We start from the raw sequence: 51196 nt of genomic DNA, 5'->3' as shown, positions 1-51196 counted from the left end.
TCATGTAACCAGCCTTGAAGGCCAGGGAAGCTGCGATCTTGAACGCCAATTCGGAGGAGTCGACATCGTGGTAAGAACCGTAGTGCAGACGCACGCCCAGATCCATTACCGGATAACCTGCCAGCGGGCCGGATTTCAGCTGCTCACGGATACCCTTGTCAACACCCGGGATGTATTCACCAGGAATCACGCCGCCCTTGATGTCGTTAACGAACTCATAGGCTTTGCCGGCTTCCAGCGGGTACATGTCGATGATGACGTGACCGTACTGACCACGACCACCAGACTGCTTGGCGTGCTTACCTTCGATGTCCTTGACGGTTTCACGAATGGTTTCACGGTAGGCAACCTGCGGTTTACCTACGTTCGCTTCAACCTTGAACTCGCGACGCATACGGTCAACGATGATGTCCAGGTGCAGCTCACCCATACCGGCGATGATGGTTTGGCCAGATTCTTCGTCAGTCCATACGCGGAAAGACGGATCTTCCTGCGCCAGACGGCCGAGTGCCAGACCCATCTTCTCTTGGTCAGCCTTGGTTTTCGGCTCAACGGCGATGGAGATTACCGGTTCCGGGAATTCCATACGCTCGAGGATGATCGGTGATTTTTCGTCACACAGGGTGTCACCAGTGGTCACGTCTTTCAGACCGATGGCAGCAGCGATATCGCCTGCGCGAACTTCTTTGATCTCTTCACGCTTGTTGGCGTGCATCTGAACGATACGGCCAAAACGCTCGCGCTTCTCTTTAACGGAGTTCAGCACGGAGTCGCCGGAGTTAACCACACCGGAGTAAACGCGGAAGAAGGTCAGGTTGCCGACGAACGGGTCGGTAGCAATCTTGAACGCCAGAGCGGAGAACGGCTCGTCATCGGAAGCATGACGCTCGTCTTTGGTCACGCCATCCAGCTTCAGACCGTCGATGGCGGCTACGTCGGTCGGTGCCGGCAGATAGTCGACCACGGCATCCAGCATGGCCTGTACGCCCTTGTTCTTGAACGCGGAGCCACAGGTAACCAGGATGATTTCGTTGTTCAGAACACGCAGACGAAGAGCTTTCTTGATCTCTTCTTCGGTCAGTTCTTCACCACCCAGGTATTTTTCCATCAGGTCTTCAGACGCTTCAGCAGCGGCTTCAACCAGGGTCATGCGCATTTCTTGCGCTTGCTCCAGCAGCTCGGCCGGGACGTCTTCGTAATCGAAGGATACACCCTGGTCAGCTTCGCTCCAGTTGATGGCTTTCATCTTGACCAGATCGATAACGCCCTTGAAGTTCTCTTCTGAACCGATGTTCAGTTGCAGCGGAACCGGGTTACCTTTCAGGCGGGTCTTGATGTGCTCAACGCAGCGCAGATAGTTGGCGCCAGTACGGTCCATCTTGTTGACGAACGCGATACGGGGAACCTTGTACTTGTTAGCCTGACGCCATACGGTCTCAGACTGTGGCTGTACGCCACCTACGGCACAGTACACCATCACGGCACCGTCCAGGACACGCATTGAACGCTCTACTTCGATAGTAAAGTCAACGTGGCCCGGGGTATCGATGATGTTGATACGGTGCGGTTGGAACTGTTTGCCCATACCGGACCAGAATGCGGTGGTCGCGGCGGAGGTGATAGTGATACCACGCTCTTGTTCCTGTTCCATCCAGTCCATGGTGGCAGCGCCATCGTGAACTTCACCGATCTTGTGACTTACACCGGTATAAAACAGAACGCGCTCGGTAGTGGTTGTCTTACCGGCGTCGATGTGAGCAGAGATACCGATGTTACGATAACGCTCAATGGGGGTTGTACGAGCCATTGTCATCCTCTTACTAGGAGCGTGCCCCTAGATAACTGAAGGTGCGCAGAGCCAAGAGACCCTGCGCAAGCGGATTACCAGCGGAAGTGAGCGAAGGCCTTGTTCGCTTCAGCCATACGGTGAACGTCTTCACGTTTCTTGACAGACGAACCCTTATTGTCAGCGGCATCCAGCAGCTCGCCAGCCAAACGCTGAGCCATTGATTTTTCACCACGTTTACGAGCGGCATCAACCAACCAGCGCATTGCCAGGGCATTGCGACGGACCGGGCGAACTTCTACCGGTACCTGATAAGTTGCACCACCGACACGACGAGATTTAACCTCGACGGACGGACGGATGTTGTCCAGAGCGACTTCGAACAGGGCCAGGTGCTCTTTGCCAGATTTGGTGGCAATGATGTCCAGGGCGCCATAAACGATGGCTTCTGCAACAGATTTCTTACCGTCAACCATTACTACGTTGACAAATTTAGCCAGCAGCTCTGATCCGAACTTAGGATCCGGCAGGATTTTACGCTGACCAACAACACGACGTCTTGGCATTTCAAATTCTCCGTAACTTCAGGGATTACCCAAAACTAGAAAGTTATCTAACTAGAAACGAATTAACGTTTGGCCTTACTTAACGGAGAACCATTAAGCTTTAGGACGCTTCACGCCATACTTGGAGCGAGCCTGCTTACGGTCTTTAACACCGGCACAGTCCAACGCACCACGAACGGTGTGATAACGAACACCTGGCAAATCCTTGACACGACCGCCACGGATCAGAACAACGGAGTGCTCCTGCAGGTTGTGACCTTCACCGCCGATGTAGGAGGTGACTTCGAAGCCGTTGGTCAGACGTACACGGCACACTTTACGCAGTGCAGAGTTAGGCTTCTTCGGGGTGGTGGTATATACACGGGTGCATACGCCACGCTTCTGAGGGCACGCTTCCAGCGCCGGCACGTTGCTTTTTACAACGAGCTTGATGCGTGGCTTGCGAACCAACTGGTTAATAGTTGCCATCAAAAGGCTCCTGATAATGACTTCATAAACGTGTGAAAAATCCTCCCCGCAGATACGGGGACGCGAAATTTTATGCCCTGTTGTCTGGGGAGTCAAGATTTATACAATTTGTACTGCCAAAGGGCAAATGACATCCTGACAGGAATGTGATAACCATCTGAGCTACCAAGTAAAAATCGAAACTAACCGGCCCAGGTCTGTGGCGATCCCTGCTCGGCGATCAGCCTGATCAGGCCGGGCATATCGAGTTCCATCCCGATCCGGCTCTGCAATCCCCGCGCTCGCAGGTCTTCACCCATCACATAGAGCGGGATCCCGCCCAGGCGCGTACACCATTGCGGGGCCGTCGTCGCCACCACGGCGTCCTGCATCAGCACCAGCGTATCCCCGGCATCGCGATAACGCAGCGCCTGCTCCAGATCCTGACTCAGGAAGGGGGAGTTCAATACCAGCTGTATCATGGGGACCTCAGAAACTGATGTGGATGGTGCAACCGTTCCACCGATGGCGAATCTCCGCTGGTGACGACATCGTCACGGGGATCAGCAGATCCGCAGCCGTCAGGCCCCGTTCGCTCAGCGACGCCTCACAGACATAGACCTCTTCGATATCGTACAGTTCCAGCATCTTGAAGGTCGGTGCGTAGTGGCGTTGCAATATCTCTTGAGGCGATTGCTCCCTGACCAGTTGCAACACCCCGTCCCCGAGCAGGAACAGGGCAAGGGATTCGGTCAATGCCGAGGTCGCCAGCAAAGCATCCAGTCCCTCCCGGCCACTCGCCGTGCCGTGGGGACCACGCCGGCAGATAAAGGCGATCTTGCTCATCGTGCCTCCCTAGAACTGAACGAAGCGATCGGCGGTCAGGCTGGCTTCGGCCAGTTGCCCCAATCCACTTAGACGAAACGGTGCCTGCAGGTTGAACTGCGCCTTGCCGACCCCTTTCGCCTCGCTCTCGTCGAGCACACCGCGGCGCATGGCCGCCGCGACACAGACATCGATGGCGATACCTTGCGCCAGCGCCAGCTCACGCCACAGCGCCACCAGGTCGGTCTCATCGGACGCAGGGGCATGCAAGCCGTTGCCGTTATGCACCCCGTCCTGGTAGAAGAACAGGTGAGACAGGCGATGACCCTGCTCGATGAGGCTCAGGGCAAAACGATAAGCGGTGCTGGCCGTCTGGGTGCCATAAGCGGGCCCGGTCACCAGCAGGGCAAAACTCAGACTCATATCCGGGCTCCTGCACAGGTTTTCATCCATTCTACCCCAAAGACGAAAGAGCCCCTCCAAAGAGGGACTCTTCCTGTCACTCTGGATCAGACGTAGGCGATGGCTTCGACTTCGACCAATACATCCTTGGGCAGACGCGCCACTTCCACACAGGAGCGGGCCGGTGCGGAATCACCGAAGTAACGGGCATAGACCTGATTGAAGGCCACGAAGTTGTTCATGTCGCTCAGGAAGCAGGTGGTCTTGAGGACCTTGCCGGTATCGGCACCGGCCGCCTTCAATACTGCAACCAGATTCTTCATCACCTGCTCGGCCTGCGCTTCGATGCCACCGGCGACGATATCCATGGTGGCGGGATCGAGCGGGATCTGCCCGGAGGTAAAGACCAGCTCACCCAGCTTGGTGGCCTGTACATAAGGGCCAATCGCGGCGGGAGCCTTGTCGGTTGCAATCACTTCTTTAGCCATTCTTATCTATCCCCTTCTATGGCGCTTATTCGCTCTCTTCTTCACCCTGCTTGCGCTGTCGGATATAGAGATACACGGTATGTTTGGAAATATTCAGCTTGTCGGCGACCAGATTGATCGAATCCTTGATGTCAAATATGCCCTTCTCGAACAGCTGGGTCACGATAAAACGGTTCTTGGCATTGTTGGCCACGGACGGATCGCGGTTGATCTCGTCGATGGTGTTGTCCACCGTCTGAGCGACCAGCTCCTCCACGCTGTTGGCGAAGGTCTCCGGCGATTGACGCTCCACCTGCTGCGGCGTCGGGAAGAATTCGGCCACGAACTCGTGGAAAGGCGCATTGATATGCAAGTTGATACAGATAAGGCCGATCACCTGCTTGTCGCCATTGCGGATGGCGATGGTACTCGACTTCATCAGCGCACCGGTCCGGCTGCGGGCGAAGTAACTCTGGGTGTAATCCTGACCCGTACTCTCGATGTCTTTCAGCATCCGCAGGGCCAGATCGGTGATCGGTGCCCCCAGGGTCCGGCCCGTGTTGAAGCCGTTCGCTATCTTGATCACCGACTCGTGCAGATTCTCCAGGGAATGCAGCACCACCTCACAGTGCTTGCCGAACAGTTCGGCCAGACCTTCGATGAGGCCCTCATAAGAGCGTAACAACTCCCTGTCTTCGTCTGTGAAAGCACGACCGCTCAGCTGCTCTTCGGGAAGCAGCACCTCCTCGATACCGACCGCCATGTTCTACCCCTGTAATAACCATTCAACTTTCCCGAGTTTTCAATTGCGGGGGATCAATGTCAACTTTTTTTGATTTTTTGCTCTATAAGCTTGCACTGGATCATCCCCTGCCCCAGCCCGGTGCACGGCTTGCAGCCTGTTCCAGACAAAAAAAGGGCCCCTTCAAGGGGCCCTTTCTCATCACTGCAGCGGAAGATTACTCTTCGTCAAAACTGCCGGCTGCGTTGAGCAGATCCGCCAGATTTTGCTGAGCTTCATCGGCAGTCACCTGCGGCACACCGACAGCACGAGCTGCGGCGGCACGCTGGTTGATCCGGGTGTGGTGGTAGGCAAAGCCGGTACCAGCCGGGATCAGACGACCCACGATCACGTTCTCTTTCAGGCCACGCAGTTCATCACGCTTGCCGCCAACGGCCGCTTCGGTCAGAACCCGGGTGGTTTCCTGGAAGGAAGCCGCGGAGATGAAGGACTCGGTGCTCAGGGATGCCTTGGTAATACCCATCAGGATGTGACGGTAGGTGGCCGGAGTCTTACCCTCGGCAACCAGTTTACGGTTGGCAATCTTCACACGCGCCACTTCAACCTGCTCGCCTTCGATCAGGTCAGTGTCGCCAGCGCTCAGGATCTCGCACTTGCGCAGCATCTGACGAACGATGACTTCGATGTGCTTGTCGTTGATCTTAACGCCTTGCAGACGGTAAACGTCCTGCACTTCGTTGGCGATGTAGTTGGCGACCGGGCTGATACCGCGCAGACGCAGGATGTCGTGAGCAGACTCAGGACCGTCCGCCAGCACTTCACCCTTCTCAACTTTTTCACCTTCGAACACGTTCAGGTGACGCCACTTCGGAATCATCTCTTCGTAGATATCGCCACCGTCAGTCGGGGTGATGACCAGACGGCGTTTGCCCTTGGTCTCTTTCCCGAAGGAGATGGTGCCGGAGATCTCGGCCAGGATAGCCGGTTCCTTCGGTTGACGTGCTTCGAACAGATCCGCAACGCGCGGCAGACCACCGGTGATGTCCTTGGTACCGCTGGATTCTTGCGGGATACGCGCAACCGCGTCACCCACACCCACGTTGGCACCATCTTCCAGGTTCACGATCGCCTTGCCCGGCAGGAAGTACTGGGCGGCTACATCGGTACCCGGGATCATGACATCCTTGCCGTTCAGGTCGACCAGTTTCACGGTCGGACGCATCTCTTTACCGGCACTCGGACGCTCGTTGACGTCCAGTACGACGATAGAGGAGAGACCGGTCAGCTCGTCGGTCTGACGAGTGATGGTCACACCTTCGATCATGTGTTCGAAGTCCAGACGACCTGCTACTTCGGTGATGATCGGGTGAGTGTGCGGATCCCAGTTGGCGACGGTGTCACCGGTGCTCACGGCCTGGCCATCCTTCACTTCCAATACGGAACCGTAAGGCAGCTTGTGGCTTTCCTTGGTACGGCCCATCTCATCCATGATGGTCAGTTCGGTAGAACGGGAGGTGATAACCAGCTTGTCGGCACTGTTGGTAACGAACTTGGCGTTTTGCAGCTTGATGCTACCGGTGTTCTTGACCTGGATGCTGCTCTCGGCAGCAGCTCGGGATGCGGCACCACCGATGTGGAAGGTACGCATCGTCAGCTGGGTACCCGGCTCACCGATGGACTGGGCGGCGATAACACCGACAGCCTCACCCTTGTTCACCAGGTGACCACGGGCCAGATCACGGCCGTAGCAGTGAGCACAGTTACCGAAGTCGGTCTCACAGGTGATGGCAGAACGTACCTTCACGCGGTCGACGGAGTTGCGCTCCAGCAGGTCACACAGATACTCGTCGAGCAGAGTGTTACGCGCTACCAGCACTTCTTCTTCGGTACCCGGCTTGATCACGTCTTCGGCAACCACACGGCCCAGCACGCGCTCACGCAGCGGCTCGACTACGTCACCACCCTCGATCAGCGGAGTCATCCACAGACCTTCGGTCGTACCGCAATCGTCCTCGGTGATCACCATGTCCTGTGCCACGTCAACCAGACGACGGGTCAGGTAACCGGAGTTCGCGGTCTTCAGTGCGGTATCCGCCAGACCTTTACGAGCACCGTGAGTGGAGATGAAGTACTGGAGTACGTTCAGACCTTCACGGAAGTTCGCCACGATCGGCGTTTCGATGATGGAGCCATCCGGCTTGGCCATCAGGCCACGCATACCGGCCAGCTGACGGATCTGGGCGGCGGAGCCCCGCGCACCAGAGTCGGCCATCATGAAGATGCTGTTGAACGAGGCCTGTTCTTCCTCTTCGCCCAGGGAGTTGACGTTACGCTCCTTGGACAGGTTATCCATCATGGCCTTGGAGACGCGATCGTTCGCGCTGGCCCAGATATCGATAACCTTGTTGTAGCGTTCGCCAGCAGTCACCAGACCGGACAGGAACTGGTCCTGGATCTCGGCAACTTCGGCTTCGGCAGCAGCAACGATGTCTTTCTTGGCATCCGGGATGACCATGTCATCGATACCAACAGAGGCACCAGACAGAGCCGCATAATGGAAACCAGTGTACATCAGCTGGTCAGCGAAGATGACGGTGTCCTTCAGGCCCTGCTTGCGATAGCAGGTGTTCAGCAGACGAGAGATGAGCTTCTTGCCCAGCGCCTTGTTGGAGACACTCTTGATCCAGTTCTGCGGATTGGCAGCCAGATCAGCCTCTTCGGCAGCGGTCAGCACCTTGGGCTCGTCGATCAGCGCATATTCCATGCCTTTCGGCAGGATCAGGCTCAGGATCGCACGACCAACGGTGGTGTTCTTCATCTCGGTGTGCGCGACCAGGGAATCATCAGCCTGACGCAGGTATTCGGTGATGCGCACTTTGACACGAGCATGCAGATCGGCCAGACCGGCGCGATACACCTTCTCGGCTTCTTTCGGGCCGGCCAGCACCATACCTTCGCCCTTGGCGTTGATACGGGCACGGGTCATGTAGTACAGACCCAAGACCACATCCTGGGAAGGAACGATGATCGGCTCACCGGAAGCAGGCGACAGGATGTTGTTGGTAGACATCATCAGGGCGCGTGCTTCGAGCTGGGCTTCCAGGGTCAGCGGTACGTGGACCGCCATCTGGTCACCATCGAAGTCCGCGTTATAGGCGGCACAGACCAGCGGGTGCAGCTGGATGGCTTTACCTTCGATCAGGGTCGGTTCGAACGCCTGGATACCCAGACGGTGCAGGGTCGGTGCACGGTTCAGCAAGACCGGGTGTTCGCGGATCACTTCGTCCAGGATGTCCCAAACGACAGCTTCTTCGCGCTCAACCATCTTCTTGGCGGCCTTGATGGTGGTCGCCAGACCGCGGGATTCCAGCTTGCCATAGATGAAGGGCTTGAACAGCTCCAGCGCCATCTTCTTCGGCAGACCGCACTGATGCAGACGCAGGGTCGGACCTACGGTGATAACGGAACGACCGGAGTAGTCGACACGTTTACCCAGCAAGTTCTGACGGAAACGACCTTGCTTACCCTTGATCATGTCGGCCAAGGATTTCAGCGGGCGCTTGTTGGAACCGGTGATGGCACGACCACGACGGCCGTTGTCCAGCAGGGCATCCACGGACTCTTGCAGCATGCGCTTTTCGTTGCGCACGATGATGTCCGGGGCGGCCAGGTCCAGCAGGCGCTTCAGGCGGTTGTTACGGTTGATCACGCGACGGTACAGATCGTTCAGATCGGAAGTCGCGAAACGGCCGCCGTCCAGCGGTACCAGCGGACGCAGGTCCGGCGGCAGCACAGGCAGCACTGTCATGATCATCCACTCCGGCTTGTTGCCGGACTGCAGGAAGGCTTCCATCAGCTTCAGACGCTTGGTGGTCTTCTTGCGCTTGGTCTCGGAGTTGGTCTGTTCCAGCTCCTCGCGCATGGTCTTGACTTCACCTTCCAGATCGATGGCACGCAGCAATGCAAGGATTGCCTCGGCACCCATCTTGGCGTCGAACTCGTCGCCCCACTCTTCCAGTGCGTCCAGATAGTTCTCTTCGGACAGCATCTGGCTGCGCTCGAGGTTGGTCATGCCGGGTTCGATCACTACATAGGATTCGAAATACAGCACGCGCTCGATGTCACGCAGGGTCATGTCCAGCAGCAGACCGATACGGGACGGCAGGGACTTCAGGAACCAGATGTGGGCAGTCGGGCTGGCCAGCTCGATGTGGCCCATGCGCTCGCGACGGACCTTGGTCTGAGTCACTTCTACGCCGCACTTCTCGCAGATCACACCACGGTGTTTCAGGCGCTTGTACTTGCCGCACAGACACTCGTAGTCCTTCACCGGTCCGAAGATACGGGCGCAGAACAGACCATCACGTTCCGGCTTGAAAGTCCGGTAGTTGATGGTCTCAGGCTTTTTGACTTCACCGAATGACCAGGAGCGGATCATGTCAGGAGAGGCCAGACCGATCTTAATACTGTCAAACTCTTCGGTCTTAGTCTGAGCCTTCAAAAACTTGAGTAAGTCTTTCACGTGTTTCCCCTGTCAGGAGTCTAACCTCGGCGCCCCTTTCGGGGCGCCCACGTCAATTCTCGAACAATAAGAGCGAGCTCTTACTCTTCGTCCAGCTCGATGTTGATACCCAGAGAGCGGATTTCCTTCAACAGTACGTTGAAGGATTCGGGCATGCCCGGCTCCATACGGTGGTCGCCATCCACGATGTTTTTGTACATCTTGGTACGGCCATTCACATCGTCAGACTTGACGGTCAGCATTTCCTGCAGAGTATATGCCGCACCGTAAGCCTCCAGGGCCCACACTTCCATCTCACCGAACCGCTGGCCACCAAACTGTGCCTTACCACCCAGCGGCTGCTGGGTAACCAGGCTGTAGGAGCCGGTAGAACGCGCATGCATCTTGTCGTCTACCAAGTGGTTCAGCTTCAGCATGTACATGTAACCCACGGTGACCTTACGCTCGAAGGCGTTACCGGTACGACCGTCGAACAGGGAGATCTGACCGGATTCCGGCAGATCGGCCAGCTTCAGCAGGGCCTTGATTTCGTGCTCTTTGGCACCATCAAAGACAGGTGTAGCAACCGGCAGACCCTTACGCAGGTTACCCACCAGGGTACGCACGTCGTCGTCAGACAGTTCGGCAATGTTCACTTGCTGGGTGTCTTTCTCGCCCAGGTCATAGACCTGTTGCAGGAATTCACGCATCTCGTGCAGCTCGCGCTGCTCTTTGATCATGCGGTCGATTTTCTCGCCGATACCCTTGGCCGCTAGACCTAAGTGCACTTCGAGGATCTGACCGATGTTCATACGAGATGGTACGCCCAACGGGTTCAGTACGATGTCGACCGGACGGCCGAACTCGTCATGAGGCATATCTTCGACCGGGCAGATCTTGGAGATAACACCCTTGTTACCGTGACGGCCCGCCATCTTGTCACCCGGTTGGATGCGACGCTTGACTGCCAGGTAAACCTTGACGATTTTCAGTACGCCCGGCGCCAGATCATCACCCTGGATAATCTTGCGACGTTTGTTCTCGAACTTCTTGTCGAAGTCGGCTTTCAGCTCGATGTGCTGTTCAGCGATCTGCTCAAGCTCGATCTGCTTGGCTTCATCTTCGATGGCCAATTCAAACCACTTGGTACGATCCAGCTTGTTCAGACGATCTTCGCTGTAACCGGCGGCCAGCAGCAGGTTGCGGGAGCGGCCAAAGATGCCGTCTTCCAGGATCTTGAACTCTTCGGTCAAGTCCTTCTTCGCTTCCTTCAGCTGCATCTCTTCGATTTCTTTGGCGCGCTTGTCTTTTTCCACGCCATCGCGGGTAAAGACTTGCACGTCAACCACGGTACCGTACACACCGTTCGGCACACGCAGGGAGGAGTCCTTCACATCGGAGGCCTTCTCACCGAAGATGGCGCGCAGCAGCTTCTCTTCCGGGGTCAGCTGGGTTTCACCCTTGGGTGTTACCTTGCCTACCAGAATGTCGCCGCCCTTCACTTCGGCACCCACGTAGACGATACCGGACTCGTCCAGCTTGGACAGAGCGGCTTCACCCACGTTCGGGATGTCGGCAGTGATCTCTTCCGGACCCAGCTTGGTGTCACGGGAGATACAGGCCAGTTCCTGGATATGGATGGTGGTCAGGCGATCTTCCTGAACCACGCGCTCGTTTACCAAGATCGAATCTTCGAAGTTGTAACCGTTCCACGGCATGAACGCGACGCGCAGGTTTTGGCCCAGCGCCAGTTCGCCCAGATCGGTAGACGGACCGTCAGCAACCACGTCGCCCGCCATGACCGGCTCACCCAACATCACGCAAGGACGCTGGTTGATACAGGTGTTCTGGTTGGAACGGGTGTACTTGGTCAGGCTGTAGATGTCGATGCCGGCTTCGCCTGGCAGCAGCTCATCTTCATTGACCTTGATAACGATACGGGAGGCATCGACATAGTCGATCATGCCGCCACGCTTGGCCACTACGGTTACCCCGGAGTCAACGGCCACGGCGCGTTCCATACCGGTACCTACCAGCGGCTTGTCAGCGCGCAGAGTCGGTACGGCCTGACGTTGCATGTTCGAACCCATCAGGGCTCGGTTAGCATCATCGTGTTCCAGGAACGGGATCAGAGCAGCAGCCACAGAAACGATCTGTTGTGGGCTCACGTCCATGTACTGGATCTGGTCGGCGTTCATAAAGGTGGATTCACCCTTATGACGGCACGGGATCAACTCATCTTTCAGACGGCCCTCTTCGGAGGTCGCAGCGTTCGCCTGGGCGATCACGTACTTGCCTTCCTCGATGGCGGACAGGTAATCCACTTCGTCGGTGATCACACCGTCGATGACCTTGCGGTACGGGGTCTCGAGGAAACCGTACTCGTTGGTGCGGGAATACACGGACAGCGAGTTGATCAGACCGATGTTCGGACCTTCAGGAGTCTCGATAGGGCACAGACGACCGTAGTGAGTCGGGTGTACATCTCGAACTTCAAAGCCGGCACGCTCACGGGTCAGACCGCCTGGGCCCAGCGCAGAAATACGGCGCTTGTGGGTCACTTCGGACAGCGGGTTGTTCTGGTCCATGAACTGGGACAGCTGGCTGGAACCGAAGAACTCTTTGACCGCGGCAGAAATCGGCTTGGCGTTGATCAGATCCTGTGGCATCAGGGTGTCCAGGTCGCCCAAGGAGAGACGCTCCTTGACCGCACGCTCGACACGCACCAGACCGACACGGAACTGGTTCTCAGCCATTTCACCGACAGAACGAATACGACGGTTACCCAGGTGGTCGATATCGTCCACCTCGTCATTGCCGTTACGGATGTCGATCAGGCGCTTCATGACTTCGACGATGTCGTCTTTGGTCAGCACACCCACGCCGGTCTCGTCTTCACGACCCAGACGGCGGTTGAACTTCATCCGACCTACGGTAGACAGGTCGTAACGCTCGGAAGAGAAGAACAGGTTCTCGAACAGCTGCTCAGCCGCTTCGCGAGTGGGCGGCTCGCCCGGACGCATCATGCGGTAGATCTCGACCAGTGCTTCCAAACGGCTGGAACTGGAGTCGATGCGCAGGGTCTCGGACATGTAAGCGCCGTGGTCCAGTTCGTTGGTGAACAGAACCTCGAAGTGCTTGAAGCCGGCTTGGGACAGGTTGGCAACCGCTTCCAGGCTCAGGGCCTGGTTGGCAGTCACGACCATCTCGCCAGTCTGCGGATGTGCGTAGTTCTTGGCTGCAACTTTGCCAACAACATACTCCACCGGCACCTCAATCTGGGTGATGGCGTCTTTTTCCAACTGACGGATGTGGCGCGCGGTCACACGACGACCGGTTTCGACCACCACGGCGCCATTGGCAATGATGTCGAAGGTCGCAGTTTCACCACGCAGGCGCTCGGGCACCAGGTCCATCATCAACTTGCCATCTTTAACCTCGAAACCAATGGTCTCGAAGAAGGTGGCCAGAATCTGTTCGGAACTGAAGTCCAGAGCGCGCAGAATAATGGATGCCGGCAGTTTACGACGACGGTCGATACGGACAAACAGGTTGTCTTTCGCATCGAACTCGAAGTCCAGCCAGGAACCACGGTAAGGGATAACGCGGGCGTTATACAGTACCTTACCGGATGAATGTGTTTTGCCTTTATCGTGGTCGAAGAAGACGCCCGGGCTGCGGTGCAGCTGGGAGACGATGACCCGCTCGGTACCATTGATAACAAAGGTGCCGTTTTCGGTCATGAGCGGAATTTCGCCCATGTAAACTTCTTGTTCCTTGATGTCTTTGACGGTGCCGGCAGCTGCTTCACGGTCGTACAGAACCATACGAAGCTTGACACGCAGCGGCGCGGAGTAGGTCACTCCACGGATCTGGCATTCTTTTACGTCAAATACCGGCTCACCCAGGCGATAGCTGACATACTGAAGCTCAGCACTACCGGAGTAACTGGTGATCGGGAAAACGCTACGGAAAGCGGCCTCTAGGCCATATTCACCTTCCGGGTCAGCCTCGATGAACTGCTTGAAGGAGTCCAGCTGAATGGACAACAGATAAGGCGTGTCCAGTACCTGGTCTCGCTTACCGAAGTCCTTACGAATGCGTTTTTTTTCGGTATAAGAGTAAACCATAGGGTTCCTCAGCTCGCTGATAAGTGACCCACTCTGTCCCGCGGGACAGCTCTGTCTCAACACCGTTTTGTGTTGGCCCGGACGATGAGGCGGTCCGGATTGCTGGTGCACCGAGAGTCGTAAACGGCGTGAAATGCTCTCAGTCTACAGCGCAAAAAGGCTGGTGAACAAATATTCACCAGCCCTAGCCTGTTTTATCAGGCTAATCTACATAAATGCAGATTATTTGATCTCAACAGAAGCACCAGCTTCTTCAAGCTGCTTCTTCAGAGTTTCAGCTTCGTCCTTGGAGACGGCTTCTTTCAGGTTGGTCGGTGCAGCTTCTACCAGGTCCTTGGCTTCTTTCAGGCCCAGACCAGTGGCAGCACGAACGGCCTTGATGACGGCAACTTTGTTGGCGCCAGCAGCAGTCAGAACTACGTCGAACTCGGTCTTCTCTTCTACTGCTTCAGCGGCCGGACCGGCAGCTACAGCAACAGCGGCAGAAACACCGAACTTCTCTTCCATTGCTTCGATCAGCTCAACAACTTCCATTACGGACATGGAAGCAACGGCTTCGATGATTTGGTCTTTAGTGATAGACATGACAAAAATTCCTGATGTTGAATAAACTCAAACAGCCTAAATAGGCGAGAATCAAGCAGCAGCTTGTTTCTGGTCGCGAACAGCAGCGATAGTACGAACCAGCTTGCCAGCAGAGGCTTCCTTCATGGTAGCCATCAACTTCGAAATCGCTTCGTCGTAGGTCGGCAGCGTGGCCAGACGATCAATTTGTGCTGCGGCGATAAACTCACCGTTAAAAGCGCCAGCCTTGATTTCGAACTTTTGGTTCGCTTTGGCAAACTCTTTGAACAGACGAGCGGCAGCGCCCGGGTGTTCGTTAGAGAAAGCAATCAAGGTAGGACCAGACAATACGTCGTTCAGGCAACCGAATTCGGTACCTTCAACCGCACGACGCAGCAGGGTGTTACGCACAACGCGCATGTACACACCGGCTTCGCGAGCAGATTTACGCAGGCTGGTCATCTTTTCTACAGTCACACCGCGAGAATCGGCTACAACTGCAGAAAGAGCGCCTTTGGCAGCTTCGTTGACTTCAGCAACAATTGCCTTTTTGTCTTCGAGTCCCAATGCCATTGGCTTAACTCCTGGATTGAATCCGGGTCTATAGACCCAGTACTGACACATCCCCCCTACCTTCACAACAGAGGGGAACGATGCGGTAGCAGGATTCCAGAAGAGAAAGAAAACTTTCTCGCTGGGTTTCCGGCACCGTCTACGCAGGCAGGATTAAGGCCTTGCAGCCACCTGCGGTCTTGGACGGAGGTCGAAACCCCCAACCAATCAAGGCGCAAAATTATAGATTAAATTTTGCGCCTTGTAAAATCCATCAATTAGGCCTGAGCTTCCAGAGAAGCTTGGTCTACGGCAACACCGGCACCCATGGTGGTGGAGATGCTGACTTTCTTGATGAAGATACCTTTGGCGGAAGAGGGCTTGCCCTTTTTCAGAGCAACCAGCAGCGCTTCCAAGTTTTCTTTCAGCTGAACTTCGTCGAAAGAAACCTTACCAAGAGTGGTATGGATGATACCATTCTTGTCATTGCGGTAACGAACCTGACCGGCTTTAGCATTCTTCACAGCTTCAGCAACGTTCGGGGTAACGGTACCCACTTTCGGGTTAGGCATCAGACCACGCGGGCCCAAGATTTGGCCCAGTTGACCAACAACACGCATGGCATCCGGGGATGCGATCACGACGTCGAAGTTCATCTCACCTTTCTTGACCAGCTCAGCCAGGTCATCCATACCAACCAGTTCAGCACCGGCAGCCTTGGCGGCTTCGGCGTTGGCACCCTGGGTGAACACGGCGACGCGAATGTCACGACCGGTACCGTGCGGCAGTACAGTAGCACCACGTACGTTCTGGTCGGATTTACGAGCATCGATACCCAGGTTGACAGCAACGTCAACGCTTTCAACGAACTTGGCAGTAGCCAGTTCTTTCAGCAGGGCAATGGCTTCGTTGATGGAGTACTCTTTGGTACCGTCAACTTTTTCGCGAATAACGCGCATACGCTTGGAAAGTTTTGCCATTGTCTTAATCCTCCACTACCAGGCCCATGGAACGAGCGGAGCCTGCGATGCAACGTACTTTTGCATCCAGATCGGCACCAGTCATATCCGGCTCTTTGGTCTTGGCGATTTCTTGCAGCTGGGCAACAGTCACCTTACCAACTTTGTCTTTGTTCGGCTTGGCGGAACCAGAAGTGATACCAGCGGCTTTCTTCAACAGGAAGGAAGCAGGCGGAGTCTTGGTTTCGAAGGTGAAGGAACGGTCGCTGTAAACGGTGATCACGACCGGAGTCGGTGAGCCTTTTTCCAGCTTCTCTGTACGAGCGTTGAACGCCTTACAGAATTCCATGATGTTAACACCGTGCTGACCCAGGGCAGGACCAACGGGAGGGCTGGGGTTAGCACTGCCAGCCTTAACTTGCAGCTTGATATAAGCTGTGACTTTCTTAGCCATTACAAAAATACCTCAAAAATGGGTTCTAACGCCTCGGAGACATGCTCCTGCAAACGGCTCCCCAACAAATAAAGGGGCAGCGAATTATAGAGATATTCGCTGCCCCTGACAACCGTTAAACGTACAGAGTTTAATCAGCCTTTTTCGACCTGACCAAAATCCAGTTCTACCGGCGTTGAGCGACCGAAGATCAGTACAGAGACCTTCACGCGACTCTTCTCGTAGTCCACCTCTTCAACGGTACCGTTGAAGTCAGCGAACGGACCATCGGCAACCCGCACCATTTCGCCCGGTTCAAACAGGGTCTTGGGCCGCGGCTTGTCGTGGGCATCTTGCAGACGATTGAGGATAGCATCCGCTTCTTTATCGGAGATAGGAGCCGGACGATCGGAGGTGCCACCGATGAAGCCCATCACACGCGGTACGTTACGCACCAAGTGCCATGTGGTTTCATCCATCATCATCTGAACCAGGACATAGCCCGGGAAAAATTTGCGCTCACTCTTGCGCTTCTGGCCAGCACGCATCTCGACCACTTCTTCGGTCGGGACCAGCACTTCACCGAACATCTCTTCCATGCCATGCATCTTGATATGCTCACGCAGGGATTTGGCAACCCGGCCTTCGTAGCCGGAAAATGCCTGCACGACATACCATCTCATACGTTGTTCACGTTGTTCAGTCATGGCTTTTCCTTACACACCGGTAATCAGGTTGACCAACCACACCAAGGCACCGTCCAGGATGAACAGCAGCAGGCCCATCACGGCGGTCACCGCCAGCACAATCAGGGTTGTCTGAATGGCTTCCTGACGAGTCGGCCATACGACCTTGCGGACTTCCAGGCGTGACTCACGGGCGAATGCCAGTGTTGCCTTACCCTTGGTGGTTTGCAGGGCCACAGCACCCGCTGCAGCGATGACAACGACCACACCCAGGGCGCGAACGGCGGCAACAACATCATGGAGCAGGTAGTTACCTACTACAGCTGCCGCCAGAATGATGAAAACCAGACCCCACAGCAGGGTATCCTTGCTTCCGCCCTGTCCCTCAGAACTAACACTCATACAACCCACCTGTATCTGACGTAACCAAAGACACAAAAGCCCCGTACGAGACGAGGTATATGGCAGGGGCGGCAGGACTCGAACCCGCAACCATCGGTTTTGGAGACCGCTGTTCTACCAATTCGAACTACGCCCCTGCATAAGAAAGCCCCTATTATAGGGGCTTTGCTTTATTTATGTAAGCCAAGATTAAGCGATTACGCTAGCTACAACACCCGCACCTACGGTACGGCCACCTTCACGGATAGCGAAACGCAGACCGTCGTCCATCGCGATCGGGGCGATCAGGGTAACAACCATTTTGATGTTGTCGCCTGGCATTACCATTTCAACGCCTTCCGGCAGTTCGATGGTACCGGTCACGTCGGTAGTACGGAAGTAGAACTGAGGACGGTAGCCCTTGAAGAACGGGGTATGACGACCACCTTCTTCTTTGGACAGAACGTACACTTCAGATTCGAACTTGGTGTGCGGCTTGATGGAGCCCGGCTTGGCCAGAACCTGACCACGCTCTACGTCTTCACGCTTCACGCCACGCAGCAGGGCGCCAACGTTCTCACCAGCACGACCTTCGTCCAGCAGCTTGCGGAACATTTCAACACCGGTACAGGTGGTGGTCACGGTGTCTTTGATACCGACGATTTCGACGGACTCACCCACTTTAACGATACCGCGCTCTACACGACCGGTTACTACGGTACCACGGCCAGCGATGGAGAAGACGTCTTCGATAGGCATCAGGAACGGCAGGTCGATTGCGCGCTCCGGCTCCGGGATATAGGTATCCAGGTGGCCAGCCAGCTCGATGATCTTCTCTTCCCAAGCGGCGTCGCCTTCCAGCGCTTTCAGCGCGGAACCACGGACTACCGGCAGGTCATCACCCGGGAAATCGTACTCGGTCAGCAGTTCGCGCACTTCCATTTCGACCAGCTCGAGCAGCTCTTCGTCGTCGACCATGTCGCACTTGTTCATGAACACGATCATGTACGGGATACCAACCTGGCGACCCAGCAGGATGTGCTCACGAGTCTGCGGCATCGGGCCGTCAGTCGCGGCTACAACCAGGATCGCGCCGTCCATCTGGGCAGCACCGGTGATCATGTTCTTAACGTAGTCGGCGTGACCCGGGCAATCTACGTGAGCGTAGTGGCGGGCAGCGGTGTCGTATTCTACGTGGGAGGTGTTGATGGTGATACCACGCTCACGCTCTTCCGGCGCCTTGTCGATCTGGTCGAAGGCGAAAGCTTTACCACCGAAGTGCTTGGCCAGCACGTTGGTGATGGCGGCGGTCAGGGTGGTTTTACCGTGGTCAACGTGGCCGATGGTACCCACGTTAACGTGCGGTTTATTACGCTCAAATTTTTCTTTAGACATGATCGTCCCTCTAAACTAACGCTGAGTACGCGGTGGCAAGCTAACCACAGAACAGTTTATATGATGGATTTGAATCAGGGGGAGTAGAGAAGCTGGAGGCTGACAGGCTGGTTCGATTGCCGAACACACCCTAAGGTGTGGCTCTCAGAATTACCTGAGCCATATCAGCATCTTGGAGCGGGCAGCGGGAATCGAACCCGCATCATCAGCTTGGAAGGCTGAGGTAATAGCCATTATACGATGCCCGCATTTCTCTCACCCAAAGAACTCAAACCGCAGAGAAATATGGTGGAGGGAGAAGGATTCGAACCTTCGAAGGCAGAGCCGTCAGATTTACAGTCTGATCCCTTTGGCCGCTCGGGAACCCCTCCAGTGCACAAATGCCACAACGGTAATTCTGCTTGCACCCGCTGTTTTTATCGCTTTTGCCGGGCAAATAGGCGACAGACATCTAAGCGTCGCGCATTTTATGGTAAGGATTTTGGGGATGCAACCATTGCACTCGGCAAAATGTGCATTATTGCCGGGAACTATGCAAAAAAGTGCTCCTTCCCTGTCCGAACCGGACGCGTCCCTTGTCGCTCCCGATCCCTTGGTGTATGGTCGCCCTGCCCAAGAAACAGTGATGACATCATGACGACAGAGCATAACCCCTATTTGCAATTCACCCGCGAACAATGGGCGTTATTGCGCGATGCGGTCCCCCTGACCCTGACTGAAACCGACCTGCATACCCTGCGCGGGATCAACGAGAAGGTGTCATTGCGGGAAGTAGAAGAGATCTATCTGCCCCTCTCCCGTCTGCTCAATCTCTACGTCAAGGCCAAGCAGCGCCGCAGCCGGGTACTGGAACAATTTCTCGGCCAGTCCCGTGGCAAGGGCACCTATATCATCAGCATCGCCGGCAGCGTGGCGGGGGGAAAGAGCACCACTGCCCGCATCATGCAGGCACTGCTCGAGCGCTGGCCAGAGCATCCGCGGGTGGAGCTGGTCACCACCGACGGCTTCCTCTACCCGAACAAGGAGCTGGAAGAGCGCGGGCTGATGCGCCGCAAGGGCTTCCCGGAATCCTATGACATCCGCCACCTGGTGGAATTTGTTGCCAAGATCCGGGCCGGCCACGAGCGGGTCGAGGCGCCCGTCTACTCCCACCTCATCTACGACATCCTGCCGGATGAGAAGAAGGTGGTGGAGCAACCGGACATCCTGATCCTGGAGGGACTGAATGTGCTGCAGAGCGGCATGGACTATCCGCAGGAGCCCCACCGAGTCTTCGTGTCTGATTTTGTCGATTTCTCCATCTATGTGGATGCCGACGCCGAGCTGCTGCGCACCTGGTACATCGATCGCTTCCTCAAGTTCCGCAGCGGCGCCTTCTCGGATCCGGACTCTTACTTCCACCACTATGCCAAGCTGGCGGAGAGTGAGGCCACAGAGATTGCCAACAACATATGGCAAGATATCAACTACCTGAATCTACAAGAGAATATTCTGCCGACCCGGGAGCGGGCCAACCTGATCCTGACCAAGGGCCAGGAGCACGCCATCGAGCAGATCAAGCTGCGCAAGTGATGGCCAGGGTAAATAAGCAGAGGGGGCCGTTGGCCCCCTCTGCTTTTGGTGTCTGCTAAGGCTCAGTCGCCACGGCGCAGGGAGATCTCTCCTCCCAGATAGAATTTTATCCCTTCCTCTGTCTCCAGCCGCAGGGCGCCGCGATCGTCGATACCACGGGCGATGCCGCGGATCACCTGCTCCCCCATCAGCAACCGCACCGGTTGTTCGGCAAAGTAGTCGAGCCGGTTCCAGCTATCGACGAAGCTCCCCAGGCCGCTCTGCTCGAAGGTGACCATGGCCTGTTGCAGGTGCAGGAGTACGCAAGCCGCCAGCTGGTTGCGATCCACCAGTTCGGCCTGGACGTGGCGCAGCTCTGACCACGCCTGATCGATCTGCTCGGCCTGCCGCTGTGGCATCGCCAGATTGAGACCTATGCCGATCACCAGGTGACAGCTGGCGCCGGCGCTGCCGCTCATCTCCACCAGAATGCCCGCCAGTTTGCGGCCCTGATAATAGAGATCGTTCGGCCACTTCAGCTCGACGCCCGGGTAACCGAGAGATTCCAGCGCCTCCACCACCGCCACTCCGACAGCCAGGCTCAGCCCCATGGCCGCGGCCATGCCCTGCTCGAGCCGCCAGTACATGCTCAGGATCAGCTGGCAGCCGAAGGGGGAGACCCAGGGCTTGCCGCGACGCCCCCGACCGGCGGTCTGGCATTCGGCCAGGCAGCTCTCGCCGGAGCGCAGTTGATTGACCCGCTCCAGCAGATATTGATTGGTCGAATCGATCACCGGGAAGCAATGTACCGGCGCCATGGGCGCCAGAGCCTGCAGCTGCGCCTCGTCGTACAGTGCCATGGGCACCGCCAGCCGGTAGCCCTTGCCGGTCAGGCTGAACAGGTCCAGCCCGAGATCCTTGAGCGCCGCCATGTGCTTGCTCACCGCGGCACGGCTGATGCCGAGCTGTTCGCCGAGCTGTTCGCCAGAGTGGAACTGGCCATCGCTGAGCAGGCTGATAAGGGTCTGCCGAATGGGGGTGAGAGTCATGCCAGCACCTCGTCGAGCCAGGTCTCACCGGTGAGCCCCATGAAGCGCACTTCATGCTCCAGCAGCACCCCGAACTTCTGCTCCACGCTGTCCCGCACGTGGGCCGCCAGGGCGATCAGCTCCATGGCGCTGGCTCCACCGAGGTTGACCAGCACCAGCGCCTGCTCCTGATGCACGGCGGCGCGACCGATGGCAAAGCCCTTGAGGCCGCACTGATCGATGAGCCAGCCCGCCGCCAGCTTGGCCTGCCCCTCCCCGGCCGGATACAGCGGCATCTGCGCATGCCGCGCCTTGAGCGCCTCCGCCAGCGCCATGGGCACCACCGGATTCTTGAAGAAGCTGCCGGCGTTGCCGAGCAGGTTGGGATCCGGCAGCTTGGCCATGCGAGTCGCGCAGACGGTGTCGAAGATGGCTTGCGCCGTGGGCTCATCGCCGAGTACCGCCAGCGGGCCATAACCCGCCACCGGTTGCCAGGCCTTGGGCAGGCGCAGCCCGACGGCGGTGATGAAGTGGGAATCTTGGCAGGCGTGCTTGAAGATGCTGTCGCGATAGCCGAACTGGCAATCGGCGGCCACGATACGCTCCAGCTCGCCCGTCTGCCAGTTGAACGCCTCCACGTAGGCGCAGAAGCGGGCCAGCTCGACCCCATAGGCACCGATGTTCTGCACCGGTGCAGCACCGACCGTACCCGGGATCAGCGCCAGGTTCTCCAGCCCGTGCCAGCCCTGCTGCAGGGCGTGGCACACCAGCTGATGCCACTGCTCACCGGCGGCCACATGCAGCAGCCAGTGATCCCCCTGGTCCTGCGCCTCTATGCCCTTCATGCTGTTCTGCACCACCAGACCGGCGAAGTCATTGCAGAACAGGATGTTGCTCCCGCCCCCCAGCACCAGCCGCGGCAGGGCCGCCAGCTCGGGGTTGGCCAGCAGTGGCCTGAGATCATCCAGCTGGGTCACTTCGGCCAGCCAGAGACAGTGAGCCTCAAGGCCCAGGGTATTGAGGGCCACCAAGGGGGCGTGGGGGGTGAGTTTCATCTGCGTGTCCCGACATAGAGCAAGGGGGCAGTTTACCCCAGATCCTCCGGGACGAAAAACCCGGGTACTTCTCGGACTCATTTCGCTGGAGTAGAGTAACTCCTTCAGTCCGTTGAGGAAGCACGAATGAACAACCAATTTGCCGTCATCGGCCTCGGCCTGTTTGGCAGCGCCCTGTGCGAGGAGCTGCAACGCCAGGATGCCGAGGTGCTGGCCATCGACATCGATGAGGTCAAGACCCGCCAGATTGCCACCCTGTGCAATCACGTCATCGTCGCCGATGCCACCGATGAGGCCACGGTCGCCGAGCTGGGCCTCTCGAACTTCGATATCGTCTTCGTGGCCATCGGCGACAACCTGGAGACCAGCATCCTCACTACCCTCGTCCTGAAAGAAGCGGGCGTGAAGAAGGTGTGGGTCAAGGCCCGTGACAAGTTCCACGCCAAGATCCTGCAGAAGGTGGGCGCCGACAAGGTGATCAACCCGGAGTGGGACATGGGCCGCCGGGTCGCCCAGAGCATGCTGGACAACCGGCTGTTCGACTACCTGGAGCTGGGTCACGACATGGTGCTGACCGAGTTCGTCATCGGCCTGCAGCAAAACAGCCGTACCCTCGGCGATCTGCACCTGCTGCAACAGAGTGACTTCCAGTTGCTGGCCATCAAGCGTGGCGAGGTGTTGCACAACGTGCTGACCGGCAAGATGGAGCTGCAGCTCGGTGACATCCTGATCCTGGCCGGCAATAAGCACGCCATCGATCACTGGCTCGACACCCTATGATCCACTGGCGCAGCAACTACGCCTTCGCCTTACACCGGGACAGCGACTCTCGCTGGAGCGAGGCCAAGCTGATCCTGGGCAGCTTCCTCATCATCCTGATGGTCGGCACCCTGTTCCTGGTGCAGCCCTCCAGCCACAATGGCGAGGTCACCTTCATCAATGCCCTGTTTACCGCCACCTCGGCCATCAGCGTGACCGGCCTCGGGGTGGTGGATACCGGTACCGCCTTCACCCTGCAGGGGCAGATCATCCTGCTGATGCTGATGGAGATTGGCGGCCTCGGCCAGATGACCATGACACTGCTGCTGATCGCCATGTTCAGCAAGCGGGTCGGCCTGCGCCAGCAGGTGCTGGCCAAGGAGGCACTCGGTCAGGAGGGCTCGGTCAACATCATCCAGCTGGTGAAACGCATCGTGCTGTTCGCCCTGATAGCCCAGCTCATCGGCACCGCCATCATGGCCATCCGCTGGGTACCGGAGATGGGCTGGCAACACGGCCTCTACGTCAGCTTCTTCCATGCGGTGTCGGCCTTCAACAACGCAGGCTTCTCGCTGTTTGCCAACAACCTCATCGACTACCGGGACGATCCCATCATCAGCCTGACCATACCGGCCCTGCTCATCCTCGGCGGGGTCGGCTTCACCGTCATCGTCGATCTGGTGCGCAACCGCCGCTGGCGCAAGCTCAAACTGCACAGCAAGTTGATGCTGCTGATGACGCCGGCCCTGCTGCTGCTGGGTACCCTGATGTTCTGGCTGCTGGAGCACAACAACCCGGGCACCCTCGGCAAGGCCGGGATGGGAGGCCAATGGCTGGCGGCCTTCTTCCAGTCGGCCACGGCACGCACCGCGGGTTTCAATACGGTCGATATCGGCCAGATGGTGCCGGCCTCTTTGCTGTTCATGATGATGCTGATGTTCATCGGGGCCGGGACCACTTCGACGGGGGGCGGCATCAAGGTGACCACCTTCGCCGTCGTGCTGCTGGCCACCAGGGCCTTCCTGACCAAGCGGCCCCATGTCACCGCCTTCGGCCGCACTCTCTCTCCCCAGATAGTGACCCGATCGCTGGCCATCATCATCGTCAGCACCATGGTGCTGATGCTGGCCATGTTCCTGCTGATGATCACGGAGCAGCAATCCTTCGACAAGATCATGTTCGAGACCATCTCGGCCTTCGCCACCGTGGGGCTCACCACCGGTATCACCCCCGAGTTGAGCTCGCCGGGCAAGTTCATCCTGGTGCTGGTGATGATCTGCGGCCGTCTCGGCCCCCTCACCCTGGCCCTGATGCTGGCCAGACCGAGCGAGACCCGGATCCGCTACCCGGAAGAGGGGGTTTATACAGGCTAACTCACTACTTTATGTGGTTATTACAATACAAAAGAGGGGCCGTGGCCCCTCTTTTGTATGTTACGACTACTGCCGCCCCCCCGGCTCAGGCCGCCTTGGGTTTGGCGGGTTTCTTGCCCGTGCTTTTACGGGGCGTGCTGCCTGTACCCGCACTGGCGCCGCTCTTGCTGCTCTTGCCGCGAGCAAAGCGACGCTTGTCTGCACCTGCGGCCGCCTTGGGCAGGGAGCTGAAACTGGCCCCGGAATCCTGCCTTGCCCCCTCGATAAGGCCATTCAACTGCTCGGTAAGCGGCCCCATAAACTGCTGGTAGCTGGCGCGACGCTCGGCGATCTGACCGAGGTGTTGCTCCCAGAGCGCCGTCATGTCCGGGGTGGTGGCGCTGGCAGGCAACGCCAGGATCAGCGCCCGCCCGGTGGGGGTGGCCTTGATGCTCTTGCCCTGGCGCACCAGGAAGCGGCGCTTGAACAGCAGATCTATGATGCCGGCCCGGGTCGCCTCGGTGCCGAGGCCGTCGGTCTCGCGCAGGGTCTTGCGGATCTCGGGATCCTGCACGTAGCGGGCGATGCCGGTCATGGCGGCCAGCAAGGTCGCATCGGTGAATGCCTTGGGGGCCTGGGTCATCTTCTCCAGCAGCTCGCCCCGTTCGCACGACAGTTGCTCCCCCTGGCGCAGGGCTGGCAGGGTGCCCGCCTCGTCGTCTTCATCCTCTTCGACGCCCAGCAGTGCCTTCCAGCCGGCCTTGAGGATCCGCCGCGCCTTGGCCTGAAACAGGCCACCGGCGATGCGCAGCAGCACCTTGCTGTCGTTGTACTCGAACGGCGGGTAGAACTGCAGCAGATACTGGCGGGCGACCAGGCCGTAGATCTTGCTCTCATCGGCACTGAGGCTGGCCTCGTTGCCCCGCTTCTCGGTGGGGATGATGGCGTGGTGGGCATCGACCTTGCTGTCGTTCCAGGCCTTGCTGCGGATGCTGCCGTCTGCCTCGCTCACCGCCTTGGCGAGGGTAGGCGCGGTGGCGGCGATGGCGTCGCGCACCTGGGACGCCCGGTTGAAGTGATCCCCCGGCAGATAACGGCTGTCGGAGCGCGGATAGGTGATGAGCTTGTGGCGCTCGTAGAGTCCCTGGCAGATATCCAGCACCCGCTTGGCATCCATGCCAAAACGCTTGGCGGCATCGATCTGCAGGCTGGAAAGGTTGTAGGGCAGCGGCGCCGCCTGCTTGCGGGCCTGCTCTTCCACCGCCTCCACCAACGCGGGTTGGCCGCCGATCCGCTCCACCACCTTGGCGGCCAGCGCCCGGTTGAGCACCCGTCCCTCCTCATCCTGCCAGGGAGCACAGGCCTCTGATGGCAACCACTTGGCGCTGAACCGCTCGTTGCCCTGGGTCACCACCTGGGCCAGCACCTCGAAGAAGGGCTTGGGCACGAAGGCGTCTATCTCCAGATCCCGCCGCACCACCAGCCCCAGCAACGGGGTCTGCACCCGGCCGACCGACAGCAGCTCGCTGCAGCCACCCTTGCGGCCGAGCAGGGTGTAGGCGCGGGTCATGTTGATGCCATAGAGCCAATCGGCGCGGCTGCGAGCCAGGGCCGACACCGCCAGCGGCACGAACTCCTTGTTGTCTCTGAGCTTGTCGAGGGCACGGCGTACCGCCGGCGGGTTGAGATCGCTGATGAGGCAGCGTTGTACCGGTTTGGCCTTCGGATAGCCGAGAAAATCGATCACCTCGTCCACCAGCAACTGCCCTTCCCGATCAGGGTCACCGGCATTCACCACGCAATCGGCCTGCTTGATGAGCCGCTTGATGGCAGTGAGCTGGGTCCTGGTCTTGGGCTTGGCCACCAACTGCCATTGCTCGGGGATGATGGGAAGCGACTCCATGCGCCACTGCTTGTAGGCGGCGTCATAGGCATCGGGCTCCGCCTGTTCCAGCAGGTGACCGATGCACCAGGTCACTACGTCGCCCCCGGCGGTCTCGATGAAGCCCTCCCCCTTCTTGTGGGGCTTGGGCAGGGCGTCGGCGATGGCGCGGCCCAGGCTGGGTTTCTCGGCGATAAAGAGTCGCATGGTTGGCACACCTGAATACTGTATATGTGAACAGTATATATCGAGCCTTTTGTAAATCCCAAGCCCTGCCCGCTCAGGGCCCAGCCCTGGTCACAGAGCGCGTCACGTTAGGTGCCGCACCATTTTCAACACTATGGATATGGCTTTGCCGACAAAATGAGTGTCAAATAAGGCCGAACCAACAAAGTCAATGATTTGAAATCGATTTAAATTCATACTTTAAGCTTTAAATAAAATTTAAAGCGTAATTAATATCAATTAAAGAATAAAAAACATAATTAAGGTCAATTCCTCGTTCACCATAACTACTACTATATTGGTAATACTCGATTCATAGGGAACTGCCGCCATGCTTGGAAAAATGTTGAGAAAGTCCTGGTTCTGGCTCCTGCTGCTCGGAGCCCTGCTGGGCGTGGCGGCGCTGGGGGTCACCGTTACCGTACTGCACAAGACCAGCTCCACCGAGTTCTGCGTCTCCTGCCACAGCATGCAGACCCCGCTCGCCGAATATCAGGGCAGCGTGCACTTCCAGAACGTGAAGGGGATCCGGGCCGAGTGTGCCGACTGCCACATCCCCAATGAACCCGCCTCCTACTTGTGGACCAAGATCCGCGCCGTGAAAGATATCTACCACGAGGCCCTCGGCACCCTCGACACACCGGAGAAATACGAGGCACGCAAGCTGCACATGGCCCAGACCGTCTGGGATCAGCTCAAGGCCAACGACTCGGCCACCTGCCGCAGCTGCCACAGCTACGACGCCATGGATATCCTGGCCCAGCGCCCGAACGCGCGCGCCGAGCACCCGGTCGCCATCAAGGAAGGCCAGACCTGCATCGACTGCCACCGCGGGGTCGCCCACATCATGCCGGACATGAGTGAGCTGGCCGCCGCCGGCGCCAGTGAACTGGCTGCCGCCGCCGCACAGACCCCGGCCAGCGTCACCACCCGTTATGCCATCGCCACCACGCCGCTGTTCCTCGATGCCAAGGCCAGCACGGACGAGGGCACCCTGATGCCATCCACCCGGGTCGAGATCCTGGCCAACGACAACGGCCGCGTCCAGGTGCGGATCGAAGGCTGGCAACAGGACGGGGTGAGCGAGGTGTTCTACGCCGCCCCCGGCAAGCGGATCCTGAGCGTGCTGGTCGGCGACGCCGCCAGGCAGGCGCTGGTCACCGGCAAGAGCGAGACCGATGCCGCCACCAACCTCACCTGGCATGAGGTCAAGCTGACTGCCTGGGTGGATCAGAGCCAGCTCATCGGCGATCAGGGCAAGCTGTGGCAATACGCCTCCACCCTGATGTCCAACAACTGCACCGGCTGCCACGGCCTGACCGCGCTGGATCACTTCAATGCCAACCAGTGGATTGGCGTCATCAAGGGCATGGAATCACGCACCTCTCTCACCCCGGAGCAGGCCCGCATGCTGACCCAATACGTGCAGAAGAACGCCAGCGACATGAGCGCGGCCCACTGAGGCAGGAACAGAGGAATTTCCTATGACTTTTTTCAATGACCAAGACACCAATCTGTCCCGCCGCAGCCTGCTCAAGGGGTTGGGTGCCTGCGCCGCCCTGCCGCTGCTGGCCGGGATCTTCCCCAAGCATGCGCTGGCGCAGGCCATCAGCACGGCGCTGGAGCAGTTCCCCACCCTGGTGCCGGCCCAGAAGGGCATTCTCACAGGTGCCCACTGGGGAGCCTTTGAGGCCATCGTCGCCGACGGTCGCATGGTGCGGGTACAACCGGTCGCCGACGACCCGGCGCCGAACGATCTCATCGACATGGCCCCGTTCCAGGTTCATGCCAAGAACCGCATCAAGTACCCCATGGTGCGCAAGAGCTGGCTGGAGCATGGCCCCGGTGCCAGCCCCGAGCTGCGCGGTGCCGATGAATGGGTGCGGGTGAGCTGGGAGCAGGCCATCGCCCTGGTCGCCGGCGAGATCAAGCGGGTGCAGACCGATTTCGGGCCCCAGGCCATCCACGCCGGTTCCTACGGCTGGAAGAGCGTGGGCATGTTCCACAACAGCCGCACCCTGCTGCACCGCTTGATGAACCTCTCCGGCGGCTTCACCGGCTACGCTGGCGACTACTCCACCGGCGCGGCCCAGGTGATCATGTCCCATGTGATGGGCTCCATCGAGGTGTACGAGCAGCAGACCGCCTGGCCGAACGTGGTCGAACACGCGGAACTGGTGGTGCTGTGGGGGGTCAACGCCCAGGTGACCCTGAAGAACAGCTGGAACATGCCGGATCACGAGGGTCAGGCCGGCTTCAAGGCGCTGAAAGAAAAGGGCACCCGCATCATCAGCATCGATCCCGTCTACAACGAGACCGCCAAGCTGGCAGGGGCCGAGTGGATAGCGCCGAACGCCTACACCGACGTGGCCATGATGCTGGGGGTGGCTCATACCCTGTATAGCGAGCAGAAACACGATCAGGCCTTCCTCGATCGCTACAGCGTCGGCTTCGACAAGTTCCTCGCCTACCTGCTGGGCAAGGACGATGGCCAGCCGAAGAGCGCCGAGTGGGCCGCCACCATCTGCGGTGTCGAGGCCAAGGTGATCCGCCAGCTGGCCCTCGACATGGCATCCAAGCGCACCATGATCATGGCGGGTTGGGGCATGCAGCGGCAGCATCACGGCGAGCAGCCGAACTGGATGCTGGTCACCCTGGCCGCCATGCTGGGCCAGATCGGCCTGCCGGGGGGTGGCTACGGCTTCAGCTACCACTACTCCTCCGGCGGCAGCCCGACCGCCAAGGGCGGTATCCTGGCCGGCATCTCGGCCGGCAATGCACCGCAGAACAGCCCGGCGCCGATCCCGGTGGCCCGCATCGCCGATTGTCTGGCCAACCCCGGCAAGACCATCGACTTCAACGGCCGCAAGCTGACCTACCCGGACATCAAGCTGGTGTACGTGGCGGGCGGCAACCCCTTCCACCACCATCAGGACACCAACAACCTGCTGCAGGCCTGGCGCAAGCCGCAGACGGTGATAGTGCACGAGCCTTACTGGACCGCCACCGCCAAGCACGCCGACATAGTATTGCCGGTGACCACCAGCTACGAGCGCAACGATCTTGAGATGGGGGGTGACTACTCCCAGCGCTACGTGTTCCCCATGCACCAGTGCGTACCGCCCCAGCACGAGGCACGCAACGACTTCGACATCTTCAGCGCCGTCGCCGCCAAGCTCGGCCTGCAGGAGGCCTATACCGAGGGTAAGGACGAGACCCTGTGGCTCAAGCAGATGTACGACGGCATGGCCGCCCAGGCACGGGGCGCCAAGGTGGCGTTGCCGCCGTTCAACATGTTCTGGGAGTCCAACAACTACATCCGCTTCCCCATCCCGGAGGCGAATCGCCAGTGGATCCGTCACGCCGATTTTCGCGAGAACCCGCTGCTCAACCCGCTCGGCACCCCGTCCGGCAAGATCGAGATCTTCTCCAATACCATTGCTGGCATGAACTATGCCGACTGTGCCGGCCACCCCAAGTGGTATGAGCCCAAGGAGTGGACCAAAGGCGAGCAGGCCGGCCGTTATCCGCTGTCGCTGAACACCTCCCACCCGACCCAGCGGCTGCACTCCCAGCTGGACAACACGCCGCTGCGGGACAAGTTCGCCGTCGCCGATCGGGAGGCCATCCTGATCCACCCGGACGACGCCAAGGCCCGGGGCATAGTGGAAGGGGACCTGGTGCGCGCCTTCAACGAGCGCGGCCAGATCCTGGTGGGCGCCCTGATATCGAAGGACATCCGCCCCGGGGTGGTGCGCGTCTGCGAGGGGGCCTGGTTCGATCCGGCCAAGCCGGGCGAGGTCGGCTCCATCTGCAAGAACGGCAACATCAACTGCCTGACCTTCGACGAGGGCTCCTCCAGCCTGGCCCAGGGCAACTGCGGTCACATGGCCCAGTTGCAGATCGAGAAGTACAGCGGGCCCGAACTGCTCAACACCGCCCATGCCGTCCCCGCCAACGCTTGAGTGAGCGGTTGACCAACAAAAACGGCGCCATTTTGGCGCCGTTTTTTTATTTATCACTGTTGTGGAGGTCCGAGAGCCGTTCAGCAGCTCTTAGTTTCACCATATAGTTCGCTAGTATTTAGCAAAATACATGTCACTCATCGATTAGAAATCGCCTTCGACCATATATTCTTCCGCACATTCCACCAGCTGCGGCCAGAGATCCTCCGGCACCCAGGCTTCGGGATCGTCCTCATCGCCATCGTATTGGGTCCAGAAGAAGGCACGCAGCCCGCTGGCGAAGTCGTCGCTGATCTCCGCCAGCTCGGACAGCGGCCCCAGCCAGGCGATGCGGCGCAGGCCGGAAGCGAGATCGTTGATGGCATCCATCAGACCGCGATCATCCTGGCTCTGCTCCACCAGCAGGGTGAAGCGCTCGCGCGCACTCTCGGTCTGATCCTCATCCAGCTCACCCGCGTCGGCCAGCAGCTCGACGAAGTCTTCCAGCAAGAATTCGATCAAGGATGCCCTGTCCTCGAACCACTGGAGTTGGGCGCCCTTGGTGCCCAGCACCGAGGCATCGAATGAATCATCGAGATGGCACAGTGCCCATGGATCGTCAGTCATTGCTACCCTTCCTACCACTTGAAATAAGGACCATATCTTAAGCCTAGCTCTCGACCCATGCCACCTTGGGCAGCGACAAAGGGCAAGACAGTCCGGCATGTAGCCTGTCGCATGATGAGACGGCGTTGCTAGCTCTCCACCCTGGCGACCTTGGGCAACGACAAAGAAGCGGCAAGACCGCCCAGCTCCGCTCGTCCCATGATGAGACTGCCTCTGTAGGCTTCCGCCAGGTCTGACACTATGTTGAGACCCAGGCCCGAGCCCGGCACCTTCTCGTCGAGCCGCACCCCGCGCAGCACCGCCTTGGCGATCTGATCCTCGCTCATGCCGGGGCCGTCATCCTCGATGCGCAGGGTGATCCAGCCCCCCAGCTCGGCGCTGGAGATCCGCAACTGGAGACGGGACCACTTGAAGGCGTTCTCCAGCAGGTTGCCCACCATCTCGTCGAAGTCCTGCTCCTCCACCCCGACCGCCAGGTTGGCCGGCACCTGCAAGTCCACCTCCTTGCCCGGATAGAGGCGGGAGAAGGCGCGGCAGATGTACTCCACCCGCGCCCGCACCGGCGTCGAGACGCCCAGGATCTTGGCGGCGCCAGTCACCCGCGCCTTGCCGAGGTGATAGTCGATGTGGCGCTGGATCTGGTCGAGCTGCTCGCCGATGGCGGCCTGATCCTCGGGGGGCAACTGGGCCACCTGATTGCGCATGATGCTGAGCGGCGTCTTGAGGGCATGGGCCAGATTGCCGGTGTGGGAGCGGGCCCGCTGCAGCAGCTCGCCGTAGTGGTGCAGCAGCCGGTTGATGTCCTCCACCAGCGGCTGGATCTCCAGCGGGTAGCGCAGCCGGAAGCCCTCCTGATGGCCCTGATGCACCCGACTCAGCTCACGGCGCAGCAGATGCAGCGGTCGCAAGCCATAGATGATCTGGAACATGAAGCCCAGCACCAGGCCGGTGGCGGCAAAGCCCAATCCCAGGAACAGGCTGATGCGGGTCTTCTTCAGGGTCTGGGTCAGGGCGCTGCTGTCCTTGGCCATCGCCAGGGTAAACACCCGATCCGAACCCGGCAGCAGTATGGTGCGGGTCATGATCAGCAGCGGCTCCTTGTTGGGCCCCTTGCCGACGAACAAGTCCGGATCACCGAAGGCCGACTTCAGACCATGGGTGTCCAGATGGGCATCCCACAGGGAGCGGGAGCGACTGATCACCTCCCCTCCCAATTCCAGCTGCCAGTAGTAGCCGGAGTAAGGTTGCAGATAGCGGGGGTCTGCCATGGGCTCGGTGGCCAGAGGCAGACCGTTGGGCTGGATCTCGAGACGAGAGAGCAGATCGTAGAGCTGCAACCGCAGGCCATCGGCCTCCGCCTCCTGCCAGTAGTTGCGCATCATGGTCTGCAGGCTGAAGCCGGTAGCGAACAGGAACAGACCGCACCAGACCATGGCGATGACCACCAACCGCCCCCGCAGGGTACGCACCAGCCTCATTCAGCGGCTCTCCGTGCGACTCTCACCCCTTGTTGGCTCATTCGTTGATCCGGTATCCAAGACCGCGCACCGTCTCGATCAGATCGGCATGGGTCTTCTTGCGGATCCGGCCAATGAACACTTCCACCGTGTTGGAGTCGCGGTCGAAATCCTGGGCATAGATGTGATCGATGAGCTCGCTGCGCGACACCACCTTGCCCCTGTGCTGCATCAGGTAGCCCAGCACCCGGAACTCGTGGGCGGTCAGCTTGATGGGGGTGCCCTCGTACCAGACCTGGGAGGCCGCCATGTCGAGCCGCACCCCGCCGATCTCGAGGATCGAGCTGGCATTGCCCGCCGCCCGCCGCACCAGGGCATGGACCCTGGCCACCAGTTCGGCGACCTGGAACGGCTTGGTAAGGTAATCGTCGGCACCGGCGTTGAGCCCCTCGATCTTCTCGTGCAGCTGACCGCGGGCGGTCAGCACCAGCACCGGGGTGTCGATCCCCTTGCTGCGCCACTCTTTCAGCACGCTCAGGCCATCCCGGCCCGGCAGGCCGAGATCCAGGATGATGGCGTCATAGGGTTCGGTCTCGCCGAGGAAGCCGGCTTCGTTGCCATCGTGGCAGAGATCGGTCACGAAACCGGACAGGCGCAGTTGTTCGGCCAGCTGGCCCGCCAGGGTTTTCTCATCTTCAACTATCAGAATGCGCATGGTTTTCATCCAAAATGGGGGCTGTTGCTAGCGGCAGCATCGACGCAATGCCAGTCTGCCGACACAGATCCTGAGTCACCGCGTTGGCGGCGGTGGAAGCCACTCGGCCTCACTCTTCTTCCGGTGGCGGGAGAGGCTCAAATAAACGCTCCAGATGATGCCCTTTTAGCCACACCATCTCCAGATTGTCGGCGCGGTAGCCCACCTTGATCACACTGTTCTCGCTGTCGATGAGCTTGAGCTCATACAACCAGACACCATCTTCCTCTCCCAGGTCGACGCGCAGTACGCGCACCGGCAGGCGGGAAGCCACCTCCATCAGCTCATGAAAAGGTCTGATCCGCCCCTCGCTGACTGCCTGCTGCAGCAAGGCCTCGTTCGGCTGGACCGCCTGCGCCAGCAACGGCAGCAGCAGTCCAAACAGGGGCAGCGCTCTATTCATGGATGATTCATCTCTCAAAACCTAACATAATGCCGTTTATAGTGTGCCAGCCATGAATCCGGAATGAATATGATCCCACGCAGTATCCTGCTGATCCTTTGTCTCTTTTCCACCTTTGGCTGGGCGGTGCAGACGCGCCTCGACATGCCGGGGCTGGTCAAGATGCTGCTGGCACAAGGTTACCACGACATTCGGGAAGTCGAGCTGGAAGGTGACAGATTCGAGGTCAGCACCTTCGATGCCAAGGAGCAGAAGGTGCGGCTCAGCGTCGATGCCTACACCGGGGAAATCACCCAGCAAAAAGAGGCCGATTAGGCCTCTTTTTTGTCAGGTGCGATCCATGCCGCCGAGCGGGGCACTGGTCTCTTTCAAGCGCTGGCGTTTCTGCTGCCACTGTCGCCAGGGCCGCAACAGCTTGTCACGCCGCGGCACCAACAGGGCGCAGGCCAGCAGCAGGTAGATGAGGGGCTCCTGCCAGCCGCTCTTGACCGACCACCAGTAGTGGATCGGCACCAGCAGGGCCACCGCATAGATCCAGTTGTGCAGCTTCTGCCAGCTCGGCCCCATGGCCCGCAACAGGGTCGGGATCGAGGTCAGACTCAGCGCCGCCAGCAGCAGCAAGGCCGTCGCCCCCACCACTATGTAGCTGCGCTTCACCAGCTCGCCGCCGATCAGTCGCCAGTCGAACTGCAGGTCCAGCCCCAGCCACACCATGAAGTGCAAACCAGCCCAGGCCGCGCACCAGAGCCCGAGGGGACGGCGCAGCTTGATGAGCTGCCCCTGTCGCCAGCGCTTGGCGAGCGGCGAGATGAGCAGGGTCAGCAACAGCAGATGCAGCGCCCCCTTGCCGAGGTAGTGGGTCAGCCCCTGTACCGGGTCTCCCCCCAGCAGCCCCGCCGGCACCGCATAGCCCAGCCAGAGCAGGAACCCCAGCGAGCCCAGATGCACCAGCGCACGCAGCATGCTGATGTGACGGTTGGTCAGTCTCAGTGCCATGAATTCGATTCCCTCTTTAGTCCACTTGAAGAACCTGTTCACGATCTGTCGCGAGAGGTCGGAAGCAAGGTGAAGAGCAGCGCAGGAACCGGAGCGTATAGACATACGTGAGGATTCCGAGCAGCGCATGAGCCTTGATCACGGCCTCGCAGTAAGAGCGTGCGCTGGTTCTCAATACCATTTGCGCAGATCCATGCCCTGGTAGAGCGAGGCCACCTCGTCACCGTAGCCGTTGAACGGCAGGGTGGGTTGGCGCTTGGCGACGAAGATGCCCCCCTCGCCGATGAAGCGCTCGCTGGCCTGGCTCCAGCGCGGGTGATCCACCTGCGGATTGACGTTGGCATAGAAACCATATTCGTTCGGTGCCAGCAGATTCCAGGTCGTCGGCGGCATCTCCTCCACCAGCCGGATGGAGACGATGCTCTTGATGCTCTTGAAGCCGTACTTCCAGGGCACCACCAGCCGGATCGGCGCCCCGTTCTGGGCCGGCAGCGTCTTGCCATAGAGCCCCATCGCCAGGAAGGAGAGCGGGTGCATCGCCTCATCCATCCGCAGTCCCTCTACATAGGGATAGTCGATGCCGCCACCGAGGCTGTCGGATGCCTGTCCCGGCAGCTGTTTGGGGTCGTAGAGCGTCTCGAACGCCACGAACTTGGCCCGACTGGTCGGCTCGGCGCGGCGGATGAGGTCGGCCAGCGAGATACCGCTCCAGGGCAGCACCATGGACCAGGCCTCCACGCAGCGCAGCCGGTAGATGCGCTCCTCCAGCTCGGTCTTGTTGATGAGATCCCACACATCCAAGGTGAAGGGCTTGGCCACCTCCCCCTCCACCTTCAGGGTCCAGGGCTCGGGCTTGAGGTAGTGGGCATTGCGCGCCGGATCCCCCTTGTCGGTACCGAGTTCATAGAAGTTGTTGTGGGTGGTCGCTTTCTCCAGCGGCGTCAGAGTCACCCCGTCCGGCCGGGTCGCGGCCTTGTAGTTGAGCGGCTTGGTGGCGGGAGCCGGAGCCGGCTCTTCGGTGGAGAACAGGTCCAGCAGACTGGCCTGAGCGGGGAAGGCCAGGCTGGCGGTACCCACCCCCAATCCCAGTCCCAAGCCTTTGAGAATGAGGCGGCGATCCTGATAGATGGCTTCCGGGGTGACATCCCGTTCGGTCGGATGAAGAGGGTTCGAGTGCTTGATAAACATGAAAAACTCCCGGGGCTGTGAGGCAACATTCATAAGACCGGCCCCGGCGAGGTTTTATTTCAAGGGATTACATCATCTGATGCAGCGGCAGCGCCTTGGCCATGGTACCGACCAGGAACAGCAGGATGAACACCAGCAGAGGAACGATCACGTTTGGCACCATCAGACTCACTCCATGAGCAGGACAGGGCCTCTAACTATGGTCCAGGGCTCAAGACGCCACCAATGAATTTTTTTCGCGAGCGCAAGCGTATTCCCGAGTTGAAAAGAGTGACCAAGATCACACACAATCCGGCCCCTGCTTGCCGCCCCCACTCCGAGGGGTAGGCTGCCTGCTTTTCCAAATTCAACCACTGAGAGTCATGCCATGAGCCCATTGATCGCCATCGCCATCACGACCGGGATCCTCTCCGCCGTCTGGGGCGGATTGGCAGCCGCCCTCGGCCTCATCTCCTGGGTCGGCTTCCTCGGTTGCACCAGCTACTTCGCTTCGAGCGGCGGCTACAAGGCGCTGCTGCAAACCTTGCTGTGCAATGCGAGCGGCATGCTGTGGGCGCTGCTGCTGATCCACGGGGAACACTGGTGGGGAGCCGGCATGGCGGGCTATCTGATGACAGGGGTGGTGGCGACGCTGATGTGCGCCCAGGCCAAGCAGCGTTGGCTCGGCTACATCCCCGGCACCTTCGCCGGTTGCTGTGCCACCTTCGGGGCAGCCGGAGAGTGGCGGCTGATCCTGCCTTCCCTCGTCATCGGTGCCTTGTTTGGCTACCTGATGAAGGCGAGCGGGCTCTGGCTCTCCCGCAAGACCCAGGCCACCCCGGGCGTCACCGATCCCGCTTGATCCTGCCCGGTGCTGATTAGCAAAACGGCCTGACCACCCCCGTGGTCAGGCCGTTTGCTTTCCGCCCTTCGGATCAGCTCTTCAGCTTGAAATTGGCGGCTTCTATGCTGTGCCGATTCAACAGCTTGTAGAAGTCGGTACGGTTGCGCCCCGCCATGTTGGCCGCCAGGGTCACGTTGCCCTCGGTGGTGCGCAGCAGGCGGATCAGATACTCCTTCTCGAACTCGGCGCGGGCCTCGTTGAACGAGGGGATGCCGCCGACCCCGCCACTCAGCGCCGACTCCACCATGGCGGCCCCGATCACCGGGCTGCAGCAGAGGCTCGCAAGCTGCTCCACCACCCCGCACAGCTGGCGCACATTGCCGGGCCAGGCCGCTGCCGCCAGCAGGGCCAGCGCCTCCGGCGAGAAGCCGAGGGCGGCGCAGTTGTCATGGCGGCTGCGATAATCGTCGAGCGCCTGACGGGCGAGCAGCGGTATGTCCTCGCTGCGGGCGCTGAGGGGTGGCAGGGTGATGTTCGCCACGTTGAGGCGATAGAAGAGATCCTCCCGAAACCGCCCCTCCTCCATGGCCGTGACCAGATCCTGATGGCTGGAGCTGATGACCCGCACCTCGGCGGTACCCTGGCCGTATTCCGCCAGCACCTGCAGCAACTTGGCCTGCAACGACTCCGACAGATTGCCTATCTCGTCCAGGAACAGGGTGGCGCCTTTGGCCTCGGCAAACAGACCGGACTGGCCGTCTTCGCCAAACAGTTGCAGATCCAGCACCGGCCAAGGCAACGCGGCGCAGTTGATGGTGTGCAGCGGCTTGTCCCGTCGGCTGCTGGCCTGATGCAGCGCCTGGCTCATCACCCCTTTCCCCGAGCCGGAAGGCCCCAGAATCAACACCGGCACCTCCATGGCGGCGATGTTGCTCGCCTGGATCAGCAACTGCTCCATCTGCGGATTGCGGGTCAGGATGAGTGACTGCCACTCCTGCTGCTGTTTGGGGCGGGTCAGGCTCAGGGCATGCTCGATGGTGACCAGCAGCTCATCCTTGTCGATGGGCTTGGTGAGGAAGCTGAATACCCCGGAGCGGGTCGCCTGGATGGCATCCGGGATGGTGCCGTGGGCGGTCATGATGATGACCGGCATGCCGAGCCACTGAGCCTGGATCCGCTCGAACAGCGCCAGCCCGTCCATGCCCCCCATGCGCAGATCGCTGAGCACCAGATCGGCACGCTGCTGGCGCAGCCTGTCCAGCGCCCCTTCGGCGCTGTCGGCGGTGTCCACCTCGTAACCCTGGCTGCGCAGGCGCATGCTCATCAGCTTGAGCAGGCTGGCATCATCATCGACCAGCAGAATGCGACTCATGCTTGTACTCCTTCCGCGCCCGGGGCGGCATTGGCCGCCATCCCGGTCGTCATGGCTTGGCCCCACCATTGAGCTTACGCTGATTCAGCTGCTCGTCGATGGCGGTGAGCTGTTCGATCTGGCGGCGCAGTCGCTGCACCTCCTGACTCTGATCATCGCGCTGGCTGTCGCGGGCCAGCAGCTCCTCACCGAGGGCGATCCAGCTGCGCAGGAAGGCCTGGGCATCCAGCCCGAGTTCGGGCAGCAGGGACTTGAGCCGATCCAGCCCGGCCCGGCGGTTCGCCACCGATTCGGACGGATGAGTGTTGACCATGGCCAGGCTGACCCGGCTCTCGAGATCGGTGGCACCGCTCAGACGCTGGCGCTCCTGCACCCGTTGCTGGGGGTGGCTGGCCAGCAGCCAGTCCGAGTATTGCAGGCGTACCTGCATCTCTTTGTTGGCAAATTCCATTCGCTTGGCGACAGCCTGATCCGAGGGGTCCGTCAGACCGGAGGTCGGCAGCAGGGAGCAGCCTGCGAGCAGGTTCATCATCAATACGGGAACAATAAATCGTTTCATCATGGGCTTCATTTCAGATCCAGCTGAACGCAGGCATCGCCTGCTCGTCTTCAATCGATGTCATGGCCTCATCCGGGCTCGTCGCCGACACCCAGGGTCGTCTCATCTCGGGCCTCACGGCAGATCCATCTGAACGCAAACAACAGCTTGCTCGTCTTCAATCAATGTCGTGGTCCACCCAGCCGTCGCTGGCGCCCCGGGCTCTATTTCAGCTCCAGCCGGAAGCAGACATCGGCCTGCTCGTCGTCGATCAGCCTCAGCTCGCCCCCCAGGCTCATCGCCGATTCGCGGGCGATGGAGAGGCCCATGCCGGAGCCTTTCAACAGGCCATGGCGCACCGTGCTGCCCTGCTCGAACGGCTCGAAGATCCGCTCCCGCTCGGCCAGCGGGATGCTGGGGCCCTCGTTGGCCACTTCCAGCCAGCTGCCATTGGCATCCTGACCGGCGCGGATCCAGACCCGACCGCCCTTGGCGCCGTAGCTGACCGCGTTGGAAAACAGGTTGTCGAGGATGAGGCGCAGGCGATAGGGCTCAGCCTGCAGGATGATGGGCTCGGACGGCAAGTGTACACTGATTTGCTTGGATTCCAGCGCCAAGCGGTATTCTGCCGACAGTTCGAGCAGCAAGGGCGTCAGCGGCACCGGCACCAGGCTGAACGCCTCCTGCTGGCTGAGGCGGTTGAAGTCGAGCAGGCGCTCGATCAGGGTCTGCAGCCGGCGGCTGTTCTCCTCCAGCATCTGGCAGATCTCCTGCTGGTCGCCGTTGAGCGGCCCCATCAACTGTTCAGACAGCAGATCCGCCCCCTCTCTCAGCACCGCCAGCGGCGTCTTCAGCTCGTGGGAGACGTGGCGCAGGAACTGATACTTCTGCTGCTCCAGCTCCTTCAACTTGTCGTGCAGCCAGCCGATCCGCTCCCCCAGCAGCACCAGCTCGGCGGGGCCGTCCACTGGCCGCGGGTCCGGTTCTATACCGGCGCCCAGGCTCAGGATCCGCGACTCAATCTGACGCACGGGGTGGATGATAAGGTAGGTGAACAGCAGGATCAGCAGCAGGCTGAGCACTGCCACGAAACCGCTGATCCACCAGATCTCCGTTCTCAGCTCGGCGATGGCCGCCCGCATCCGCACCACGTGATCATCCACCTGGCTGCGGGTGATCACCTCCAGCTGCTGGTTGGACTCGTTGAATCGGTCGAACTGGGGGCTGGTCGCCTCGGCCTTGGCCTTGCTCAGCTCCTGCAGGCTGTCAAGCCAGCTCAGGGTGGTCTCGAGATCGGCATAGACGGCGGCATCCGGGATGGATTGCCGATGGGTGGCGAGCAGCTCGCGATAGCCCGCCAGCTGCTGGCGATAGGTGTCGAGAATGCGCGCATCTCCCAGCACCGCATAACGGCGCAGGGTACGTTCCAGATCGACGGCCTGGGTGGTGAGCAGAGTCGCCCGGCGGGTATCCCGGACCGCGCGCTCCACCTCGTCGCTGGTCAGCTGGCTCAGGTGGGAGAGGGCCTGGCTGTCGTGCCAGATCATGCCTCCCAGCGGCATCAGTACCAGCACGAAGCCCATCAATACCACCTGGAGCAGGGAACGCGGCCGTACCTTGGTCATCTCGAACTGTCTCTTGCTTCATCTTGGGGGGCCAGCATATCCGCACTCCCCCAAAAAGCAAAACCGGCCAACTGGCCGGTTCCATTGCATTCGGGATCAGGCTTCACGCCAGACCGACGGACACCACACAGATGATCAGGATCATGGCCAGGGCCCCGGAGGCGGTCAACAGCGCCCATTTCAGCTCCACACTCATACAACCTCCTTTTCTGCCGATCAGCGTTGGATCACAAGAATGGGATCACAACAGATAAAACTATGTTAATTCATAGTAAATCTGATAACCGTGAGCTGCGTATATATTTCAGATGAGCCCAACCCAAGGAAATGGAAAGCATGTTCTACCTCTGTAGCATTGGATCGAATCTTGACCCCGCCCAGCACGTCAGCCAGGCCGTGGGCGAGCTGCTGGCACGCTTCGGCCATCTGCGTCTGAGCTCGGTGATCCAGACCAAGCCGGTGGGCATGCGCTCGCGCCACGACTTCTTCAACTGCCTGCTCGTGGTCGAGAGCGAGCTCTCGACGGCCCAGCTGAAGGCCGAGTTCGTCACCATGGAGCTGGCCCACGGCCGGGATCGCAGCAACCCGCTGTGCAAGGTGACGGACCGACCGCTCGACATCGACATCCTGACCAGCGGCCCTCACGACAGCTTCGCCACGGCCGAGGTGGACGCCTATCTCGGCGAGCTGCTGGCCGAGCTGTATCAGCACGGCGCGGTACGGGCGCACAGGGTGGCGCTGCGCCTGCCGACCAGCAAGGTGTTTGCCGAACAACTCTTTGGCAACGGCAGCGTCGAGCTCTGGTCCCATGGCGATGACCGCCAGGCGCTGGGCAGCCAGCCCCCGGCGGTGGATCCCCGTCCCGTCCCACCCCGTCATCAGTAACCTGGGTGACGACCAAGGGCCGGCCAGCCTCCACCCGATTCCGTTTTCCCTCGTCGTCGGCAGCCTGACGGCCTAGATGACAGCGAGGGCCCGGCCACCATCGACCCTGATGCTGGCCCCGGTCATGTAGTCGTTCGTCATCAGCAGGCTGACCGCCTGCCAGATGGGCGCCAATCCTCCCTCTTTCGCCAGCGGCGTGCGGGCCAGCACCTGCTGGCGCCACGCCTCCCCATGCTCGTCGAGAAACAGGATGGGGCCGGGCTCTATGGTATTGACCCGCACCGCGGGGGCCAGCTCGCGGGCGAAGCTCATGGCCAGCGAATGGGCGCCCGCCTTGGTGGCCACATAGGCGGCGAACTGGGGCGCCGGAGCGTGGATGTAGATGTCGGTGATGTGGATGATGCCGGCGTTGGGCTGGCACGCCAGCCGGGACGCCAGCGCCCGGTTGAGCTGGAACGGCGCCGCCATGTGTACCCGGTAGAACTGCTCGAACTGCTCGAGCTGCGCCATCGGCTCCGCCGCCTGTGGCTCAAACGCCGAGGCGTTGTGGATGATCAGCGCCAGATCCTCGTGGGCGGCCAGCGCCGCGATCAGCCGTGAGACATCCCCCTCTTTCGCAAAATCCGCCTGTACCAGCTCCACCCCCAGGGCTCGCAGCTGCGCCAGCTCGGGCCGTTCGCTGCGATAGCTGCCCGTTACCTGCCAACCCGCGGCCACCAGCTGCTCGCACAGGTAAAAACCCAGTCGACGGCCACAACCCGTCACCAATGCACGCATACCCTCTCCTTGTTGTCAGGCCGCACGGGCCCTGTCCACTTGTTCCATGCCAGCCGGGGCAGATCGGTTAAAGCTGATAACGCCCGCGGTCGCCGATATCGAAATGCAGGGGCATGCGCCACTTGGCCAGGCATAGCAGGCAGAGCAGCAAGCCGCTCACCAGGGCCACCAGGGCACCGGCCCACTCCAGCCGGACCCATTCCAGCAGCCACAGCAGGGGCAGCAGCAGCGGCAACAGCCGGATGCCCGGGATGGCGAAGCAGAATTGCTCCTTGAAGGCCAGGCCGGACAATGTGGCCAGGGCCGCCCCCAGCAGCAGGGCATCCGGCGCACCGCACGCAGCCAGCAGCAGGCCGCCCCACCCCAGCCCCTGCAGGATAAACCGGATCCGTTTGTCATAGATGTGCAGGCAGAATCCGCACAGACCACTCGCGACCACCAGCCCCATCAACCACAGCCGTGTTGGCAAAAGATCCTGCCCAATCAACAAGCTAACTCCTCGACACAACAGCAGCAAAGCTGCCAGACTCAGACCGAGACGATAGAGACAGACCGAGACCTTGTCGATGCCGTCCAGTTCGCTTTCAATTTCAGGATTCGCCATTCGGAGTCGCCTCTGTGAGATGTCTGCCGGTCACTATACCGAAATGATCGTAAGCCTGCCCCGTGCGCACAGGAGATGTGATTTGCGACGCTTGCTGCTGCTCTGTCTGTTACTGCCTTGCTGGCTGCCGGCCAAGGAGCTGGTCATCGGCGGCACCCTGGAGCCGCCCCTGAAGTGGCTGGATGAGGGCGGTCAGCCCCGCGGACTGGATGTGGATCTGGTTACCGCCATCTTCGGCACGCTCAAGGTGCCCATCCGGATAGAGCTGATCGATTCCGGCGCCCGCCTCACCCGCGGGGCCGAGACCGGTGTTTACGATCTGGTGATGACCCACTCCTACAAGCCGGAGCGAGAGGCCTACCTGCTCTACCCGAAGCAGGCCCATCTGCGCCACAGTTGGCACTTCTTCGTGCGCAAGGAGGACACGGGCAAGATCCACTACGAACAGCTCAGCGATCTCAAACCCTGGCGCATCGGCATCACCCGGGATTTCTCCTACACCCCCGAGCTGATGGCCGCCATGACCGAGCCCGGCTATCAGTTTCAGGAGATCCCCATCAATGCGCTGCAACTGCGCAAGCTGATCGCCGGGCGCATCGATACCGTTCCCCTGCCGCTGGTCACCGCCTTCGCCCAGATCAAGCAAGAAGGGCTGGAAGGGCGGTTAGACTACCTGCCCACGCCGCTCAAGACCGGCCTCTACTACAGCGTCTGGACCAGGGCCCGGGCCGATGCCGACACCCCGGCGCTGATGGCGGCCTACGACACCGAGCTGCTGCGCATGAAGCAGGATGGCCGCCTCAAGACGCTCTACGACAAGTACGGCATCCCCTATGTCGCCCCCTGATCCCGGCGCTGGCAGCCCGGGTTCAGGGTTTCAGTCCGATTGAGGCAGTTTTTTATACTGAATTAAAGTGATTAATGATCCCATTTAATCCGCAAAACACTACTTGATTAGAGTGTTTCACTGCCTCGATCGGCCACCACCGCCAGGGTCACCTCCCATCAGGCGGAGTCTCGTCCTCTGATCCCCGTCTCGTCCCCCTCAGGACTGCGCGTCTCCCAGGCGCGAGCTTGGTAGCGACACCAATGGCTCCCCCCCCCCAACGGCCCCTTGACCGACCTCGACGCCCATCAGGGCTTCACATCCCTCAATATCGGGTTCTGCAACGAGATCAGGGTTTCCGTGGACTGGATCTCGTCGATGGTTTGGATCTTGTGGATCAGCACCGTCTGCAGCTCGTCGATGGAGCGGGTCATCACCTTCATGAAGATGCTGTAGTGACCCGTGGTGTAGTAAGCCTCCACCACCTCGTCCAGCGCCTGCAACTTGGCCAGCGCCGAGGGGTAGTCCTTGGCACTCTTGAGATTGATGCCGATGAAACAGCAGACGTCATAACCCAGCTTCTTCGCATTCACCTGCACCCGGGTCCCCTCGATGATCCCCGCCTGCTTCATCTTCTCCACCCGCACGTGGATGGTGCCCGGGCTGACCGCCAGTTGTTTGGCCAGCTCGGCATAGGGGATCCGCGCATTGTCCATCAGGGCGGTGAGGATGGCCTGATCGAGATTATCGATCCGATAATTTTCTGGCACTTTTTCGCACTCCCGTTGACGATATCTCAGTAACTCGTCGGTTATTTTGAAGAAAAAAACACACAAAGCCTATTTCTATTATCGAATATTGAATTTAGTGCATGTTCTGTTGAAGAATCGCCACATCCAACGAGTTTTAGACAGGTATTCACCATGAAACAGCACTACATTCGCAGCCAACAGCAGATCAGCTTCGTCAAAGAGATGTTCTCCCGCCAACTCGCCCAGCAGCTCGGTCTGATGGAGGTGCAAGCCCCCATCCTGAGCCGGGTCGGTGACGGCACCCAGGACAACCTCTCCGGCTGCGAGCATGCGGTGCAGGTCAAGGTGAAGACCCTGCCGGAGCACAGCTACGAGGTGGTGCACTCCCTGGCCAAATGGAAGCGCCAGCTGCTGGGCCGCGTCGGCTTCGGCCCGGGCGAGGGCATCTACACCCACATGAAGGCGCTGCGCCCGGACGAAGACCGGCTCACCCCCATCCACTCGGTCTACGTGGATCAGTGGGACTGGGAGAAGGTGATGCCGAGCGAGCGCCGGGATCTGGCCTACCTGCAGGAGACGGTGCGCGGCATCTGGACCGCCATCAAGGCCACCGAGCGTGCGGTCTGCGCCGAGCACGAGATGACCCCCTTCCTGCCGGGCGACATCCAGTTCCTGCACAGCGAAGAGTTGCTGACCCGTTACCCGGATCTCGACGCCAAGGGCCGCGAGCGCGCCATCGCCAAGGAGCTGGGGGCCGTGTTCCTCATCGGCATCGGCGGTGACCTGTCCCACGGCGAGCGCCACGACGTGCGCGCCCCCGACTATGACGACTGGAGCAGCCAGAGCGAACTGGGTCTGGCCGGCCTGAACGGCGACATCCTGGTGTGGAACCCGGTGCTGCAGGATTGCTTCGAGCTCTCCTCCATGGGGATCCGGGTGGACGCAGCCGCACTGCGTCGCCAGCTCGCCACCACCGGCGACGAGGATCGTCTGCAATACGACTGGCACCAGGCGCTGCTGGCGGGCGAGATGCCGCAGACCATCGGTGGCGGCATCGGCCAATCCCGCCTCGCCATGCTGCTGCTGCAAAAGGAGCACATCGGTCAGGTACAGGTCGGCGTCTGGCCGGCCGAGATGAAGGCCAGCATCCCGGGCATGCTGTAAGCGAATGGCTGTCACCGTATTCGGCGGCGCCGGATGCGGTATGAGTTGTGGCGGTTCGGGATGAGAGAGCGCATCCCGGACATGCTGTAAGGAGAGTGGGCACCCACAGTGGCCCTCTTCGACATCGGGGCTTGCCCTGCGACCCGCTCAACCCACCTCAGGTCGCCTCACTACATTCCTCTCGGCAATCTTCGGATTGCCGCTTTTTTTATCCTCCCCACCTGATTCAAGCCAAGAAAAAAGGGGCCCAGGCCCCTGTTTTCATTGCACGTTACCTCAGTAAGCTTCGCTGCCCAGCAGGTGGCCATCCACAGGCGAGGCCAGCCCGTACTGGGAATACTTGCCGTGATACTCCCTGGTGGTCTGGCCAAGATCCCCCTTGAATCGGGGATCTTGCGGCCGCTCCTGGCTGTTGATGTAGAAAGAGACGTCCCAGGCCTGCTGATCGCTCAGGCTCCCCCCCTGGGAGAGCGGCATGTTGCTCTTGATGAAGGCGGCGGCCTTGTCGATGCCGTGCATACCCGCCCCCCAGTTGTAGCTCTCCTTGCCCCACAGCGGCGGGAACACATGTCGCCCGGCGACCTGCTTGCCCTCACCTGAGGCACCGTGACAATCGGCGCAGCGTTCCCCATAGACGGCCTGACCGCGCTGGAAGTCGGGCGCCTTGGGGGGCTTCGCCACCGCGAAGAAGTTGCGGCCCGGCAACTTGTCGCTGATGGGCGCCCCGCTCGCCAGCCAGTAGGAGTAGGCCACCAGATCGCGAATTTCCTGGCTGTCATAGGCCGGCGGCTCGCCCCCCTTGGCGTTCATCGAGAACAGGAAGCAGCCCTGCAACCTGTCCTCATAGGTGTTCACCTTGTTGTTCTTCTTGCGATAGGCGGGATACGCAGGATAGGCCCCCCACAGCGGGCTGGCGCCGGCAATGATGCCGCCGCCCAGATGGCAGTTGCTGCACTGCAGGGCATTGTTCGGCTGGCCCTGGCCCTTGAGCTGCTGGGTATTGACGAACAGGCTGTAGCCACGCTTGATGGCGGCCCCCATTTCGCCGTCCGGCACCTTCGACCAGTCGGGCACCTGATGATACTGGCCATCCGGCGCCTTCTCGCCGAGGGGCACGCTGAACTGATCATCGAAAGTCTCGGCCTGAGCCAGACCCACCAGCAGGCAGGTCAACAGATAGACAGCTTTCATTTCGCCACCCCCAGCGCCGCAAAGTAGTTGGCCACCGCATCCACCTCGGCATCGCTCAAGGCCTTGGCAATCGCAGACATGGAGCCCATGGCCCCCTCTGGACGCTTGTTCGTCTTCCAGTAATGCAGCTGACGTTTGAGGTAGGCGGGATCCTGACCGGCGAGGCGCGGAAACAGCGGGCTCACGCCGACACCGCTCGGCCCATGGCAGGCAACGCAGGCGGGCAAGTTGCGATCCGGCTTGCCGGCCAGGGCCAACCGCTCACCGGCCTCCATGTCCCCCGGCCACTTGTCGCCGCTCCAGTGCAGCGGGACTGTCTTGGCCTCGGCCTGGCTGGCGAAGTGCTTGGCGGCGCGAGCAATCTGATCGTCGCTGAGCTGATAGATGATGGGGTTCATGAAGTCGCTGACCCGCTTGCCACTGCGAAAGGCCCTCAGCTGTTCGCTCAGATAGGTTTCGGATTGTCCCCACAGGTTGGGAATATTCGGCTCCTTGGGGACGCCATTCATGCTGTGGCAGGTGGCGCAGATCTCGGGCACGTCCTGGATGGTTTGTGCCGCCAGTACCCACTGGGGGCTCAGGCTGGCCAGGAGCAAGACGAGTGAGCAGGGTATTTTCATCGGCAAAGGATCCCTCTTCTGAAAATAACAACATAGCCATTAGTGGTTTACAGAGTAGCATCCTTGCCTGATGAGGCAAAAAATGGTCTCTTTCGGCGCTTCAATAGCGGTGAAGATACAAAAACGCCAGCCCGAGGGCTGGCGATTCGCACAGAACAGTGTCCCGAGCGCCACCTACTGACTCGATACCCCGCTCAGCAGAATCGATGTTCAAACCCCGCGCCTATGTTGATTTGCCGCGGCAACCCCGCCTTGCGCTTGCCGGTGCAGTGGCAGGCAAACAGCTGGTCCACCCCTTCTTGCACCAGATACTGACCGAGGGCCCGCGCCCGCTGCGGGCCGGAAAACTTCAGGTGCAGGCCGCCGATGATGGCGTGCACCCGCTCCTCGCCACAGACCTCCCGCGCCCGCTGCACTATGTTCTCAACACCGGCATGGCCACAGCCGATGAAGATGATGAGACCTTGTGGGCTCTTGTAAGCCAGGGCCGAATCATCGCTGATCAGATCCTTCTCCACTCGCCCGCCGCGCACTATGTAGCCGAGCAGGGAGGGTTTGGCCCGATCCCGCCGCAGTATGGATCCCAGGAACACCAACCGCTCGGACAGCCAGACCGGCTCCGCCGAGCACTGGGGGATCAGCCCCCTCGCGCGCAGCTGGGCGGGATCCAGCTCCCCCGAGAGCCGATAGAGGTTATGGCGTCGAAATGGCCAGGGCAGGAAGTAGCCCCGCTCATGGAACAGATCCGGGCAGGCGATCAGCGGGATGGGATCGGCATAGACCGGCAGGGCGCCGACACCGCCCACGTGATCGTAATGGCCGTGGGACAACACCAGGTGGGAGAGGGAGCCGAGATCCAGCCCCATCAGCTCGGCATTGGGGCGCAAGGCCTGCCCCCTGCCGCTGTCAAACAGCACCCTGAGGCCATCACACTCCAGCACCAGCGCCAACCCTCGTTCCGGCATACAGCCGGGCCTATGCACCTCGTCGTCCACCAGCACCGAGAACTTGAGCATCTCACCTCCCTGAAAAACAAAACGCAGGCACGAGGCCTGCGTTTTTCATCGATGACACCATCATGGCTGACTCATGGTGAGCCCACTGCTGTCGGCCCCCAGCAACAGCTTCTTGCCGGGGATGACCCGACCGCTGAGCAGAGCCTGGGCCAACGGGTTCTCCACCTTCTGCTGGATCGCCCGCTTGAGGGGACGCGCCCCGTAGACGGGATCGAAACCGGCATGGACCAGCTTGGTCAGCAGATCCTCGCTCACCTCCACCTCGAAGCCCTGGGACTCCAGACGGCCCATCAGGCTCTTGAGCTGGATGCGGGCGATGGACTTGATGTGATCCTCGCCAAGCGGGTGGAACACCACCGTCTCGTCGATCCGGTTGATGAACTCCGGCCGGAAGCTGCGGGTCAGCAACTCCATCAGCAGGGACTTCATCTCCTCATAGTCCTTCTCGGCATAGTGCTCCTGAATGAGATCCGAGCCGAGGTTGGAGGTCATGATGACCACCGTATTGCGGAAGTCCACGGTGCGGCCCTGACCATCGGTCAGGCGACCGTCGTCCAGCACCTGCAACAGGATGTTGAACACATCCGGGTGCGCCTTCTCCACCTCGTCCAGCAGGATCACCGAGTAGGGGCGACGGCGTACCGCCTCGGTCAAATAACCGCCCTCCTCGTAACCCACGTAGCCGGGAGGCGCCCCCACCAGACGGGCCACGCTGTGCTTCTCCATGAACTCGGACATGTCGATGCGCACCATGGCGTCCTGGGTATCGAACAGGAACTCGGCCAGCGCCTTGCACAGCTCGGTCTTGCCCACCCCGGTCGGACCGAGGAACAGGAAGGAGCCGATGGGACGGTTCGGATCGGACAACCCGGCCCGGGAGCGGCGAATCGCATTGGAGACGGCATCCACCGCCTCTTCCTGGCCGATCACCCGGCTGTGCAGCTGGTCTTCCATCCGCAGCAGCTTGTCGCGCTCCCCTTCCAGCATCCGCGCCACCGGGATCCCGGTCCAGCGCGCCAGCACATCCGCGATCTCCACGTCGGTGACCCGGTTGCGCAGCAGACTGGTCTCCTGCATCTCCGCCTGGGTAGCGAGATCGAGCTGCTTCTCCAGCTCGGGGATGCGGCCGTATTGCAGCTCTGACATGCGGGCCAGGTCGCCTGCGCGGCGCGCCACCTCCAGATCCTGACGGGCCTGCTCCAGCGCCGCCTTGATGTGCTGGGTGCCGGCGAGGGCGGCCTTCTCGGCCTTCCACACCTCTTCCAGCTCGTTGTATTCGCGCTCCTTCTCGGTCAGCTCCTGATTGAGCAGATCGAGCCGCTTGCGGCTGGCGTCGTCATCCTCTTTGAGCAGCGCCTGCTGCTCCAGCTTGAGCTGGATGATGCGCCGCTCGAGTCGGTCCAGGGACTCCGGCTTGGAGTCGATCTGCAGCCGGATGCTGGCCGCCGCCTCGTCGATGAGGTCGATGGCCTTGTCAGGCAACTGGCGATCCGCGATATAGCGATGCGACAGCTGGGCCGCCGCCACGATCGCGGGATCGGTGATCTGCACGTGGTGGTGCAGCTCATAACGTTCCTTCAGACCGCGCAGGATGGCGATGGTGTCCTCCACCGAGGGCTCCTCCACCAGCACCTTCTGGAAGCGGCGCTCGAGGGCGGCGTCTTTCTCCACGTACTGCCGATATTCATCGAGCGTGGTGGCACCGACGCAGTGCAGCTCACCGCGCGCCAGGGCGGGCTTGAGCATGTTGCCCGCATCCATGGCTCCCTCGCCCTTGCCGGCGCCGACCATGGTGTGCAGCTCGTCGACGAAGAGGATGACGTTGCCCTCCTCCTTGGCGAGATCGCTCAGCACGGCTTTCAGCCGCTCTTCAAACTCGCCGCGATACTTGGCACCGGCCACCAGAGCCCCCATGTCCAGCGACAGCACCCGCTTGTTCTTGAGCCCTTCCGGTACCTCGCCGTTGATGATGCGCTGGGCCAGCCCCTCGACGATGGCGGTCTTGCCCACACCGGGGGCACCGATCAGCACGGGGTTGTTCTTGGTCCGGCGTTGCAGCACCTGGATGGTGCGGCGGATCTCTTCATCCCGCCCGATGACGGGATCGAGCTTGCCGAGTTCGGCCCGCTCGGTGAGGTCGATGGTGTATTTCTCCAGCGCCTGGCGATTCTCCTCGGCGTTGGCGTCATCCACCTTCTTGCCGCCGCGCACCTTGTCGATGGCGGCGTCGAGTTTTTCCTTGGTCAGGCCATGGCGGCGCAGCAACTCGCCGAGCGTGCCCTTCTCGTCGAGGGCCGCCAACACGAACAGCTCGGACGAGATGAACTGATCCTTGCGCTGCTGGGCCAGCTTGTCGCAGACGTTGAGCAGCCGGCCGAGGCCGTTGGAGAGTTGTACGTCCCCCTCGACGCCGCTCACCTTGGGCAGCCGGTCGAGCTCCTCGCCGAGGCGCGAGCGCAGGGCATTGATGTCCATGCCGCACAGGGTCAGCAACGGACGAATGGAGCCGCCGTCCTGATTGAGCAGGGCGGTCATCAGATGGACGGGTTCGATAAACTGGTGATCACGGCCCAGTGCCAACGACTGGGCATCGGAAATTGCGACCTGGAACTTGCTGGTCAGGCGATCTAAACGCATCGAGCTCCCCCTTTGAAACGAGGCCGCCGCAGCGGCAACAACAGAACTTTCTGACAAGGAAGATGAGGTCTGGAGCCCGGATTTCAAGGGGAGGGGTTGTTTATTTTTCCCTCAATGGCGCCATGAGGTGAACACGCCCCCGCCAAATCGGGGGCGATATTTTTTACTCGGCAAGCCAGACGAGGGAGGCCATGCGACCGGTCTGGCCGTCGCGGCGATAGGAGTAGAAACGCTCGTCATCACCAAAGGTGCAATGCTCGCCGCCATAGACGGCGCTCACCCCGGCGCGGACCAGCCGTAGCCGGGCCA

At 60.2% G+C, this 51196-nt stretch carries 48 protein-coding genes and 3 tRNA genes (2 of these 51 cut by a window edge); 10 read left to right on the top strand and 41 right to left on the bottom strand.

Annotation, left to right across the window (positions count from 1 at the left end; all coding sequences use genetic code 11):
- From fusA to ACZ9IL_RS19330, 20 genes are all read right to left on the bottom strand, one after another.
- Window positions 1-1807 carry the 5' portion of an elongation factor G gene (gene fusA / locus ACZ9IL_RS19425; RefSeq protein ID WP_476004926.1) on the bottom strand. Its footprint begins 299 nt before the window's first position, so the window shows 1807 of its 2106 coding nt (coding positions 1-1807); the start codon lies at window positions 1805-1807; its stop codon lies off the left edge, out of view.
- A 74-nt stretch (window positions 1808-1881) separates the two neighbouring features.
- A complete protein-coding gene (gene rpsG / locus ACZ9IL_RS19420; protein WP_033129801.1) occupies window positions 1882-2352 on the bottom strand; it encodes a 30S ribosomal protein S7 in 471 nt (156 codons plus the stop codon).
- A gap of 93 nt (window positions 2353-2445) precedes the next feature.
- The gene (gene rpsL / locus ACZ9IL_RS19415; RefSeq protein ID WP_005306278.1) at window positions 2446-2820 is read right to left on the bottom strand and encodes a 30S ribosomal protein S12; all 375 of its coding nucleotides are present in this window, start codon (window positions 2818-2820) and stop codon (window positions 2446-2448) included.
- Window positions 2821-3002: 182 nt separating this feature from the next.
- A complete protein-coding gene (gene tusB / locus ACZ9IL_RS19410) occupies window positions 3003-3281 on the bottom strand; it encodes a sulfurtransferase complex subunit TusB (protein ID WP_476004925.1) in 279 nt (92 codons plus the stop codon).
- A gap of 7 nt (window positions 3282-3288) precedes the next feature.
- The gene (tusC, locus tag ACZ9IL_RS19405) at window positions 3289-3645 is read right to left on the bottom strand and encodes a sulfurtransferase complex subunit TusC (protein WP_476004924.1); all 357 of its coding nucleotides are present in this window, start codon (window positions 3643-3645) and stop codon (window positions 3289-3291) included.
- A gap of 9 nt (window positions 3646-3654) precedes the next feature.
- Window positions 3655-4047, bottom strand: a complete 393-nt coding sequence (gene tusD / locus ACZ9IL_RS19400; protein ID WP_476004923.1) for a sulfurtransferase complex subunit TusD — start codon at window positions 4045-4047, stop codon at window positions 3655-3657.
- Between the two features lie 86 nt (window positions 4048-4133).
- Window positions 4134-4514, bottom strand: coding sequence for a RidA family protein (locus ACZ9IL_RS19395; RefSeq protein WP_476004922.1), 381 nt, complete (start codon window positions 4512-4514; stop codon window positions 4134-4136).
- 25 nt (window positions 4515-4539) lie between these two features.
- Complete coding sequence (locus tag ACZ9IL_RS19390; protein WP_033129797.1) at window positions 4540-5256, bottom strand: helix-turn-helix transcriptional regulator; 717 nt, start codon at window positions 5254-5256, stop codon at window positions 4540-4542.
- A gap of 196 nt (window positions 5257-5452) precedes the next feature.
- Window positions 5453-9757 carry a DNA-directed RNA polymerase subunit beta' gene (gene rpoC / locus ACZ9IL_RS19385; protein WP_476004921.1) on the bottom strand — a complete coding sequence of 1435 codons (4305 nt, stop codon included), beginning with the start codon at window positions 9755-9757 and terminating at the stop codon, window positions 5453-5455.
- An 80-nt stretch (window positions 9758-9837) separates the two neighbouring features.
- Entirely contained in the window at window positions 9838-13866 is a 4029-nt protein-coding gene (gene rpoB, locus ACZ9IL_RS19380) for a DNA-directed RNA polymerase subunit beta (protein WP_476004920.1), read from the bottom strand.
- A 222-nt stretch (window positions 13867-14088) separates the two neighbouring features.
- Complete coding sequence (gene rplL, locus ACZ9IL_RS19375; protein WP_033130100.1) at window positions 14089-14451, bottom strand: 50S ribosomal protein L7/L12; 363 nt, start codon at window positions 14449-14451, stop codon at window positions 14089-14091.
- Window positions 14452-14502: 51 nt separating this feature from the next.
- On the bottom strand, window positions 14503-15003 hold the full coding sequence (rplJ, locus tag ACZ9IL_RS19370) for a 50S ribosomal protein L10 (RefSeq protein ID WP_033130101.1): 501 nt from the start codon (window positions 15001-15003) through the stop codon (window positions 14503-14505).
- Window positions 15004-15260: 257 nt separating this feature from the next.
- Window positions 15261-15962: a 50S ribosomal protein L1 gene (gene rplA / locus ACZ9IL_RS19365; protein ID WP_033130102.1), complete on the bottom strand. Its 702-nt coding sequence runs from the start codon at window positions 15960-15962 to the stop codon at window positions 15261-15263.
- 4 nt (window positions 15963-15966) lie between these two features.
- A complete protein-coding gene (gene rplK / locus ACZ9IL_RS19360) occupies window positions 15967-16395 on the bottom strand; it encodes a 50S ribosomal protein L11 (protein WP_042644444.1) in 429 nt (142 codons plus the stop codon).
- A gap of 134 nt (window positions 16396-16529) precedes the next feature.
- Window positions 16530-17081, bottom strand: coding sequence for a transcription termination/antitermination protein NusG (gene nusG / locus ACZ9IL_RS19355; RefSeq protein ID WP_050716659.1), 552 nt, complete (start codon window positions 17079-17081; stop codon window positions 16530-16532).
- A gap of 9 nt (window positions 17082-17090) precedes the next feature.
- Window positions 17091-17462 carry a preprotein translocase subunit SecE gene (gene secE / locus ACZ9IL_RS19350; protein WP_033130104.1) on the bottom strand — a complete coding sequence of 124 codons (372 nt, stop codon included), beginning with the start codon at window positions 17460-17462 and terminating at the stop codon, window positions 17091-17093.
- Window positions 17463-17522: 60 nt separating this feature from the next.
- Window positions 17523-17599, bottom strand: a tRNA-Trp gene (locus ACZ9IL_RS19345).
- 52 nt (window positions 17600-17651) lie between these two features.
- Window positions 17652-18836, bottom strand: coding sequence for an elongation factor Tu (tuf, locus tag ACZ9IL_RS19340; protein WP_042644447.1), 1185 nt, complete (start codon window positions 18834-18836; stop codon window positions 17652-17654).
- Window positions 18837-19009: 173 nt separating this feature from the next.
- Window positions 19010-19084, bottom strand: a tRNA-Gly gene (locus ACZ9IL_RS19335).
- Window positions 19085-19122: 38 nt separating this feature from the next.
- Window positions 19123-19207, bottom strand: a tRNA-Tyr gene (locus ACZ9IL_RS19330).
- 262 nt (window positions 19208-19469) lie between these two features.
- On the opposite strand from ACZ9IL_RS19330, the gene coaA reads away from it, so the two are divergent.
- On the top strand, window positions 19470-20408 hold the full coding sequence (coaA, locus tag ACZ9IL_RS19325) for a type I pantothenate kinase (RefSeq protein WP_476004919.1): 939 nt from the start codon (window positions 19470-19472) through the stop codon (window positions 20406-20408).
- A 62-nt stretch (window positions 20409-20470) separates the two neighbouring features.
- On the opposite strand, the gene birA is transcribed toward coaA, so the two are convergent.
- Both birA and murB read right to left on the bottom strand, forming a co-directional pair.
- The gene (gene birA / locus ACZ9IL_RS19320; RefSeq protein ID WP_476004918.1) at window positions 20471-21436 is read right to left on the bottom strand and encodes a bifunctional biotin--[acetyl-CoA-carboxylase] ligase/biotin operon repressor BirA; all 966 of its coding nucleotides are present in this window, start codon (window positions 21434-21436) and stop codon (window positions 20471-20473) included.
- The gene (gene murB / locus ACZ9IL_RS19315; protein WP_476004917.1) at window positions 21433-22470 is read right to left on the bottom strand and encodes a UDP-N-acetylmuramate dehydrogenase; all 1038 of its coding nucleotides are present in this window, start codon (window positions 22468-22470) and stop codon (window positions 21433-21435) included. Before murB ends, birA begins: the two co-directional genes overlap by 4 nt.
- Before the next feature lie 126 nt (window positions 22471-22596).
- Between murB and ACZ9IL_RS19310 the strand changes: the two genes are divergently transcribed.
- Together ACZ9IL_RS19310 and ACZ9IL_RS19305 are read left to right on the top strand one after the other, a co-directional pair.
- Window positions 22597-23250: a potassium channel family protein gene (locus ACZ9IL_RS19310; protein ID WP_476004916.1), complete on the top strand. Its 654-nt coding sequence runs from the start codon at window positions 22597-22599 to the stop codon at window positions 23248-23250.
- Window positions 23247-24602, top strand: coding sequence for a TrkH family potassium uptake protein (locus tag ACZ9IL_RS19305; protein ID WP_476004915.1), 1356 nt, complete (start codon window positions 23247-23249; stop codon window positions 24600-24602). The genes ACZ9IL_RS19310 and ACZ9IL_RS19305 overlap by 4 nt, the downstream gene beginning before the upstream one ends.
- An 85-nt stretch (window positions 24603-24687) precedes the next feature.
- Here the strand turns inward: ACZ9IL_RS19305 and ACZ9IL_RS19300 are convergent, their stop codons facing one another.
- Window positions 24688-26670 carry a DNA topoisomerase III gene (locus tag ACZ9IL_RS19300; RefSeq protein ID WP_476004914.1) on the bottom strand — a complete coding sequence of 661 codons (1983 nt, stop codon included), beginning with the start codon at window positions 26668-26670 and terminating at the stop codon, window positions 24688-24690.
- A gap of 349 nt (window positions 26671-27019) precedes the next feature.
- Between ACZ9IL_RS19300 and ACZ9IL_RS19295 the strand changes: the two genes are divergently transcribed.
- Both ACZ9IL_RS19295 and torA read left to right on the top strand, forming a co-directional pair.
- Window positions 27020-28150 carry a NapC/NirT family cytochrome c gene (locus ACZ9IL_RS19295; RefSeq protein ID WP_476004913.1) on the top strand — a complete coding sequence of 377 codons (1131 nt, stop codon included), beginning with the start codon at window positions 27020-27022 and terminating at the stop codon, window positions 28148-28150.
- A 22-nt stretch (window positions 28151-28172) separates the two neighbouring features.
- Window positions 28173-30653, top strand: a complete 2481-nt coding sequence (torA, locus tag ACZ9IL_RS19290; RefSeq protein ID WP_476004912.1) for a trimethylamine-N-oxide reductase TorA — start codon at window positions 28173-28175, stop codon at window positions 30651-30653.
- Window positions 30654-30797: 144 nt separating this feature from the next.
- Here the strand turns inward: torA and ACZ9IL_RS19285 are convergent, their stop codons facing one another.
- The 4 genes from ACZ9IL_RS19285 to ACZ9IL_RS19270 form a co-directional block, all read right to left on the bottom strand.
- The gene (locus ACZ9IL_RS19285; protein ID WP_042644464.1) at window positions 30798-31259 is read right to left on the bottom strand and encodes a hypothetical protein; all 462 of its coding nucleotides are present in this window, start codon (window positions 31257-31259) and stop codon (window positions 30798-30800) included.
- Window positions 31260-31387: 128 nt separating this feature from the next.
- Window positions 31388-32737 carry a sensor histidine kinase gene (locus tag ACZ9IL_RS19280; protein WP_476004911.1) on the bottom strand — a complete coding sequence of 450 codons (1350 nt, stop codon included), beginning with the start codon at window positions 32735-32737 and terminating at the stop codon, window positions 31388-31390.
- Between the two features lie 37 nt (window positions 32738-32774).
- Window positions 32775-33431 carry an AHA_4052 family stress response regulator transcription factor gene (locus ACZ9IL_RS19275; protein WP_005306366.1) on the bottom strand — a complete coding sequence of 219 codons (657 nt, stop codon included), beginning with the start codon at window positions 33429-33431 and terminating at the stop codon, window positions 32775-32777.
- A 109-nt stretch (window positions 33432-33540) separates the two neighbouring features.
- Entirely contained in the window at window positions 33541-33873 is a 333-nt protein-coding gene (locus ACZ9IL_RS19270; protein WP_476004910.1) for a PepSY domain-containing protein, read from the bottom strand.
- Window positions 33874-33936: 63 nt separating this feature from the next.
- Here ACZ9IL_RS19270 and ACZ9IL_RS19265 point away from each other — a divergent pair, with 63 nt between their 5' ends.
- Window positions 33937-34188, top strand: a complete 252-nt coding sequence (locus ACZ9IL_RS19265; protein ID WP_476004909.1) for a PepSY domain-containing protein — start codon at window positions 33937-33939, stop codon at window positions 34186-34188.
- Between the two features lie 12 nt (window positions 34189-34200).
- Here ACZ9IL_RS19265 and msrQ read toward each other — a convergent pair whose 3' ends face one another.
- On the bottom strand, window positions 34201-34869 hold the full coding sequence (gene msrQ, locus ACZ9IL_RS19260) for a protein-methionine-sulfoxide reductase heme-binding subunit MsrQ (protein WP_476004908.1): 669 nt from the start codon (window positions 34867-34869) through the stop codon (window positions 34201-34203).
- A gap of 171 nt (window positions 34870-35040) precedes the next feature.
- Entirely contained in the window at window positions 35041-36057 is a 1017-nt protein-coding gene (gene msrP, locus ACZ9IL_RS19255; RefSeq protein WP_476004907.1) for a protein-methionine-sulfoxide reductase catalytic subunit MsrP, read from the bottom strand.
- 367 nt (window positions 36058-36424) lie between these two features.
- Here msrP and ACZ9IL_RS19250 point away from each other — a divergent pair, with 367 nt between their 5' ends.
- Window positions 36425-36898 (top strand): DUF1097 domain-containing protein, encoded by a 474-nt coding sequence (locus tag ACZ9IL_RS19250; RefSeq protein ID WP_476004906.1) that lies wholly within the window; start codon window positions 36425-36427, stop codon window positions 36896-36898.
- Window positions 36899-36971: 73 nt separating this feature from the next.
- Here ACZ9IL_RS19250 and ACZ9IL_RS19245 read toward each other — a convergent pair whose 3' ends face one another.
- The 4 genes from ACZ9IL_RS19245 to cydH form a co-directional block, all read right to left on the bottom strand.
- Entirely contained in the window at window positions 36972-38252 is a 1281-nt protein-coding gene (locus tag ACZ9IL_RS19245; protein WP_476004905.1) for a sigma 54-interacting transcriptional regulator, read from the bottom strand.
- A gap of 49 nt (window positions 38253-38301) precedes the next feature.
- Window positions 38302-38811, bottom strand: coding sequence for a hypothetical protein (locus tag ACZ9IL_RS19240; protein ID WP_476004904.1), 510 nt, complete (start codon window positions 38809-38811; stop codon window positions 38302-38304).
- Between the two features lie 203 nt (window positions 38812-39014).
- Window positions 39015-40415, bottom strand: a complete 1401-nt coding sequence (locus tag ACZ9IL_RS19235; RefSeq protein ID WP_476004903.1) for a sensor histidine kinase — start codon at window positions 40413-40415, stop codon at window positions 39015-39017.
- 103 nt (window positions 40416-40518) lie between these two features.
- Window positions 40519-40611 (bottom strand): cytochrome bd-I oxidase subunit CydH, encoded by a 93-nt coding sequence (gene cydH, locus ACZ9IL_RS19230; protein WP_005306410.1) that lies wholly within the window; start codon window positions 40609-40611, stop codon window positions 40519-40521.
- Window positions 40612-40751: 140 nt separating this feature from the next.
- On the opposite strand from cydH, the gene ACZ9IL_RS19225 reads away from it, so the two are divergent.
- Window positions 40752-41300 (top strand): 2-amino-4-hydroxy-6-hydroxymethyldihydropteridine diphosphokinase, encoded by a 549-nt coding sequence (locus ACZ9IL_RS19225; RefSeq protein WP_476004902.1) that lies wholly within the window; start codon window positions 40752-40754, stop codon window positions 41298-41300.
- A 72-nt stretch (window positions 41301-41372) separates the two neighbouring features.
- On the opposite strand, the gene ACZ9IL_RS19220 is transcribed toward ACZ9IL_RS19225, so the two are convergent.
- Both ACZ9IL_RS19220 and ACZ9IL_RS19215 read right to left on the bottom strand, forming a co-directional pair.
- Window positions 41373-42077, bottom strand: a complete 705-nt coding sequence (locus tag ACZ9IL_RS19220) for an SDR family oxidoreductase (RefSeq protein ID WP_476004901.1) — start codon at window positions 42075-42077, stop codon at window positions 41373-41375.
- 67 nt (window positions 42078-42144) lie between these two features.
- Window positions 42145-42681 carry a DUF2301 domain-containing membrane protein gene (locus ACZ9IL_RS19215; protein WP_476004900.1) on the bottom strand — a complete coding sequence of 179 codons (537 nt, stop codon included), beginning with the start codon at window positions 42679-42681 and terminating at the stop codon, window positions 42145-42147.
- An 82-nt stretch (window positions 42682-42763) separates the two neighbouring features.
- Here ACZ9IL_RS19215 and ACZ9IL_RS19210 point away from each other — a divergent pair, with 82 nt between their 5' ends.
- On the top strand, window positions 42764-43528 hold the full coding sequence (locus ACZ9IL_RS19210; protein WP_476004899.1) for a substrate-binding periplasmic protein: 765 nt from the start codon (window positions 42764-42766) through the stop codon (window positions 43526-43528).
- Between the two features lie 287 nt (window positions 43529-43815).
- On the opposite strand, the gene asnC is transcribed toward ACZ9IL_RS19210, so the two are convergent.
- A complete protein-coding gene (asnC, locus tag ACZ9IL_RS19205; RefSeq protein WP_042870194.1) occupies window positions 43816-44277 on the bottom strand; it encodes a transcriptional regulator AsnC in 462 nt (153 codons plus the stop codon).
- Window positions 44278-44430: 153 nt separating this feature from the next.
- Here asnC and asnA point away from each other — a divergent pair, with 153 nt between their 5' ends.
- Window positions 44431-45423: an aspartate--ammonia ligase gene (gene asnA / locus ACZ9IL_RS19200; RefSeq protein ID WP_476004898.1), complete on the top strand. Its 993-nt coding sequence runs from the start codon at window positions 44431-44433 to the stop codon at window positions 45421-45423.
- A gap of 276 nt (window positions 45424-45699) precedes the next feature.
- On the opposite strand, the gene ACZ9IL_RS19195 is transcribed toward asnA, so the two are convergent.
- From ACZ9IL_RS19195 to pgeF, 5 genes are all read right to left on the bottom strand, one after another.
- Window positions 45700-46614 carry a c-type cytochrome gene (locus ACZ9IL_RS19195; protein ID WP_476004897.1) on the bottom strand — a complete coding sequence of 305 codons (915 nt, stop codon included), beginning with the start codon at window positions 46612-46614 and terminating at the stop codon, window positions 45700-45702.
- The gene (locus tag ACZ9IL_RS19190) at window positions 46611-47234 is read right to left on the bottom strand and encodes a c-type cytochrome (RefSeq protein WP_476004896.1); all 624 of its coding nucleotides are present in this window, start codon (window positions 47232-47234) and stop codon (window positions 46611-46613) included. The genes ACZ9IL_RS19195 and ACZ9IL_RS19190 overlap by 4 nt, the downstream gene beginning before the upstream one ends.
- 194 nt (window positions 47235-47428) lie before the next feature.
- Window positions 47429-48250 (bottom strand): MBL fold metallo-hydrolase, encoded by an 822-nt coding sequence (locus ACZ9IL_RS19185; RefSeq protein ID WP_476004895.1) that lies wholly within the window; start codon window positions 48248-48250, stop codon window positions 47429-47431.
- 60 nt (window positions 48251-48310) lie between these two features.
- Window positions 48311-50887, bottom strand: a complete 2577-nt coding sequence (gene clpB, locus ACZ9IL_RS19180) for an ATP-dependent chaperone ClpB (RefSeq protein ID WP_476004894.1) — start codon at window positions 50885-50887, stop codon at window positions 48311-48313.
- A gap of 163 nt (window positions 50888-51050) precedes the next feature.
- Window positions 51051-51196, bottom strand: partial view of a peptidoglycan editing factor PgeF gene (gene pgeF / locus ACZ9IL_RS19175; protein WP_476004893.1) — the 3' end only. 592 nt of this gene lie beyond the right edge of the window; the window shows 146 of its 738 coding nt (coding positions 593-738); the start codon falls outside the window, past its right edge; it ends in the stop codon at window positions 51051-51053.

This window comes from Aeromonas sp. TECH754 (assembly GCF_056279295.1).
This window is presented reverse-complemented; position numbering and strand designations above follow the sequence as displayed.

Excerpts from the sequence above, each read along its gene's own strand:
- rpsG (WP_033129801.1), bottom strand. The coding sequence starts at position 2,352 with ATGCCAAGACGTCGTGTTGTTGGTCAGCGTAAAATCCTGCCGGATCCT.
- rpsL (WP_005306278.1), bottom strand. The coding sequence starts at position 2,820 with ATGGCAACTATTAACCAGTTGGTTCGCAAGCCACGCATCAAGCTCGTT.
- tusB (WP_476004925.1), bottom strand. The coding sequence starts at position 3,281 with ATGATACAGCTGGTATTGAACTCCCCCTTCCTGAGTCAGGATCTGGAG.
- tusC (WP_476004924.1), bottom strand. The coding sequence starts at position 3,645 with ATGAGCAAGATCGCCTTTATCTGCCGGCGTGGTCCCCACGGCACGGCG.
- tusD (WP_476004923.1), bottom strand. The coding sequence starts at position 4,047 with ATGAGTCTGAGTTTTGCCCTGCTGGTGACCGGGCCCGCTTATGGCACC.
- ACZ9IL_RS19395 (WP_476004922.1), bottom strand. The coding sequence starts at position 4,514 with ATGGCTAAAGAAGTGATTGCAACCGACAAGGCTCCCGCCGCGATTGGC.
- ACZ9IL_RS19390 (WP_033129797.1), bottom strand. The coding sequence starts at position 5,256 with ATGGCGGTCGGTATCGAGGAGGTGCTGCTTCCCGAAGAGCAGCTGAGC.
- rpoB (WP_476004920.1), bottom strand. The coding sequence starts at position 13,866 with ATGGTTTACTCTTATACCGAAAAAAAACGCATTCGTAAGGACTTCGGT.
- rplL (WP_033130100.1), bottom strand. The coding sequence starts at position 14,451 with ATGTCTATCACTAAAGACCAAATCATCGAAGCCGTTGCTTCCATGTCC.
- rplJ (WP_033130101.1), bottom strand. The coding sequence starts at position 15,003 with ATGGCATTGGGACTCGAAGACAAAAAGGCAATTGTTGCTGAAGTCAAC.
- rplA (WP_033130102.1), bottom strand. The coding sequence starts at position 15,962 with ATGGCAAAACTTTCCAAGCGTATGCGCGTTATTCGCGAAAAAGTTGAC.
- rplK (WP_042644444.1), bottom strand. The coding sequence starts at position 16,395 with ATGGCTAAGAAAGTCACAGCTTATATCAAGCTGCAAGTTAAGGCTGGC.
- nusG (WP_050716659.1), bottom strand. The coding sequence starts at position 17,081 with ATGACTGAACAACGTGAACAACGTATGAGATGGTATGTCGTGCAGGCA.
- secE (WP_033130104.1), bottom strand. The coding sequence starts at position 17,462 with ATGAGTGTTAGTTCTGAGGGACAGGGCGGAAGCAAGGATACCCTGCTG.
- tuf (WP_042644447.1), bottom strand. The coding sequence starts at position 18,836 with ATGTCTAAAGAAAAATTTGAGCGTAATAAACCGCACGTTAACGTGGGT.
- coaA (WP_476004919.1), top strand. The coding sequence starts at position 19,470 with ATGACGACAGAGCATAACCCCTATTTGCAATTCACCCGCGAACAATGG.
- birA (WP_476004918.1), bottom strand. The coding sequence starts at position 21,436 with ATGACTCTCACCCCCATTCGGCAGACCCTTATCAGCCTGCTCAGCGAT.
- murB (WP_476004917.1), bottom strand. The coding sequence starts at position 22,470 with ATGAAACTCACCCCCCACGCCCCCTTGGTGGCCCTCAATACCCTGGGC.
- ACZ9IL_RS19310 (WP_476004916.1), top strand. The coding sequence starts at position 22,597 with ATGAACAACCAATTTGCCGTCATCGGCCTCGGCCTGTTTGGCAGCGCC.
- ACZ9IL_RS19305 (WP_476004915.1), top strand. The coding sequence starts at position 23,247 with ATGATCCACTGGCGCAGCAACTACGCCTTCGCCTTACACCGGGACAGC.
- ACZ9IL_RS19300 (WP_476004914.1), bottom strand. The coding sequence starts at position 26,670 with ATGCGACTCTTTATCGCCGAGAAACCCAGCCTGGGCCGCGCCATCGCC.
- ACZ9IL_RS19295 (WP_476004913.1), top strand. The coding sequence starts at position 27,020 with ATGCTTGGAAAAATGTTGAGAAAGTCCTGGTTCTGGCTCCTGCTGCTC.
- torA (WP_476004912.1), top strand. The coding sequence starts at position 28,173 with ATGACTTTTTTCAATGACCAAGACACCAATCTGTCCCGCCGCAGCCTG.
- ACZ9IL_RS19285 (WP_042644464.1), bottom strand. The coding sequence starts at position 31,259 with ATGACTGACGATCCATGGGCACTGTGCCATCTCGATGATTCATTCGAT.
- ACZ9IL_RS19280 (WP_476004911.1), bottom strand. The coding sequence starts at position 32,737 with ATGAGGCTGGTGCGTACCCTGCGGGGGCGGTTGGTGGTCATCGCCATG.
- ACZ9IL_RS19275 (WP_005306366.1), bottom strand. The coding sequence starts at position 33,431 with ATGCGCATTCTGATAGTTGAAGATGAGAAAACCCTGGCGGGCCAGCTG.
- ACZ9IL_RS19270 (WP_476004910.1), bottom strand. The coding sequence starts at position 33,873 with ATGAATAGAGCGCTGCCCCTGTTTGGACTGCTGCTGCCGTTGCTGGCG.
- ACZ9IL_RS19265 (WP_476004909.1), top strand. The coding sequence starts at position 33,937 with ATGAATATGATCCCACGCAGTATCCTGCTGATCCTTTGTCTCTTTTCC.
- msrQ (WP_476004908.1), bottom strand. The coding sequence starts at position 34,869 with ATGGCACTGAGACTGACCAACCGTCACATCAGCATGCTGCGTGCGCTG.
- msrP (WP_476004907.1), bottom strand. The coding sequence starts at position 36,057 with ATGTTTATCAAGCACTCGAACCCTCTTCATCCGACCGAACGGGATGTC.
- ACZ9IL_RS19250 (WP_476004906.1), top strand. The coding sequence starts at position 36,425 with ATGAGCCCATTGATCGCCATCGCCATCACGACCGGGATCCTCTCCGCC.
- ACZ9IL_RS19245 (WP_476004905.1), bottom strand. The coding sequence starts at position 38,252 with ATGAGTCGCATTCTGCTGGTCGATGATGATGCCAGCCTGCTCAAGCTG.
- ACZ9IL_RS19240 (WP_476004904.1), bottom strand. The coding sequence starts at position 38,811 with ATGAAACGATTTATTGTTCCCGTATTGATGATGAACCTGCTCGCAGGC.
- ACZ9IL_RS19235 (WP_476004903.1), bottom strand. The coding sequence starts at position 40,415 with ATGACCAAGGTACGGCCGCGTTCCCTGCTCCAGGTGGTATTGATGGGC.
- cydH (WP_005306410.1), bottom strand. The coding sequence starts at position 40,611 with ATGAGTGTGGAGCTGAAATGGGCGCTGTTGACCGCCTCCGGGGCCCTG.
- ACZ9IL_RS19225 (WP_476004902.1), top strand. The coding sequence starts at position 40,752 with ATGTTCTACCTCTGTAGCATTGGATCGAATCTTGACCCCGCCCAGCAC.
- ACZ9IL_RS19220 (WP_476004901.1), bottom strand. The coding sequence starts at position 42,077 with ATGCGTGCATTGGTGACGGGTTGTGGCCGTCGACTGGGTTTTTACCTG.
- ACZ9IL_RS19215 (WP_476004900.1), bottom strand. The coding sequence starts at position 42,681 with ATGGCGAATCCTGAAATTGAAAGCGAACTGGACGGCATCGACAAGGTC.
- asnA (WP_476004898.1), top strand. The coding sequence starts at position 44,431 with ATGAAACAGCACTACATTCGCAGCCAACAGCAGATCAGCTTCGTCAAA.
- ACZ9IL_RS19195 (WP_476004897.1), bottom strand. The coding sequence starts at position 46,614 with ATGAAAGCTGTCTATCTGTTGACCTGCCTGCTGGTGGGTCTGGCTCAG.
- ACZ9IL_RS19190 (WP_476004896.1), bottom strand. The coding sequence starts at position 47,234 with ATGAAAATACCCTGCTCACTCGTCTTGCTCCTGGCCAGCCTGAGCCCC.
- ACZ9IL_RS19185 (WP_476004895.1), bottom strand. The coding sequence starts at position 48,250 with ATGCTCAAGTTCTCGGTGCTGGTGGACGACGAGGTGCATAGGCCCGGC.
- clpB (WP_476004894.1), bottom strand. The coding sequence starts at position 50,887 with ATGCGTTTAGATCGCCTGACCAGCAAGTTCCAGGTCGCAATTTCCGAT.